53 protein-coding genes and 1 tRNA gene (2 of these 54 only partly in view) are annotated in these 55,822 nt (G+C 67.8%); 19 read left to right on the forward strand and 35 right to left on the reverse strand.

Going from position 1 to position 55,822, the window contains the following annotated elements:
• The 3 genes from ASD72_RS13610 to ASD72_RS13620 all read right to left on the reverse strand — a co-directional run.
• Nucleotides 1-1,468: the 5' portion of a DUF4105 domain-containing protein gene (locus ASD72_RS13610; protein ID WP_056880490.1), read on the reverse strand. Its footprint begins 323 nt before the window's first position; the window shows 1,468 of its 1,791 coding nt (coding positions 1-1,468); the start codon lies at nucleotides 1,466-1,468; the stop codon falls past the left edge of the window.
• Nucleotides 1,468-1,767, reverse strand: coding sequence for a DUF2388 domain-containing protein (locus ASD72_RS13615; protein WP_056880491.1), 300 nt, complete (start codon nucleotides 1,765-1,767; stop codon nucleotides 1,468-1,470). Before ASD72_RS13615 ends, ASD72_RS13610 begins: the two co-directional genes overlap by 1 nt.
• Nucleotides 1,768-1,847: 80 nt before the next feature.
• On the reverse strand, nucleotides 1,848-3,242 hold the full coding sequence (locus ASD72_RS13620; RefSeq protein ID WP_056880492.1) for an FAD-binding oxidoreductase: 1,395 nt from the start codon (nucleotides 3,240-3,242) through the stop codon (nucleotides 1,848-1,850).
• A 193-nt stretch (nucleotides 3,243-3,435) separates the two neighbouring features.
• On the opposite strand from ASD72_RS13620, the gene serA reads away from it, so the two are divergent.
• Nucleotides 3,436-4,677, forward strand: a complete 1,242-nt coding sequence (gene serA, locus ASD72_RS13625; protein WP_056880493.1) for a phosphoglycerate dehydrogenase — start codon at nucleotides 3,436-3,438, stop codon at nucleotides 4,675-4,677.
• Between the two features lie 3 nt (nucleotides 4,678-4,680).
• Here serA and ASD72_RS13630 read toward each other — a convergent pair whose 3' ends face one another.
• Entirely contained in the window at nucleotides 4,681-5,238 is a 558-nt protein-coding gene (locus ASD72_RS13630) for an NUDIX hydrolase (RefSeq protein WP_056880494.1), read from the reverse strand.
• Nucleotides 5,239-5,391: 153 nt separating this feature from the next.
• Here ASD72_RS13630 and ASD72_RS13635 point away from each other — a divergent pair, with 153 nt between their 5' ends.
• The 6 genes from ASD72_RS13635 (at nucleotide 5,392) to ASD72_RS13660 (ending at nucleotide 11,265) form a co-directional block, all read left to right on the forward strand.
• Nucleotides 5,392-6,936, forward strand: a complete 1,545-nt coding sequence (locus ASD72_RS13635; RefSeq protein ID WP_056880495.1) for an amino acid permease — start codon at nucleotides 5,392-5,394, stop codon at nucleotides 6,934-6,936.
• 91 nt (nucleotides 6,937-7,027) lie between these two features.
• A complete protein-coding gene (locus ASD72_RS13640; RefSeq protein ID WP_056880496.1) occupies nucleotides 7,028-8,329 on the forward strand; it encodes an amino acid permease in 1,302 nt (433 codons plus the stop codon).
• A gap of 22 nt (nucleotides 8,330-8,351) precedes the next feature.
• The gene (locus ASD72_RS13645; protein ID WP_056880497.1) at nucleotides 8,352-8,993 is read left to right on the forward strand and encodes a methylthioribulose 1-phosphate dehydratase; all 642 of its coding nucleotides are present in this window, start codon (nucleotides 8,352-8,354) and stop codon (nucleotides 8,991-8,993) included.
• Nucleotides 8,994-9,090: 97 nt separating this feature from the next.
• Nucleotides 9,091-9,651 carry an acireductone dioxygenase gene (locus ASD72_RS13650; protein WP_056880498.1) on the forward strand — a complete coding sequence of 187 codons (561 nt, stop codon included), beginning with the start codon at nucleotides 9,091-9,093 and terminating at the stop codon, nucleotides 9,649-9,651.
• Nucleotides 9,652-9,682: 31 nt separating this feature from the next.
• Nucleotides 9,683-10,384, forward strand: coding sequence for an acireductone synthase (gene mtnC, locus ASD72_RS13655; RefSeq protein WP_056880499.1), 702 nt, complete (start codon nucleotides 9,683-9,685; stop codon nucleotides 10,382-10,384).
• Between the two features lie 8 nt (nucleotides 10,385-10,392).
• The gene (locus ASD72_RS13660; RefSeq protein ID WP_056880500.1) at nucleotides 10,393-11,265 is read left to right on the forward strand and encodes a DMT family transporter; all 873 of its coding nucleotides are present in this window, start codon (nucleotides 10,393-10,395) and stop codon (nucleotides 11,263-11,265) included.
• Nucleotides 11,266-11,419: 154 nt separating this feature from the next.
• Here the strand turns inward: ASD72_RS13660 and ASD72_RS13665 are convergent, their stop codons facing one another.
• The 11 genes from ASD72_RS13665 to ASD72_RS13715 form a co-directional block, all read right to left on the reverse strand.
• On the reverse strand, nucleotides 11,420-11,998 hold the full coding sequence (locus ASD72_RS13665) for a YdeI/OmpD-associated family protein (RefSeq protein ID WP_081420340.1): 579 nt from the start codon (nucleotides 11,996-11,998) through the stop codon (nucleotides 11,420-11,422).
• Between the two features lie 2 nt (nucleotides 11,999-12,000).
• Nucleotides 12,001-13,656, reverse strand: coding sequence for a calcineurin-like phosphoesterase family protein (locus ASD72_RS13670; RefSeq protein ID WP_235578012.1), 1,656 nt, complete (start codon nucleotides 13,654-13,656; stop codon nucleotides 12,001-12,003).
• A 118-nt stretch (nucleotides 13,657-13,774) separates the two neighbouring features.
• Nucleotides 13,775-14,401 carry a bifunctional phosphoribosyl-AMP cyclohydrolase/phosphoribosyl-ATP diphosphatase HisIE gene (gene hisIE, locus ASD72_RS13675; RefSeq protein ID WP_056880502.1) on the reverse strand — a complete coding sequence of 209 codons (627 nt, stop codon included), beginning with the start codon at nucleotides 14,399-14,401 and terminating at the stop codon, nucleotides 13,775-13,777.
• The gene (gene hisF / locus ASD72_RS13680) at nucleotides 14,391-15,167 is read right to left on the reverse strand and encodes an imidazole glycerol phosphate synthase subunit HisF (RefSeq protein ID WP_056880503.1); all 777 of its coding nucleotides are present in this window, start codon (nucleotides 15,165-15,167) and stop codon (nucleotides 14,391-14,393) included. The genes hisIE and hisF overlap by 11 nt, the downstream gene beginning before the upstream one ends.
• A complete protein-coding gene (gene hisA, locus ASD72_RS13685) occupies nucleotides 15,161-15,898 on the reverse strand; it encodes a 1-(5-phosphoribosyl)-5-[(5-phosphoribosylamino)methylideneamino]imidazole-4-carboxamide isomerase (RefSeq protein ID WP_056880504.1) in 738 nt (245 codons plus the stop codon). Before hisA ends, hisF begins: the two co-directional genes overlap by 7 nt.
• Entirely contained in the window at nucleotides 15,895-16,494 is a 600-nt protein-coding gene (gene hisH / locus ASD72_RS13690; RefSeq protein ID WP_056880505.1) for an imidazole glycerol phosphate synthase subunit HisH, read from the reverse strand. Before hisH ends, hisA begins: the two co-directional genes overlap by 4 nt.
• On the reverse strand, nucleotides 16,494-17,567 hold the full coding sequence (hisB, locus tag ASD72_RS13695; RefSeq protein ID WP_056880506.1) for a bifunctional histidinol-phosphatase/imidazoleglycerol-phosphate dehydratase HisB: 1,074 nt from the start codon (nucleotides 17,565-17,567) through the stop codon (nucleotides 16,494-16,496). Before hisB ends, hisH begins: the two co-directional genes overlap by 1 nt.
• Nucleotides 17,564-18,646, reverse strand: coding sequence for a histidinol-phosphate transaminase (gene hisC / locus ASD72_RS13700; RefSeq protein WP_056880507.1), 1,083 nt, complete (start codon nucleotides 18,644-18,646; stop codon nucleotides 17,564-17,566). The genes hisB and hisC overlap by 4 nt, the downstream gene beginning before the upstream one ends.
• On the reverse strand, nucleotides 18,643-19,956 hold the full coding sequence (gene hisD, locus ASD72_RS13705) for a histidinol dehydrogenase (protein ID WP_056880508.1): 1,314 nt from the start codon (nucleotides 19,954-19,956) through the stop codon (nucleotides 18,643-18,645). The genes hisC and hisD overlap by 4 nt, the downstream gene beginning before the upstream one ends.
• Nucleotides 19,953-20,867 (reverse strand): ATP phosphoribosyltransferase, encoded by a 915-nt coding sequence (gene hisG, locus ASD72_RS13710; protein ID WP_056880509.1) that lies wholly within the window; start codon nucleotides 20,865-20,867, stop codon nucleotides 19,953-19,955. The genes hisD and hisG overlap by 4 nt, the downstream gene beginning before the upstream one ends.
• Nucleotides 20,868-20,875: 8 nt before the next feature.
• Nucleotides 20,876-21,202 (reverse strand): YerC/YecD family TrpR-related protein, encoded by a 327-nt coding sequence (locus tag ASD72_RS13715; RefSeq protein WP_056880510.1) that lies wholly within the window; start codon nucleotides 21,200-21,202, stop codon nucleotides 20,876-20,878.
• A gap of 239 nt (nucleotides 21,203-21,441) precedes the next feature.
• Between ASD72_RS13715 and ASD72_RS13720 the strand changes: the two genes are divergently transcribed.
• Nucleotides 21,442-23,268, forward strand: a complete 1,827-nt coding sequence (locus tag ASD72_RS13720; RefSeq protein WP_162250389.1) for a diguanylate cyclase — start codon at nucleotides 21,442-21,444, stop codon at nucleotides 23,266-23,268.
• 168 nt (nucleotides 23,269-23,436) lie between these two features.
• Here the strand turns inward: ASD72_RS13720 and ASD72_RS13725 are convergent, their stop codons facing one another.
• Nucleotides 23,437-25,326, reverse strand: coding sequence for an aromatic amino acid ammonia-lyase (locus tag ASD72_RS13725; protein ID WP_056880512.1), 1,890 nt, complete (start codon nucleotides 25,324-25,326; stop codon nucleotides 23,437-23,439).
• 1 nt (nucleotide 25,327) lies between these two features.
• Nucleotides 25,328-26,710 (reverse strand): histidine--tRNA ligase, encoded by a 1,383-nt coding sequence (gene hisS, locus ASD72_RS13730; protein WP_056880513.1) that lies wholly within the window; start codon nucleotides 26,708-26,710, stop codon nucleotides 25,328-25,330.
• Between the two features lie 116 nt (nucleotides 26,711-26,826).
• On the opposite strand from hisS, the gene ASD72_RS13735 reads away from it, so the two are divergent.
• From ASD72_RS13735 to pgaD, 5 genes are all read left to right on the forward strand, one after another.
• Nucleotides 26,827-26,903, forward strand: a tRNA-Pro gene (locus ASD72_RS13735).
• 416 nt (nucleotides 26,904-27,319) lie between these two features.
• A complete protein-coding gene (pgaA, locus tag ASD72_RS13740) occupies nucleotides 27,320-29,395 on the forward strand; it encodes a poly-beta-1,6 N-acetyl-D-glucosamine export porin PgaA (protein WP_081420343.1) in 2,076 nt (691 codons plus the stop codon).
• A gap of 2 nt (nucleotides 29,396-29,397) precedes the next feature.
• Nucleotides 29,398-31,302: a poly-beta-1,6-N-acetyl-D-glucosamine N-deacetylase PgaB gene (pgaB, locus tag ASD72_RS13745; protein WP_056880515.1), complete on the forward strand. Its 1,905-nt coding sequence runs from the start codon at nucleotides 29,398-29,400 to the stop codon at nucleotides 31,300-31,302.
• Nucleotides 31,302-32,549, forward strand: coding sequence for a poly-beta-1,6-N-acetyl-D-glucosamine synthase (gene pgaC, locus ASD72_RS13750; RefSeq protein WP_056880516.1), 1,248 nt, complete (start codon nucleotides 31,302-31,304; stop codon nucleotides 32,547-32,549). Before pgaB ends, pgaC begins: the two co-directional genes overlap by 1 nt.
• On the forward strand, nucleotides 32,546-33,001 hold the full coding sequence (gene pgaD / locus ASD72_RS13755) for a poly-beta-1,6-N-acetyl-D-glucosamine biosynthesis protein PgaD (protein ID WP_235578013.1): 456 nt from the start codon (nucleotides 32,546-32,548) through the stop codon (nucleotides 32,999-33,001). The genes pgaC and pgaD overlap by 4 nt, the downstream gene beginning before the upstream one ends.
• Here the strand turns inward: pgaD and ASD72_RS13760 are convergent.
• The 12 genes from ASD72_RS13760 to ASD72_RS13815 form a co-directional block, all read right to left on the reverse strand.
• Entirely contained in the window at nucleotides 32,987-34,273 is a 1,287-nt protein-coding gene (locus ASD72_RS13760; protein WP_056880518.1) for a glutamate-5-semialdehyde dehydrogenase, read from the reverse strand. The genes pgaD and ASD72_RS13760 overlap by 15 nt on opposite strands.
• Before the next feature lie 19 nt (nucleotides 34,274-34,292).
• A complete protein-coding gene (gene proB / locus ASD72_RS13765) occupies nucleotides 34,293-35,441 on the reverse strand; it encodes a glutamate 5-kinase (RefSeq protein ID WP_056880519.1) in 1,149 nt (382 codons plus the stop codon).
• A gap of 9 nt (nucleotides 35,442-35,450) precedes the next feature.
• The gene (locus tag ASD72_RS13770) at nucleotides 35,451-35,690 is read right to left on the reverse strand and encodes a YciI family protein (protein ID WP_056880704.1); all 240 of its coding nucleotides are present in this window, start codon (nucleotides 35,688-35,690) and stop codon (nucleotides 35,451-35,453) included.
• Nucleotides 35,691-35,704: 14 nt separating this feature from the next.
• Nucleotides 35,705-36,997, reverse strand: a complete 1,293-nt coding sequence (gene argH, locus ASD72_RS13775) for an argininosuccinate lyase (protein WP_056880520.1) — start codon at nucleotides 36,995-36,997, stop codon at nucleotides 35,705-35,707.
• Nucleotides 36,994-37,956, reverse strand: a complete 963-nt coding sequence (gene argC / locus ASD72_RS13780) for an N-acetyl-gamma-glutamyl-phosphate reductase (RefSeq protein WP_056880521.1) — start codon at nucleotides 37,954-37,956, stop codon at nucleotides 36,994-36,996. The genes argH and argC overlap by 4 nt, the downstream gene beginning before the upstream one ends.
• Nucleotides 37,953-38,573 (reverse strand): GNAT family protein, encoded by a 621-nt coding sequence (locus ASD72_RS13785; protein ID WP_056880522.1) that lies wholly within the window; start codon nucleotides 38,571-38,573, stop codon nucleotides 37,953-37,955. Before ASD72_RS13785 ends, argC begins: the two co-directional genes overlap by 4 nt.
• Before the next feature lies 1 nt (nucleotide 38,574).
• Entirely contained in the window at nucleotides 38,575-39,894 is a 1,320-nt protein-coding gene (locus ASD72_RS13790; protein ID WP_056880523.1) for an acetylglutamate kinase, read from the reverse strand.
• A gap of 87 nt (nucleotides 39,895-39,981) precedes the next feature.
• On the reverse strand, nucleotides 39,982-41,082 hold the full coding sequence (locus ASD72_RS13795; protein ID WP_056880524.1) for an acetylornithine deacetylase: 1,101 nt from the start codon (nucleotides 41,080-41,082) through the stop codon (nucleotides 39,982-39,984).
• Entirely contained in the window at nucleotides 41,079-41,348 is a 270-nt protein-coding gene (locus tag ASD72_RS13800) for a hypothetical protein (RefSeq protein ID WP_056880525.1), read from the reverse strand. The genes ASD72_RS13795 and ASD72_RS13800 overlap by 4 nt, the downstream gene beginning before the upstream one ends.
• Nucleotides 41,348-42,544, reverse strand: coding sequence for an argininosuccinate synthase (locus tag ASD72_RS13805; RefSeq protein WP_056880526.1), 1,197 nt, complete (start codon nucleotides 42,542-42,544; stop codon nucleotides 41,348-41,350). The genes ASD72_RS13800 and ASD72_RS13805 overlap by 1 nt, the downstream gene beginning before the upstream one ends.
• A gap of 31 nt (nucleotides 42,545-42,575) precedes the next feature.
• Nucleotides 42,576-43,580 carry an N-acetylornithine carbamoyltransferase gene (locus ASD72_RS13810; protein ID WP_056880527.1) on the reverse strand — a complete coding sequence of 335 codons (1,005 nt, stop codon included), beginning with the start codon at nucleotides 43,578-43,580 and terminating at the stop codon, nucleotides 42,576-42,578.
• Between the two features lie 261 nt (nucleotides 43,581-43,841).
• On the reverse strand, nucleotides 43,842-44,285 hold the full coding sequence (locus ASD72_RS13815; RefSeq protein WP_235578021.1) for a hypothetical protein: 444 nt from the start codon (nucleotides 44,283-44,285) through the stop codon (nucleotides 43,842-43,844).
• Between the two features lie 197 nt (nucleotides 44,286-44,482).
• On the opposite strand from ASD72_RS13815, the gene cysS reads away from it, so the two are divergent.
• The 3 genes from cysS to ASD72_RS13830 are packed head-to-tail and all read left to right on the forward strand — an operon-like array spanning nucleotide 44,483 to nucleotide 47,596.
• On the forward strand, nucleotides 44,483-45,874 hold the full coding sequence (gene cysS / locus ASD72_RS13820; protein ID WP_056880529.1) for a cysteine--tRNA ligase: 1,392 nt from the start codon (nucleotides 44,483-44,485) through the stop codon (nucleotides 45,872-45,874).
• 46 nt (nucleotides 45,875-45,920) lie between these two features.
• Nucleotides 45,921-46,358, forward strand: coding sequence for a SufE family protein (locus ASD72_RS13825; RefSeq protein WP_056880530.1), 438 nt, complete (start codon nucleotides 45,921-45,923; stop codon nucleotides 46,356-46,358).
• Complete coding sequence (locus tag ASD72_RS13830; protein WP_056880531.1) at nucleotides 46,355-47,596, forward strand: MFS transporter; 1,242 nt, start codon at nucleotides 46,355-46,357, stop codon at nucleotides 47,594-47,596. The genes ASD72_RS13825 and ASD72_RS13830 overlap by 4 nt, the downstream gene beginning before the upstream one ends.
• A gap of 75 nt (nucleotides 47,597-47,671) precedes the next feature.
• Here ASD72_RS13830 and dksA read toward each other — a convergent pair whose 3' ends face one another.
• Nucleotides 47,672-48,784: an RNA polymerase-binding protein DksA gene (gene dksA / locus ASD72_RS13835; protein ID WP_056880705.1), complete on the reverse strand. Its 1,113-nt coding sequence runs from the start codon at nucleotides 48,782-48,784 to the stop codon at nucleotides 47,672-47,674.
• A gap of 84 nt (nucleotides 48,785-48,868) precedes the next feature.
• On the opposite strand from dksA, the gene yidD reads away from it, so the two are divergent.
• Genes yidD through ASD72_RS13850 form a run of 3 tightly spaced genes read left to right on the forward strand, consistent with a single transcriptional unit; the run spans nucleotide 48,869 to nucleotide 51,335 of the window.
• The gene (gene yidD, locus ASD72_RS13840; protein ID WP_056880532.1) at nucleotides 48,869-49,144 is read left to right on the forward strand and encodes a membrane protein insertion efficiency factor YidD; all 276 of its coding nucleotides are present in this window, start codon (nucleotides 48,869-48,871) and stop codon (nucleotides 49,142-49,144) included.
• Nucleotides 49,144-50,490, forward strand: coding sequence for a dihydroorotase (locus tag ASD72_RS13845; RefSeq protein ID WP_056880533.1), 1,347 nt, complete (start codon nucleotides 49,144-49,146; stop codon nucleotides 50,488-50,490). Before yidD ends, ASD72_RS13845 begins: the two co-directional genes overlap by 1 nt.
• A 44-nt stretch (nucleotides 50,491-50,534) precedes the next feature.
• Nucleotides 50,535-51,335, forward strand: coding sequence for a M23 family metallopeptidase (locus tag ASD72_RS13850; protein ID WP_235578022.1), 801 nt, complete (start codon nucleotides 50,535-50,537; stop codon nucleotides 51,333-51,335).
• Between the two features lie 213 nt (nucleotides 51,336-51,548).
• Here the strand turns inward: ASD72_RS13850 and folE2 are convergent, their stop codons facing one another.
• The 5 genes from folE2 to ASD72_RS13875 all read right to left on the reverse strand — a co-directional run.
• Nucleotides 51,549-52,481 (reverse strand): GTP cyclohydrolase FolE2, encoded by a 933-nt coding sequence (gene folE2 / locus ASD72_RS13855; protein ID WP_056880534.1) that lies wholly within the window; start codon nucleotides 52,479-52,481, stop codon nucleotides 51,549-51,551.
• A gap of 111 nt (nucleotides 52,482-52,592) precedes the next feature.
• A complete protein-coding gene (locus ASD72_RS13860; RefSeq protein ID WP_056880535.1) occupies nucleotides 52,593-53,300 on the reverse strand; it encodes a hypothetical protein in 708 nt (235 codons plus the stop codon).
• 88 nt (nucleotides 53,301-53,388) lie between these two features.
• Entirely contained in the window at nucleotides 53,389-54,084 is a 696-nt protein-coding gene (locus ASD72_RS13865) for a phosphoglycolate phosphatase (RefSeq protein WP_056880536.1), read from the reverse strand.
• A complete protein-coding gene (gene ubiG / locus ASD72_RS13870; protein WP_056880537.1) occupies nucleotides 54,081-54,800 on the reverse strand; it encodes a bifunctional 2-polyprenyl-6-hydroxyphenol methylase/3-demethylubiquinol 3-O-methyltransferase UbiG in 720 nt (239 codons plus the stop codon). Before ubiG ends, ASD72_RS13865 begins: the two co-directional genes overlap by 4 nt.
• A 46-nt stretch (nucleotides 54,801-54,846) precedes the next feature.
• Nucleotides 54,847-55,822: the 3' portion of a TRZ/ATZ family hydrolase gene (locus tag ASD72_RS13875; RefSeq protein ID WP_056880538.1), read on the reverse strand. 365 nt of this gene lie beyond the right edge of the window; 976 of the gene's 1,341 nt are visible here — the last part of the coding sequence; its start codon lies beyond the right edge, outside the window; it ends in the stop codon at nucleotides 54,847-54,849.

Raw genomic sequence — 55,822 nt, forward strand, 5'->3', positions numbered from 1 at the left:
GTCGTTTCAGCTCATCGCGCAACAGCAACTGCTGCCTGCGCAGCGCGGCATTCTCCAGCACGAGCAAAGCCGCGCTCGCCTTCAGATCCGCCTGCGACAACCACGGCGTGCGCGCCTCCGGCGCCAGCGCCAGCCACGCCTGTGCATCGCGTTGCGGCAGCGCCAGTGCCTCGCGCGCGACCGCAAACAGGGTGTCGTAGCGTGCGCTCATGGGCTCGAAGTAATAGCCGAGACGGCGCGCCTGTTCGCCATCTTCGAGGACGCGGCGGTCCGCGATGCCCGCACGCTCCAGTTTCTTCAACAGGCCTGTCGGCGTGATGCTCGCCAATGGCTCACCGGCAAGCCGCGGCACGCCATCATGCAGCAGCTTCCACGTTTCCACGGCGCAGTTGTTGCTGATGAAGTAGTAACGTCCGTCATAGCTCCAGTGGAGTTGCGCGGCACGCTCCAGCAGCGAGGCGATCTCGTTCCGCTGGAGCCGCAGCGGAATGGATTGCAGGCCACGCAGTTCGATCTTCGTGTATTCCTCGATCACCTGGTCCAGCGGCAGCAGGAACAACCGCGAAGGATACGAACCCGTCAACCCGCGCCAGCCCGAGATCTGCACATCGCCCACGAAAGCGCGGAACGACAGCACGCGATGATGGGCGAGGTCCAGCCGGCAATCAGGCCCTGGCGCACGACCCGGTGCACAGACCACCAGCCTCAACATGCTGTGGCCCCAGCGGCTCATCGCCTCGGTATTGCCCTCGGCCAGCAGGTAGTCCACCTCGTAGACGCGTGCGGGCTCCAGGGCCAGCAGCGACGCATCCCCGCGCGCCGCATCCGCTTCAAGAAAAGGCAGTCCCGCCGCGCACTCGGCCGCTGTGGCCGGCTCGCCGAAATGCGATGCGAAATACCGGTGCAGCGCCGGACGCCGGCACGCGTAGCTGCCGTCCAGCACGAAGTGCTCGAGGTTGACGGCGACGAACTCGGACGGCCGCGTCAGCTCGTAGGTATCGGGGCTCCGGGCGGTGAAATCATTACGGCTGCGCCGGCCTGCGACACGGAACACACTGCGCTGCCAACCGGCCAGGTCGCGCAGGTGCGGATCAGCGGACAGCACGTTGCGATGCGTGCGGTCGTAGGCGTGGGCGAGTTCGTGGACGAGCGCCTTGCGCGCCGGGAGGCCGTGCGGGTCGTCCAGCAATGCACGATCAAGCCACAGCCGGCGGCCGACGCGGCGGCCCTGCACGTCGTGCGGTAGATCGCCGCGCCACCCCAGGACCAGGTCTCGCGGCAATCCTTCCCGCCATGTCCGCGGCAGACGGACGAGGACATCGTCGACGAGCGCCTGCGTGGACGCGACCTGCGCCGCATCGAGCCCCGCAGGATCGACGCGGATGGCGAAGGCGGGGATCGCGTGGCCCAGCAACGCACAGGCAAGCGCCACGCCGATGCGCCGGCCCCATGGCCGACGCGGGAACATCAACGCGCCAGGATGGCCTGGGCCAGCTGCATGTCGCTGGCACGGCGCGCGGCCTCGTCGGTCTCGCGCAGGTGGCGCAGCGCAGCCTCGAGCTGTGCGCCGCGGATGCGGCCGTTGCTGGCGACGAAGCTGGCCGCGTCTTCGCGGGCCTGCAACACGATCTTGTCGTCGCCGGACGAGCTGTCGGAGGACGCCGACGAGCCGGCGGACGATGCGCCCGCGGAACTGCCGGCAAAACTGCCAGCCAGGGCGGGAACGGAAAGCGCCAGCAACACGCCGGCCAGGATGAAACGGGACATGGATGCTTCCGGAGGGGACGCCGTCACCGGCGCGGTGCGCAAAGCCTACCTGCAATCGGCGTACGCAGGATGAACCCGCATCACTCTTGCGTGTCGAACAGCTTGCCGGGATTCATCAGGCCATTGGGGTCCAGCACACGCTTCACGCCGCGCATCACCGCGATTTCTTCCGGGCTGCGCGTGCTTTCCAGATAGCCCTTCTTCACCAGGCCGATGCCGTGCTCGGCCGAGATACTGCCGCGATGACGCTGCAGCGAAGCGGCCAGCAGCTTGGTCACCTGCTCGCACTGGGTGACGAAGTCGGCATCGCCCACATCGTCGGGCTTCAGCACGTTGATGTGCAGGTTGCCGTCGCCGATGTGGCCGAACCAGACCACGTCGAATTGCGGATAGGCCTCGCCCAGCAAGGCCTGGGTCTCGGCGAGGAAGGCCGGCATGGCGGAAATGCGCACCGACACGTCGTTCTTGTAAGGCTTGTAGCGCGCCAGCGCTTCGGTGATGCCTTCGCGCAGGCGCCACAGCTGCGCGGCCTGCGCATCGGACTGGCTGATCACGCCATCGCTGACCCAGCCCTGCTCCATGCAGGCCTCGAAGGCGGCCATCGCGGCAGCTTCCTTCGCGTCGTCGCCGATGGCGAACTCGGTGACCACGTAGTACGGATGCACCTCGTCGAAGGGCTTCTGCGCGCCATGCGACAGCACGTGCTCCAGCGCGCGGTCGGTGAAGAATTCGAAGGCTTCCAGCTGAAGGCGCTCGCGGAACGCCGCGAAGACCTGCATCAACACCTCGAACGACGGTAGCGCCAGCAGCATGACGTTGGTCGGCGGTGGCGGATCGGTCAGGCGGACGGTCGCTTCGACCACCACGCCCAGCGTGCCCTCGGATCCGATGAACAGATGCCGCAGGTCGTAGCCGCTCGAATTCTTGATGAGCGCCTTGTTGAGCTCCAGTACGTCGCCGGCGCCGGTGACCACTTTGAGGCCCGCGATCCATTCGCGCGTGTTGCCGTAGCGGATCACCCGGATGCCGCCGGCATTGGTGGCGATGTTGCCGCCGATGGCGCAGGAGCCACGCGCGGCGAAATCCACCGGATACACCAGGCCATGGTCGCGCGCCGCGTTGTGCAGGGCTTCCAGCGGCATGCCGGCCTGCACGGTGAGCGTGCGGTCCACGGCGTTGAAATCGAGCGCCTGGTTCATGCGCTCCAGGCTGAGCACCAGTTCCCCGTTCGCCGCGACAGCACCGCCGGACAGGCCGGTGCGACCGCCCGAGGGCACGACGGCGACGCGATGCGTGTTGGCCCACTGCACGATGGCCTGCACTTCCTCGACAGTGGCCGGCAAGGCGATGGCCAGCGGAGCGGGCGTCCAGCGCCGGGTCCAGTCGCGGCCGTAGTGTTCGAGGTCGGCGGGATCGGTCTTCAGGCGCAACCCGGGGGCGGCGTCGAGCAGGGCTTGCAGGCGCGGATCGCTCATTGCATGGGTGGATCTTCGGGGGCGCTCAGGGTGCCAGCGATGCTGCGCTGCGTCCAGCCGACGCAAGGTTCGTTTCAGGGGCAACCAAGACGGAAAAGCAGCAACCGAGCATTCCATTCCGCGCTGCAGCATCGGGGGCGTGCATCTGGCATAGTGACGACCCTTTCCCTCCCCCGTTTGCGACCTTCCCGCAATGTCGAACAAGAAGACCTCGTACCCGAAGCAGGACATCCGCGTGCTGTTGCTGGAGGGGGTCAGCCCGACTGCGGTGGAGACCTTCCGCGCGGCGGGCTATTCGCAGATCGAGTTCCACGAGAAATCGCTGCCGGAAGCCGAACTCAAGCAGCGCATCGCCGAGGCGCACATCGTCGGCATCCGTTCGCGCACCCACCTCACCGAAGACGTCCTGGCGCAGGCGCGCCGGTTGATCGCGGTGGGCTGCTTCTGCATCGGCACCAACCAGGTCGACCTGGAAGCCGCCGAACTGGCCGGCATCCCGGTCTTCAATGCGCCCTACTCCAACACCCGCAGCGTGGCCGAGCTGGTCATCGCGCAGGCCATCCTGCTGATGCGCGGCATTCCGCAGAAGAACGCCGAATGCCATCGCGGCGGCTGGAGCAAGTCCGCCGCAGGCAGCCACGAAGTGCGCGGCAAGACCCTCGGCATCATCGGCTACGGCCATATCGGCACCCAGGTCGGCGTGCTCGCCGAGTCGCTGGGCATGCACGTGCTCTTCCACGACATCGAGACCAAGCTCTCGCTCGGCAATGCGCGCCCTGCGATCAGCCTGGACGACCTGCTGGCACTGAGCGACGTGGTGACCCTGCACGTGCCGGAAACGGCGGCGACCAAGGACATGTTCGGTGCGGCGCAGATCGCGAAGATGAAGCGCGGCGCGCACCTGATCAACGCCTCGCGCGGCACCGTGGTCGACATCGACGCGTTGGCGGACGCCCTGAAGTCCGGCCAGGTCGGCGGCGCGGCGGTGGACGTGTTCCCGGTGGAGCCCAAGGGCAACGCGGAGTCGTTCGAATCGCCGTTGCGCGGGCTGGACAACGTCATCCTGACACCGCACGTCGGCGGTTCCACGCTGGAAGCGCAGGACAACATCGGCATCGAAGTGGCCGCCAAGCTGGTCCGCTACAGCGACAACGGCAGCACGCTGTCGGCGGTGAACTTCCCCGAGGTCACCCTGCCCGGCCACGACGGCAGCCGCCGCATCATGCACATCCACCGCAACGTGCCGGGCGTGCTGTCGCAGATCAACGACATCTTCCGCGACCGTGGCATCAACATCGACGGCCAGTTCCTGCGCACCGACCCCAAGGTCGGTTACGTGGTCATCGATGTCACCGCCGACGAAGAGCAGACCACCAGCCTGCGCGAGGCGATGGCGGCCATCCCGGGCACGCTGCGCGTGCGCGTGCTGTACTGACGCTCACCCCGCGTCGCGCGCCAGCCACTTGCGGGCCATGCGGCTGAGCGATTCATCGGGCTCGTCGGCGATGGGCGCGACTTCGCGCCAGGCCAGGTCCAGCGATTCCTCGCTGACGACGTAATCTTCGCTGCCGCCGGCACGCACGACATAGCGCACGTCGTAGTGCCAGTGGCCCGGGACGTCCTTGCGTTCCGGGATCCAGTGCCGGTCCAGGTCGAAGATGCCGCCCTCCACGCTGAGATCCACGAGGCCTGATTCCTCTTCGGCCTCCTTCAGCGCGACCTGGGCCATGTCGATGTCGCCATCGGCGTGTCCACCCAGCTGCAACCAGCGCCCGAGCTTGCGATGGTGCGTCAGCAGGGTCCGCCGCCCATCGGCGCTGACCAGCCAGGCGCCGCCGGTCAGGTGGCCTTCCAGCCTGTCGCGGGAGGAGGGATCGGAGGGATCCGCCAGCAGTTCGAGGAACTGGTCCACCACGGCGGTTTCATGCGGCCAGCGCTGGCGATAGGCCTGCAATTGCGCCGATAGAGAGGAAAAGCGGACCGGAATCGGCGCCATGGCGACTGCAATAATGAACAGGGGAGCGGCATTATCGCCGCGTGAAGGTTGCTTGTGTCACCGAAGCCAATGCGGGTAATGTTCCGGAAATATTGACCGTGGCTGTGTTGTCGCCCCGGTCCCGCCAGCCGCCAGACCCCGGGGACGAACCTGATGCTGTTTCAGCGCCGAAAGCCGCTTGACCTGATTCTCCAGACCGCCGCCAAACGCTCGCTTTCCCGCCAATTGGGCGCCTTCGATCTGACCATGCTGGGTATCGGCGCCGTGATCGGCACCGGCATCTTCGTGCTGACTGCGGTGGCGGCCAACAAGGCCGGCCCGGGCATGATGTACAGCTTCATCATCGCCGGCGCGGTCTGCGCCCTGACGGCACTGATCTACTCCGAAATCGCGGCCATGGTCCCGGTCTCGGGCTCGGCCTACACCTATTCCTACGCTGTCCTGGGCGAAGTCCTGGCCTGGATGGTCGGCTGGGCGCTGATCCTGGAGTATGCGGTCGCCGCCGGCGCCGTCTCCGTGGGATGGTCCGGTTACGCGAACGGCTTCCTCGCCCACCATGGGGTCGGGTTGCCCGATGTCCTGACAGCGGGGCCGTTCTGGGTCGAACACGTCAAGGACCAGGGCGCCGTGATCCACATGGTGGACGGCGTGACCCACAAGGGCGGCTTCAACCTGATCGCCTTCCTGCTGGCGCTGCTGGTGACGTGGCTGCTCGTGCTGGGCACCAGCAAATCGGCGAAGGTCACCGCTGTGCTGGTGGCCATCAAGATCGTCGCACTGATGGCCTTCATCGCCCTGGCCTTCCCGCAGGTGCAGAGCGCCAACTTCGAACCGATGCTGCCGAACGGCTGGGGCACCCCGCTGTCCGGCGTCGGCGTGCTCGGCGCCGCGGCGTCGATCTTCTTCGCCTACGTGGGTTTCGATGCCGTCTCCACGGCGGCCGAGGAAACCAAGAATCCGAACCGCAACATCCCGATCGGCCTGATCGGTTCGCTCGCCGTCTGCACGGTGATCTATCTGTTGGTGGCCTATACGGCGATCGGCTCGATGGGCGCCCAACCGGGTGGCCCGCTGTCCGGCAGCAAGGAGCCGCTGGCGTTCGTGCTACGCGAGATCGGTTATTCGTGGTGGGGCGACGCCGTGGGCTTCGCTGCCATCCTGGCGCTGCCGTCGGTCGTGCTGATGATGATGTTCGGCCAGACCCGCATCCTGTTCACCATGTCGCGCGACGGCCTGCTGCCGGACAAGCTGGCTTCGGTGCACCCGAAGTACAAGACCCCGCACGTCATCACCTGGATCACCGGTATCTTCGTGGCGTTCTTCGCCGCGCTGTTTCCGGTCGACATCCTGGCGGACATCTCCAATGCCGGCACCCTGTTCGCCTTCGCCGCCGTCGCCGTCGGTGTGATGGTGCTGCGCCGGACCGAGCCGGGCCGCGCACGTCCGTTCAAGACCCCGATGATCTGGATCGTCGGTCCGCTGGCGGTGTTCGGCAGCGCCCTGCTGTTCTTCAGCCTGGGCTGGAACCCGACCATCAAGTTCTTCTGCGTGTGGGCCATCGTCGGCCTGATCGTGTACTTCGGCTATGCGCGTCGCCGCAGCCACCTGGCGCCCGGCAACGAGCACCTGCTGCACGGCCACGGCGACAAGCTCGAGGCCGACCCGCTGGTGCAGGAAGGCCCGAACGCCGGCCCCTGATCCAGGGTACCCGGCGGTAAAGCCCGAGAATGGCGCGGAAACGCGCCATTCTCCGTTTCAGGGTCCGATACCTCTCTTCTTTCGCCTGCCCATGTCCGACACCACGCCCCGCAAGATCGGTCCGGTCCTGGCGACCTTCGCGGTCGCCAACAACATGATCGGGTCAGGCTTCTTCCTGCTGCCCGCCACGCTTGCGCGCTCCGGCGGCGTCACCGCGCTGAGCTGGCTGCTCGCCACGCTGCTGGCCGTGCTGCTCGGCGCCACCTTCGCGCGGCTGGTACGCGATTACCCCAAGCTCGATTGCCCGGATGACTACGTCCGCCCCGCGCTGGGTCGCGACATGGGATTCCTGGCAGCCACGCTGTACTGGATCTCGTCCTGGATCGGCAACAACGCCATCGCGGTCGCGGCTTTCGGCTACCTGGCGCTGCTGCTGCCTGTCGAGGACGGGGCCGCCACGCGCGTGATCGGGCAAGTCGCGCTGATCTGGCTGATGTTCGCCCTGAACCTGTTCGGCCCGCGCGCCATCGCGCGCTTCCAGTCCCTCTGCGTCGTCCTCGGCCTGCTGCCGGTGGCCGCCATCCTCATCTGGGGCTGGGGCAGTTTCGACACCGCACTCTATCGCGACGCCTGGAATGTCTCCGGCACTTCGGATGCGCATGTCGTCCTTTCGTCGCTGGCGCCCATCTTCTGGGCCTTTGTCGGGCTGGAAACCGGCGCGATGGTGGCCGGCGTCGTGCGCGACCCCGCGCGCAACGTGCCGATCGCGACCCTCGGCGGCATCGTGATCGCGGGCGCCGTGTATCTCACTTCGTCCGTGCTGATGATGGGTATCGTGCCTGCTGCGGAGTTGGCGGATTCCGGTGCGCCGTTCGCGCTGGTCGCCGGTCGCATGTTCGGCGACTGGGCCATCCCGGTGATCGCCGCCGCGGCCGCGATCAAGGCGACGGGCACGCTGGGCGGCTGGATGCTGGTGACCGGCGAATCCGGCGCCCGTGCGGCGCAGCGCGGGTTCCTGCCCCCGGTCTTCGGCCGCCTGCGCGCCAATGGCGCGGCCGGCTGGGGCCTCTTCCTCGTCACGGTGTCGATGACCGTGCTGGCGTTCTTCACCTTATCGCCCACCGTCGCTGGCCAGTTCGAAACCATCATCAACATGGTGGTGGTGCTGGTGGTCATGGCCTACGTCGCCGCCTCCCTGAGCCTGGCCTGGGGCACGCCGACGCGCCCGGCTTCGGCGAGCGATCGCGTCGTCGGCATCGGCGCACTGCTGGCGTGCGGCCTGCTGGTGTATTCCACGCCCGTGAAGACCCTGGTGGGTGGCGTCGTCGTCGCCCTGCTGGCGCTCGCGGTGTATCGCACCTTCGCGCGCCCACGCCCGATGGGCGACGGATAGCCGCTGGCGGTAAACTGCCCGCATGAGCACCCTGCCCTACGACGCCGACCAGCTGCGCGAGCGCGCGCACTCGATCATCAGCAACGTGCGCGAGCTGTCGCAGCTCGGCTGGACGCCCGCGACCAGCAGCAACTTCTCCGAACGCCTGGACGAGCGCCATGCCGCCATCACCGTGTCCGGCCGCGACAAGGGCCGGCTGGTGGAAGGCGACATCATGGTGGTGGATTTCGAGGGCAAGGCCGTCGGCAGCGACCACCGCCCGTCGGCGGAAACCCTGCTGCACACCCAGCTCTATCGCCGGTACCCGGAGATCGGCTGCGTGCTCCACACGCACTCGCTGGTGCAGACGGTCGCTTCAAGGCTGTTCGCCGGCGCCGGCCACGTCCGGCTGGAAGGCTTCGAACTGCTGAAGGCGTTCCAGGGCAACCAGACGCACGAGATGGCGATCGACGTGCCGGTGTTCGCCAACACCCAGGACATGCCGACGCTGGCCGCCCAGGTCGATGCCCTGCTCGATCAGCAGCCGCTCTGGGGCTACCTGATCGACGGCCACGGCCTGTACGCCTGGGGCCGCACCATGGCCGAAGCACGCCGGCACCTGGAAGCCTTCGAGTTCCTGTTCGCCGCCGAACTGGAGCTGCGCAAGCTCGGCTGCCGGCGCTGATAACCGCCGGTTATCGCAGCGTTCCGTTTCCGCAACAAGGCAAGCGGACCGGGTTTGCTACCCTTAGCGTCCCCCCTCGCCGCCTCACGCCATCGCCATGAGCCGCCTGCGCATCTTCAAGGAATCCGACCCGGCCACCCCGGAGTTCGCCAGTTACGACCCCGACTTCATCGCCACCGAGCTGAAGAAGATCGGCGTGGTCTTCGAGCGCTGGAAGGCGAACAAGGCGGTCGAACCTGGCGCCTCGCCAGAGGACGTGATGGACGCCTATCGCGCCGACATCGATCGCCTGGTCGCCGAGCGCGGGTTCAAGACCGTCGACGTGGTCAGCATCGCGCCGGACAACCCGCAGCGCGAGGCGATGCGCGCGAAGTTCCTCGACGAGCACTTCCACAAGGAAGACGAAGTGCGCTTCTTCGTGGCCGGCTCGGGCCTGTTCACGCTGCACGTGGACGGCAAGGTCTACGAGATCGAGTGCGTGCAGGACGACCTGATCGCCGTACCCGACGGCGCGCTGCACTGGTTCGACATGGGGCCTGAGCCACGCTTCGTCGCGATCCGCTTCTTCACCGAGCCGGATGGCTGGGTCGGCCATTTCACCGGCACCACCATCGCGCAGGCATTCCCGCGCTATGAAGGCCTGACCCAGGGCCACTGAGCCCCGCTCACCGACCGCCAGACCAAGCACCATGCCCGTTTCCGCCATCCTCACCGACATCGAAGGCACCACGAGCAGCATCTCGTTCGTCAAGGACGTGCTGTTCCCTTACGCGCGACGCGCCCTGCCCGGGTTCGTCCGCGAACACGGCGATGAGCCGGAGGTGCGACGCTGGCTGGACGCGGTGGCCACCGAGCACGGCAGCATCTGCAGCGATGACGTCATCGTGGAGACGCTGCAGGGCTGGATCGACCAGGACCGCAAGCACACCGCGCTGAAGGCGCTGCAGGGCCTGATCTGGGAAGCGGGCTACCGCGATGCCGACTTCACCGCCCACATCTATCCGGATGCCGCGCCCGCACTCAGCGCGTGGTACGCCCAGGGCTATCCGCTGTACGTGTACTCGTCGGGCTCGGTGCCGGCGCAGAAGTTGTTCTTCGGCCACAGCGATGCAGGCGATCTGACGCCCCTGTTCTCCGGATGGTTCGATACCGAAGTCGGCGGCAAGCGCGAAGCCGGCAGCTACCGCGCGATCGCCGAGCGCATCGGCGTGCCGGCGGAGAGGATCCTGTTCCTGTCCGATGTGGTCGAAGAGCTCGATGCCGCGCGAGACGCGGGCCTGCAGACGCGCCTGATCGATCGCCTGGAGGACTACCCGGCTCCGCGCGACGGCGATGCGGCGCACGGCCATCCGCGCGCCACCACGTTCGACGCGATCGAACTTCCGCACTGAGCCCTCTCATGGCATCGCAACGCACGGCCACGCTGATCGGGCTGGCGGCCATCCTGCTGTGGGCTTCGCTGGCGGTGCTGACGACGGCGACAGGCGCGCTGCCGCCGTTCCAGGTGCTGGCGATCAGCTTCGGCGTGGCGGCTTTCCTCGGGCTCGTGCGCGCGGCAGTACGCGGACGTGCCGGCTGGGCTGAACTGCGCCAACCGTGGGCGGCGCTGACGCTGTCAACGCTGGCGCTGTTCGGTTACCACGCGCTCTACTTCATCGCACTGAAGCGCGCGCCCGCGGTCGAAGCGAACCTGCTGAACTACATGTGGCCGCTGCTGATCGTGGTGTTCGCCGGGCTGCTCGGCGGCGTCGCGGTGCGCGGCGGGCAATGGGTGGGCACGCTGCTCGGCCTGATCGCCGCCGTGCTGCTGGTGACGCGCGGCCGGGGACTGCAGGTCGATCCTGCGCATGTGCCCGGGTACCTCGCCGCGCTCAGTGCAGCGGTGATCTGGGCGGCCTACTCCGTCCTCAACCGACGCTTCGCCGACGTCCCGACCGCCGCCATCACCGTGGCCTGCGCAGGGGTTTCAATCCTGGGCGGCGTCGCGCACCTGCTGTTCGAGCGCACGGTCGCTCCCGATGCCACGCAGTGGGCGGTGCTGGTGGTGATGGGAGTCGGTCCGGTAGGCGCCGCGTTCTGGCTCTGGGACCATGGCACCAAGCGCGGCGACATCGCGTTGCTGGGCAGTCTTTCCTATCTCGCGCCCCTGTTGTCGACGCTGCTGCTGGTCGTCTCGGGTCGCGCGCAGGCGCACTGGATCCAGGCGGTGGCGATCGCCCTGCTGCTGACCGGCGCCTGGCTCAGCGTGCGGGCCAGCCGCAACGCTCGATGAGAGCGATTCGCGTTTCTACACGCGTCGAGCGATTTGCCTAGACTGCGCGCCACGTCGCCCGCCAGCCTTCGCCAGCCAGCCACGTCAGCCTCGCCCGCCAGCCTCCGCTCGCCCGCCAGGTTCCAGGACGCCTCCTTCGGGAGGCGCTTCCATTTCAGGCCCCGTGGATCTTCTCGCCGCGCGCGAGCATGGCGACCAGCTTCTCGATGCGCGCGCGACGGGTCTCCGGCTTCACCGCCGTCTGCACGCGCCAGCACACCGCGTACCGGTTGGTCTTGTCGAGGGCGTCGAAGAAGGCCTTGGCCTTGCGGTTCTTCGCCAGTGCCTTCGCGAGCTCGTCGGGCACGTCCATCGACTTCGCGCCATCGTAGGCGGCCTCCCAGCGGCCATCGGCCTTGGCGGATTCGACCTCGCGCAAGCCTGCCGGCCGCATCCGCCCCGCGGCAACCAGGCCTTCGATCTTGGCGACGTTGATCTTCGACCACGTGCTGCGCGCACGCCGCGGCGTGAAGCGCTGCAGGAAGAACTGCGCGTCGAATCCCTTCTTCTGCCCGTCGATCCACCCGTGGCAGAGCGCCACGTCGAGCGCTTCCGCATAGCTCACCGAGGTGATGCCCGACGCTTTCTTCGCGATCTTCAACCACACGCCCGTTGAGTCCGAATGATGCGCCAGCCAGCGTTCCCACGCGGTTGCATCCGCGAAATGCTCGATGTGAAGTTCCGTGGCGGCCACGGTCAGGACTCCCCGACCTGTAGCCGATAGGACGTCGTCGCCGACTGTTCACCGCGCCAACGATCGAACGCACGCACCTCGATGGCATGCTCGCCCTCGGCCAGGTCGGTGGGCAGCGCGCCCCGCCACAGGTGCTGGGATGCTTCGGCTTCGGGCGAGCGATCGAAGCCGCGCAGCGCGGCGGCCGCATCGTCGCGCATGTTCTCGGCCAGCAAGCGCGGATCGGGCTGCTCCACGCGTTTCATCGGCTTCCACGCACCGCCATCGACGCGATACTCCACGCGGGTCCCGGCATCGCCCATGTAGACGTTGGCGAACACGCCCCACGCGGGGTAAGCGCCCTTCCGCAGTACGCGTGGCGCGTGCAGGCCGATGCCGCTGTCGTCTTGGCTGCGCGCGGGATGCCACGACAGCGCGTAGTCGCCGCCGGCGCGCACGCGCAGCCGCGCGTAGCCGTTGGGCGTGCCGTCGGCCATCGTGGTGTCGGGAATGCCCTCGGCATCCTTGACGCCCGACCAGTAGGCACCACAGGCGGCACCAACGTTGTACTCGTGCAACGGTTGGAGGCCCTGCCAGCCGGTGGAGGCGTCGTGATACCAGTGCCGTTGCGTATGGGTGTGCCCACTGAGCAACAGCACGTGCGGGAAGTCCTTCAGCATCGCAAACAGGCGCTCCCGGTCCTCCGCGCGGAATCCGCGCGCACCGGGCTCGTAGAACGGAATATGGACCCCGATCACCAGCAGCCGGTCTTTCCGCACCGTGGGCAGGTAGGCCTGCAGGAAGGCGAACTGGTCCTCGCGCAACCCGCCGGCATAGGCAGGCGACTTGCCCGGCTGGTAGATCACGTCATCCAGGCCGATGAAGGTCGCGGCCTCTTCCTCCCACGCGAAGGTGTCCGGCCCCAGGTGATGGCGGAACGTGCGCAGCGATTCTTCATCGGTGGCCGCATCGAAATCGAGGTCATGATTGCCCGGAATGAACAGCCACGGCACCTGCAGGCTCATCGTGGTACGCAGGATCTCCGGGTACAGCGACAGGTCGTCGTTGGTCACGTCGCCCAGCGTCAGGCCCAGGGCAGCGCCATGCGACCCCACGAGCGGTTGCACGATGTCGCGCCAGTAGTAGTCCACATCCTTCACGGAAGATGTCTGACTGTCGGCGAACAGCAGCACGTCGAGTTCACGGCGTTCCGCCGCCTTCGGCCTCAGCGCGAAGTGGGTGCAATCGGGCTGGCGCTGCGGGATGCCGCCGTACTTCAACGCGGGGCCGGCGTGGTACTGCAGGTTGCGCCAGCGGGCCGGCAGACCATCCCGTCCTACCGCGAGGTCGTAGCCGGGCGGCTTGATGATGAAGAGGGTGCGACCGTCCACGTAGTCGAGGGTGTACTCGCCCTGCGCGTCGCTGGTCGCGATATCGATGCCATTGGATACCTTGATGCCGGGCAAGCCCGGCTCCCCTCGATCGCGGACCCCGTTGCCGTTGCGGTCCTCGAACACCTGTCCTCCGCTGCAGGGCGGCGGCAAGGCGTGGGCGGGGACGGCCAGACAGGCCAGCAGCAGCGTGATCAGCGAGGCGCGCACGGTGGTTCCAGCGAGAACGACCGCCGGATTATGGCGCAGCCCGGCAGTCGTGACGACGCCCTCGCGGAGGAGACGCACGTCGAGAAGGTCATCGCCGCTGCAGGGGTTGCGGTGGTGTCTCGAGGAGAACGCCCGCGACTCACGTCGCTCCCACACGCGGCTGGCGGCAGCAGGTGCGCAGAAGCGCAGCCCTGCGTCAGGCGGATGCGTGGCGCTCGCGCAGCACGGCGACGGCATCGGCCAGCGACAGGCCTCGGGCGCGCAGCAGGACCGTCAGGTGGTACAGCAGGTCGGCGCTCTCACCGAGAAGCGCGGCGTCATCCTGCGCGACCGCCGCCAGCGCGGTCTCCACGCCCTCTTCGCCCACTTTCTGCGCAATGCGGCGCACGCCGGCGTCGAACAGGCGCGTGGTGTAGCTGTTGCCGGGTCGCTCGCGCTCACGCCGCGCGATCACCGTGTCGAGCTCGGCGAGGAACGCACCGGGCGCTTCCGGGAAACAGCTGGCGCGCTGCAGGTGGCAGGTCGGCCCGCGCGGATGCGCGAGCACCAGCAGGCTGTCGTCGTCACAGTCCACGTCCACCGAGACCAGGTCCAGCACGTGGCCCGAGCTTTCGCCCTTGGTCCACAAGCGTTGCTTGCTGCGACTGAAGAACGTCACCCGGCGACTGGTCAGCGTCGCGTCCAGCGCTTCGCGATTCATGTAACCCAGCATCAGCACGCGCAGCGTCGTCGCATCCTGCACGATGGCAGGCAGCAAGCCGTCGCCCTTCGCCCAGTCCAGCCGTGCAGGATCGATCGCTTGCCCACGGAATTCAGTCGCCACGTCGCACCTCGATGCCCTGCCCTGCCAATGCCCGCTTCAACGCCGGAATCGCGATGTGCCCGCTGTGGAAGACACTTGCGGCCAACGCGCCGTCCACGTCCGCCTGTTGGAAGACATCGGCGAAATGATCCACCTCACCCGCGCCCCCCGAGGCGACGAGCGGCACCTCGCAGATCGCACGGACCGCCTGCAGCTGCGCAAGATCGTAACCCCGCCGCACGCCGTCCTGGTCCATGCAGTTCAACACGATCTCACCGGCGCCCAGACGCTGGGCCTGCACCACCCAATCCAGCGTGCGCAAGCCGGCGCCCTGCATCTTCGACGGATCGCCGGTGTAGCGACGCACGCGCCATTCGCCGTCGGCTTCCAGGATGGAATCCACGCCGACCACGACGCACTGCACGCCGAACGCCTGCGCCAGTTCGCCGATCAGCGCCGGTCGTTCGAGCGCCGGTGTGTTGACCGACACCTTGTCGGCCCCGCTGTACAGCACGCGCCGCGCCGTTTCCACATCGCGGATGCCGCCGGCCACGCAGAACGGGATGTCCAGCAGACGCGACACGCGTTCGATCCAGGCGTAGTCCACAGACCGGCCTTCGGGACTGGCGCTGATGTCGTAGAAGACCAGCTCGTCGGCGCCTTCGTCGCGATAGCGCAACGCCAGTTCGGCGATGTCGCCCATGTCGACGTGGTCGCGGAACTTCACGCCCTTGACCACGCGACCTTCGCGCACGTCCAGGCAGGGAATGATGCGCCGGCTCAGCATGCGAGCGCTTCCGGCAGCGCGAAGCGCCCTTCAAGCAACGCGCGGCCGAGCACGATGCCCGCGCAGCCGGCCTCGCGTGCCCCGCTGATGTCCGCGACGGCGCTCACGCCACCGGAGGCCTGTACGGCCAGTGCAGGCACGACGCGCCGCAGGTGCGCATACAGGTCCAGATTGGGACCGGTCAGCATGCCGTCGCGGGCGATGTCGGTGCACAGCAGATGGCGCAGGCCGGCGTCGGCATAGCGGGTGGCGAGCGCATCCAGTGTTTCGGCGGCGGTTTCCGTCCAGCCATGCACGGGAAGACGCCAGACGCCGCGCTCGTCGCGCCGCGTATCCAGCGCCACGGTGATGCGCTCGCTGCCGAACTCGGCGAGCCATGCCAGCACAGTGTCAGGCGCACGAACGGCCAGCGAACCGATCACCACGCGCTGCGCTCCGGCGTCGAGCAACTTCGCCACGTCGTCGCGCTCTCGCACGCCGCCGCCCGTCTGCACGCGGAGCGACGTCGTGCGCGCGATCTCCTGCAGCAGCGGCTCCAGCGTGTATCCGCCCGCGCGCGCCGCGTCCAGATCGACGAGATGCAGCCAATCGGCACCTTGCGCCGCGTAACGGGCAGCCACATCCAATGGCGTGCCGTCGTAACGGGTTTCACGCGCGTAGTCGCCCTGCGCGAGGCGCACCACGCGACCGTCGCGGACGTCGATGGCGGGGTAAACGGTGAAACCGGTCATTGCAATCCATACTCGATGAAGTTCTTGAGCAGCCTCGCGCCGACGCCGGCCGACCGTTCGGGATGGAACTGGGCGCCGGCGACCTGGCCGCGCTGCACGACCGCCGCGAAGCGCTGCCCGTGCTCGCTGCTGTACAGGCAATCGTCGTCGACCGGAGCCGCATAGCTATGGACGAAGTACGCGTGGTCGCCGTCCCCGATGCCTTCCACCAGCGAGCTGTCGCGGCGCCGTTGCAGCGTGTTCCAGCCCATGTGCGGCACACGGATGCCGGGCAGTACCGGCAGCTTGCGGACACGGCCCGGCAACAGGCCCAGGCATGGCGTGTCGTCTTCTTCAGAATGCGCGAACAACAGCTGCACGCCGACGCAGACCCCGAGCAACGGGCGCTCCAGCGTGCGCAGCGTGTCGACCAGGTCCAGCTCGCGCAGGCGCGCCATGCAGATCGCCGCCGCTCCCACGCCCGGCAGGATGACCCGGTCTGCGGCGCGGATCGCCGCGGCGTCGCCGGTCAGCTCTGCCTCGACGCCCAGCCGCTGCAAGGCATAACGCACCGAGCCGATGTTGGAGCCGCCGGCATCGACGAGTACGACGCGCATCAGAGCGCACCCTTGGTCGATGGCAGCTCCGCGCCTTCGCGCTTGATGGCCTGGCGCAACGCGCGCGCCAGTGCCTTGAAGCTGGCTTCGACCTTGTGGTGGTCGTTCTCGCCCTGCACCTTCAAGTTGAGGTTCAGGCCGGACGCATCGCACAGCGAGCGGAAGAAGTGCGGCACGAGTTCGGTCGGCAGGTCGCCGACCCGCTCGCGCCGGAACTCGCCGTCGAAGACGAAGTAGGGTCGGCCACTGAAATCCAGTGCGGCACTGGCCAGCGTCTCGTCCATCGGCAAGGTGAAGCCGTAGCGGCCGATGCCCCGCTTGTCGCCCAGTGCTTCCTTCAGCGCCTGGCCCAGCGCCAGGCCGGTGTCTTCGACGGTGTGGTGCTCGTCGATGTGCAGGTCGCCGTCGGCGCGCACGTCGAGGGCAAAGCCGCCATGCTTGCCGATCTGCTCCAGCATGTGGTCGAAGAACGGCAGGCCGGTCTTCGCCACCGGCTCGGCGACGCGATCCAGGTCGACCTCGACGCGGATCTTCGTTTCCTTGGTGTTGCGCTGGACGACGGCGCGGCGCGGCGCATCGGCCAGTGCGTGGGCGATGCCGGCCCAATCCCAGTCGCCACCGAATTGCACGGTCTTCAACTGGAATGCGCGGATCTTCAGATTATCGGCGAACTGGTTGTCGGTCGGCCGGTCGCCCACCATCGCCGAGCGCGACCAGTCGATGCTGCGGTCCTGCAGGTAGGGGATGACCAGACCGATGCCGGGCTTGCGCGTGGGCTTGTTCTCATGCGGCCAGCTTTCGTCGATCAGCACGTCGCGAAACGCGATCCCCTGGCTTTCGAGGACCTGCATCATCAGATTGTGCGGACCGTCGAACGCGGCACGCGGGTACTGGTCCGAACCCAGGCCGTCCTGGTTGCTGACCATCACGAACTGGTAGCCCGCATCGCGCAGCTTCAGCAGCGCGGGGATGACGCCTGCGACGAAGCGCAGCTTCTCGTAGGCATCGATCTGGAAGTCTTCCGGCTCCTCGATCAGAGTGCCGTCACGGTCGATGAAAAGGATGGGCGTCATGCCGCCTGCTCCCGGGCGTTGAGGGCCGCGATCACACGGTCGTTCTGGGCCGGCGAGCCGATGGTGATGCGCAGGGCGTCACCCAGCTGCGGTGCCGCCCGCTGATCGCGGACCACCACCCCGGTGGACAACAGCGCCCGGAATGCGCGCTCGGCGTCATCGAAACGCGCCAGCAGATAGTTGCCCTGCGACGGATAGACGCGACGCACGCCCGGCGACCGCGCCAACGCCTCATGCAGGCGACTGCGCTCACTGCGCACCAGCGCGATCCGTTCGCGCGTCTGCGCCAGCGCCGCGTCGGACAGTCCCGCCAACGCCAGGTCGGCACAGGGCGTGGGCACCGGATAGGGGGCCTGGCAGCGTTGCAGGACGGCGATCAGTGCTTCGTCGCCGATCACCACGCCGATGCGCGCGGCGGCCAGTGCGTGCGCCTTGGACAGCGTCCGCAGCACGGCGATGTTCGATTGCGTGGCCAGCAGCGTTGTCGCCGACGGGCCATCGGCGAACTCGCCGTAGGCCTCGTCCACCACCACCAGCGCCTTGCCTTCCAGCGCACGGGCGAGCGCGGCGATGCCGTCGAGCGGAATGGAAGCGCCCGCGGGATTGGAAGGCGAACACAGGAAGACCAGCTTGGCACGCTGCGCCAGCGCGGCGCCGCGGATCGCGTCCAGATCGGCAGTGAAACCGGCAGCATCGTCCACGAGCGGCACGTCGACGAGCGGCGCGCCCTGCAGGCGCGCGCAGACCGCGTACATGCCGAACACAGGCGGGGTAACCACGACCGCGTCCTGTCCCGGGACGCACAACGCGCGCACGAGCAGGTCGATGGCTTCGTCACTGCCACGACCGACCAGCAGCGCTTCAGGCGCGACGCCGTAAAGCCCGGCGAGGCGCGCACGCAAGGCCGGCGGTTGCGGATCGGGATACCGGCGACTGCGCCCTTCCCCGTCGGCGGGATTAGACCAGGCCGATTCGTTCGCGTTGAGCCACACGTCGCCGCGCAGCGCTTCGCTGCGCGCCGACTTGTAGCCGGCGAAGTCGCGCAGGTCCGGGCGCACCAATGAGAGCAACGCGCTCATGCGGCCACCCTGCCCAATCGCAGCGCAACGGCATTGGCGTGCGCATCCAGGCCTTCCGCCCGCGCCAGCGTCAGCGCACAGGCACCGATGGCGCCGATGCCGGCACGGCTCGCCGACTGCACGCTGACGAAGTTCTGGAAGCTCGCCACGCTGACGCCGCTGTAGGCCCGTGCGGCACCTGCCGTCGGCAACACGTGGTTGGTGCCGCTGCAATAGTCGCCCAACGCTTCCGGCGTGTAGTCGCCGAGGAACACCGAGCCCGCCGCTTCAACGCGCTCGAGCCACGCACGCGGCTCGCGCAGCGCCAGGATCAGGTGCTCCGGTGCGTAGCGGTTGCTGATGGCGAAGGCGTCGTCCAGCGTCGCGACCCGGATCAGCCGAGATGCCGACAGTGCCTGCCGTGCGATGTCGGCGCGATCCAGGGCTGCGAGCTGCGTCGCAAGCTCGTCCTGCACGCGCGCGATCAATGCATCGTCGTCGCTCAGCAACAACACCTGCGAATCCGGGCCGTGCTCGGCCTGCGACAGCAGGTCCGCCGCGACGAAGGCGGCATCGGCGCCGGCATCGGCGATCACCACTACCTCGGACGGTCCGGCCGGCATGTCGATGGCAGCGGCGCCGCTTTGCGCCACCTGCTGCTTGGCTTCGGTGACGTAGCTGTTGCCGGGCCCGTACAGCTTGTCGCACGCCGGCACGCTCTCGGTGCCGAACGCCATCGCGGCGATCGCCTGCGCGCCGCCCAGCTTGAATACGCGCCGTACGCCGGTCAGTTGCGCGGCGACCAGCACTGCGGGGTCGGCGGTACCGTCCTTGCGCGGCGGCGTGCACAGCACGACCTCGCGGCAGCCCGCCAGCCGCGCCGGCACGCCCAGCATCAGCGCCGTGGACGGTAGCGGCGCCGTGCCTGCGGGCACGTACAGGCCGACGCGCGGGATCGGCCGGATGACGCGTTCGCAGACCACGCCCGGTGCGGTTTCCACCGCATACGGCTGCGCCATGCCGGCCTTGTGGAACGCCTCGATACGCTGGGCCGCATCCAGCATCGCCTCGCGCAGTTCCGTGGACACCGCGGTGTGCGCGGCGGCGAATTCCTCGTCGCTGACGGCAAAGCTGGCCAGTTCCACCCCGTCGAAACGGGCAGTCACGTCGCGCAGCGCCGCGTCGCCGCGCGTACGCACATCGGCCAGCAGGCCGGCGACCGCATCGCGCGTGCGCTGCGCCACGGTCTGCACCGGACGTGCGAGCAATGCCTCGCGTGCGGCTTCGTCGAGCGCGGTCCAGTCGTAACGGGGAGCGGGCGACGCGCTCATGCCAGCGACCTCTCGACCGACAGCACCATCAGCCCCTGCGCACCAGCCCGCTGCAATTCTTCCAGCCGCTGCCAGGTGACCGCGCCATGGCACATCGCCTGCAGCGACACCGGACCTTCGTCGTTGCCCGGCAGCGCGACCACGCCATCGCTGTCCGTCAGCAGGCGCGCCAGCGCCGGCACGATGTCGCGTTCGGCACGGAACATCAGCAGTTTGCTGTCCTTGAGTTTCAGTACGCCATCCAGGCGGCGGAGCAGCATGTCGGCCAGACCGGCGCGTGCGTCATCGAAGGAGCGCGCAGGACCGGCCAGGACGGCCTCGCTGTCCAGCAGCGTTTCCACCGGTTTGAGCTGATTCGCGGCCAGCGTGGCACCGCTGGACACCAGGTCGCAGATCAGGTCCGCGGTACCCAGCTTCGGGGCGATCTCCACCGAACCGGACAGCTCGACCACCGCGGCATCGATGCCCCGCGCCTGCAGCCACTGGCGCAGGACGGACGGGTAACTCGTGGCGATGCGCAGGCCTTGCAGTTGTCCGGGGCCGGTCCATTCCCAGCTGTCGGGAATCGCCAGCATCAGGCGGCAGCTGCCGAATCCCAGAGGACGCAGTTCTCGGTAGGCCTGCGGCAAACCGATCAAGGCACGCTCGCCGGCCTGTTCGTCCAGTTCGTTGCGGCCGACGATGCCGAAATCGCAGACGCCGTCGGCAATCAGGCCCGGGATGTCGTCGTCGCGCACCAGCAACAGGTCGACCGGCAGCGATTCGCCATAGCAGAACAGCTTGTCGCGGCTTTCTCGCCAGCTCAGGCCACAGGCGGCCAACAGGGTGCGCGCCGGCTCGGCGAGCCGCCCGCTCTTCTGTATGGCGATGCGCAGACGCTCGCGCGTCGCGGGGGTCAGGGAGGGACTCATCGGGATACTCAGTGGGAAGCAGTGGCCGTCGCCGCCTGCTGGCGGTGGACGGCGGCGGCATAACCGCCTGCGCCGCGCTCGAGGGTGCGAGCGACGCGGCCAATCGTGGTGACACTGACCTGGGTGAGGTCGTGGATTTCCCGGTACGGGACACCCTTCAGCAGCAGGGGCACCACGCGCCAACGGTCGGCCATGGCCTCCAGCTCGGCGGGGGTACACAGGTCTTCCAGGAACGCGCGCATCTCGCCCGCCTCCGCCAACGCGGTCAGGGCCTCGGAAAGGGCCTGCAGCGGCGCGTTGTCGGCGACTTCTTCCTGGGTGGGGCGGCGTTTCATGGGCGGGATCAACGCACTAATGTATTAACGTGCTAATACATTAATTCACTAAGGCGCGCTCCGTCAACCCGGGTCTTGTCTGGAATGGCGGCGTTTTTCCGTTACTTCCGGCATAGCCACACCAGGGGACCGACGATGGGCTGGAGCGGGCAAGGACGATGAGTACACTGCCAAGGACGCCGGACCGCCGGCCCGGCGCCATCGCCGGAAGGCGGACAGGCCACCCGGGGGGGATGGGCATGCAGGGACGACCCACTGACGGAACACGCCATCGGCGCTGGCTGGCCTGGCTGTTCGTGCTGCTCCTCTGGCCCATGGCCGCCACGGCCTCCAGTCCGGCACGCATCGGCGCCGACGCCAGTTACGCCGCGCTCGCGCCCAACACGACCTACCTTCACGACGCCGGTGGCGCGGCGACGCTGGAAGAAGCCGACCGCCTGCTCGACACCGGCCGCTTCGCCCCGCTGCCGAACGGCGACGCCTCCTTCGGGTTCCAGACCGGCGCGTTCTGGTTCCATGTCGAGGTCACCAATGCGAACGCCCGCGAGCAGCGCTGGCTGCTCGTGCAGCAGTACGCGCTGAGCGATCGGATCGATGTCTACGCGCGCTACCCCGACGGACGCACGGTGCACCACACCGGCGGCGACACTTTCCCGTTCGAGCATCGCAGCATCCGCTACCGGCACCCGAACTTCTGGCTGGACCTGCCCACCGGCCAGCCGGTGGACCTGCTGGTGCGGGTGCAGAGCCAGAGCTCGATGCAGGTGCCGCTGTTCCTGTACACGCCCGCCGCCTTCGCCGAACTCTCGCGCGACGGCCAGCTCGGCATCGGCATCTACTACGGCATCCTGGTCGCGCTGTTCTTCTACAACCTGGTGTTGTGGCTGGTGCTGCGCGATGGCAGCTACTTCTGGTACCTGTTCCACATCACCGCGTTCGGCCTGGTGCTGTTCACCCTCAATGGGCTGGGCTTCGAATACTTCTGGCCGCATTCCACCTGGCTCGCCGACAAATCGGTGCCGCTGTCGGTCTGCCTGGCGCAGATCGGCATGCAGCAGTTCTCGCGGACGTTCCTCGGGCTGCACACGCGATGGCGCCTGGGCGACCGCATCAGCAGGGGCATCATCGCGTTCTTCGTGCTGCTCGGCATCGCCGCCACGCAGCTGCCTTACCACGTGGCCACGCCGATCGCGTCGGCGGCGGTATTCCCGAGCATCCTGTGGATCGCGGTGATCACGCTGGTGGTGGTGCGCAGTGGTTACCGCCCGGCGAAGGTGTTCCTGCTGGCCTGGGCGATGTTCCTGCTGGGCACCGGCATCTTCGTCGCACTGGCCTTCGGCCTGCTGCCCAAGACCTTCATGACCGAGTACGGCGTGCAGATCGGCTCGGCGCTGGAGATGCTGCTGCTGTCGGTGGCCCTGGGCTACCGCTACGCCGCGCTGCGCAACGAGAACGAGCGCATCGTGCGCGATGCGAAGAACCAGCTCGAGGAACAGGTCATCACCCGCACGGCCGAACTGCGGCAGGCGATGTCCGAACTGGAAAGCGCGCACCACAGGCTAAGCGAATCCAGCCGCCTCGACGGGCTGACCGATCTCTACAACCGCACGCACTTCCGCGAAGCGTTCGAGCACCTGCTGTCGCAGTCGCGCAACTCGCAGCGGCCGATCTCGCTGCTGATGATCGACCTGGACCACTTCAAGCGGATCAACGACTCCTACGGCCACCTGGTCGGCGACGACTGCCTGCGCTGCACGTCGAACACCCTGGCCGAGACGCTGCGCCCGCACGGCGCGTTGCTGGCGCGCTTCGGCGGCGAGGAGTTCATCGCCGCCCTGCCCGGCATGGGCCTGGGCGAAGCCAGCGTGGTGGCCGAGGAGCTGCGCCAGGCCCTGCGTGCGCAACCGTGCCGCAGCGGCGAACTGGAGATCGCGGTGTCCGCCAGCATCGGCGTGCACTGCGTGGACCTGGAAGCACGCGACAGCCTGGAGTCCGCGCTACAGGTCGCGGACCAGGCGCTCTACACCGCCAAGGCCGAGGGCCGCGACTGCGTGCGGACGTTGTGAAGCGACAGGGTCTACTGCAGGAGCGAAGCAAGTCGCGACCGTGAATCGTAAGCGCACCGAACTTGTGTCAAACCATCGCCTCAACCACCGCACCGTCACTGGTTGCCTTGGCATCAGGGCAGGTTCGTTCGTCCGGTCGCGACTTGCGTCGCTCCTACAGCTTCTTCCTCAGCGGTTACGCACCGCCGAAAGGATCTCGCCCGATTCCACCAGGCGAACCGCGGTAGCGACTTCGCCGTCGAGCGCGCGGTCGCGGTCGAGGAACGGAATCTTCGCGCGGATGGCTGCGTGGGCGGCCGCGACGGCATGTCCCGGATGGAACGCTTCGCTGGCTGCGAGCGCCGCGCGCAGCGCGTCCACTTCTTCCAGGAAGCCTTCACGGCCTTCGACACCTGGCGACGGGCCGCCGGACACTTTTGCCGCCATGCCTTCGGCATCGGCCCGGTCCGCCAGCGCACGCGCGGCATTGATCATGTCGCGGCGCAGATCGAGCGCCTGCGCGGCGGTATAGAGCTCCAGCGCCAGCACCTTGCCGAGGTCCTGGGTCATCGCCAGCACGTGGCGCGCTTCGTTGGCGCCCATCGACACATGGTCTTCCGCATTCGCGCTGGTCGGCACCGAGAACACGCTGGCCGGGTGCGCGCGGCTGGCCAGGTCGTTGACGATGGCGGCCGCGCTGTACTGCACGATCATGTGGCCCGACTCGGTGCCGTCCTCGTTACCGATCAGGAACGCAGGCAGACCGTCGTTGGTCGCGGGGTCGACCAGCTTGTTCAAGCGGCGCTCCGAGATCGACGCCAGCGTCGGGATGGCGGCTTTCACGTAGCTCATCGCGAGCGCGAGCGGCATGCCATGGAAATGGCCGGCGGAGATCACCTGCTCTTCGACGTGCTCGGCTTCCCGGTCCGGGAACACCAGTGGATTGTCGGTAACCGAATTGAGCTCGATCTCCAGCACGCGCTTGGCCTGCTCCACCGCATCGCGCACGGCGCCATGCACCTGCGGGATGCAGCGCAGCGAATAACTGTCCTGCGGCTGGTGCTTCTTGCCGCCGCGGAACGGCATGAAGCGCCGGTAGAACTTCTCGCGACCATGGCGTTGCCCCGTGGGCACCCAATCCCAGCCGATGTCGAAGCGTAGCGCCTGCGCTTCCGGCGTATCCCAGCTGTCCGGCAGCCAGGTGCGGAAGCGCGGCACCAGATGGTAGGGAATGTCGGCCAGCGTCGAGCCGTCCAGCAATTCGCGCAGGCGCGCGGCGACATGCACCTGGCCCGGATGCGGACGCAGCGCGTGCACTTCCTCGGCGAACGCACCAAGCCGACCGGCGAAGGCATCGATCGTCATCGCGGCGGCGAGATCCGCCGTATCCAGCAACTGGTCAAGGCGGTACGCGGCCAGCACGCCCATGGCAAGCATCTGTGCGGTGCCATTGTTCAGCGCCAGGCCTTCCTTGTAGGACAGCGATACCGGCGAGAGGCCGGCGCGCTTCAGCGCCTCGGCGCCCGGCATGCGTTCGCCTTCATGGAAGGCTTCGCCGCCCCCCAGCAAGACGATGGCGAGGTGCGAGAGCGGCGCGAGGTCGCCCGATGCGCCCACCGATCCCAGCGACGGCACCACCGGCACGATGCCGGCGTTGAGCATCGCGGCGAGGGCCTGCAAGGTCTCCACGCGGATGCCGGAGTGCCCCTTCAGCAACGTGTTGATGCGGATGCCGAGCATGGCCCGCACGATCTCCGGCGCCATCGGCTCGCCCACGCACACCGCGTGCGTGACGATCAGGTTGTACTGCAGTTCTTCATGCAGCGAACGCCCGGACTTCGTCGCGCCCGGCAGTTCGTCGCGCACCGGGTGCGCACCCAGCAGCTTGTCGGCGTTGCTGCCGAAGCCAGTGGAGACGCCATAGATCGGCTCCTCGCGGCGGACCTGTTCGGCCAGGAAGTCGGCCGCACGCGCGACGGCCTTCAGCGCGCCCTTGTCCAGTTCGACGCTGGCGCCGAACGCGATCTCGACCAGCTTGTCGCGGGTCAGCGACCTGCCATCCAACAGGATCGGTTTCATGTCAGCGCCCCGCCAATGCGCGCGCCTGTTCCAGCTCCACCTTCAGGCTGCTGGCCAGTTCCTCGCGCTTCACTTCGAACTGCTGCTCGCGCAACAGGTCCTTCACCGTCACCGCACCGCGCGCTCGCTCGTCCTCGCCCGCCAGCACCACGAAGCGGATGCCCGCACGCGAGGCGTACTGGAACTGCTTGGCGAGCTTGCGGCCTTCCATCTGCACCTCGGTGTTGATGCCCGCCGCGCGCAGGCGCCGGGCGATGTCCAGCGACTCCGCCAGTTCGCCTTCGTCCATCAGGGCGACCATCGCCTGCACGCTGCTCTCGTCGCTGCCGGCGATCAGGCCGGCTTCGCGCAGCTGCCAGAACAGGCGCGTCAGCCCGATCGAGATGCCCACGCCCGGCAGCTTCGACTTGGTGTAGTGGCTGGCCAGGTCTTCGTAGCGGCCGCCCGAGCAGATCGACCCGATCTGCGGATAACCGTCCAGCTGGGTCTCGTAAACGGTGCCGGTGTAGTAGTCCAGACCACGGGCGATCGAGAAATTCAGGCAGTACGCCTCTTCCGGTACGCCCAGCGCCTTGACCAGGTCCAGCACTTCGCGCAGTTCGGCGATGCCCTGGTCGAAGATCTCGCTGCCCTGCCCCAGCGCGTCGAGCTTGGCCAGCGCATCGGCGTGGCTGCTGCTGCGCATGGCGACGAAGTCGAGGATGCGGTCCACGCCTTCGGCGGACATGCCGAAGCCTTCGCCGGTCAGCGTCTCGCGCACGTAGTCGGCGCCGCGCTTGTCCAGCTTGTCGACTTCGCGCAGGACCAGCGCCTGCTGCTCGCCGTCGGTGACGCCCTGGGCTTCGAAGAAGCCGCGCATCAGCTTGCGGTTGTTCAACTGGATGGTGAAATCGCCGATGCCCAGGTCGCTGAACACCGCGTGGATCACGGCGAGGATCTCGGCGTCGAAGCGCACGCTGAGCGCATCCTTGCCGATCACGTCGATATCGCACTGGTAGAACTCGCGGAAGCGGCCGCGCTGCGCGCGTTCGCCGCGGTAGACGCGCTGGATCTGGTAGCGGCGGAACGGGAAGGTCAGCTCGTGCTCGTGTTCGGCCACGTAGCGCGCGAGCGGCACCGTCAGATCGAAGCGCAGCGCCAGTTCCGGCAAGCCGTCGCCTTCTTTCGCCAGTGCGCCGGTGGACTGCACGAAATACACCTGCCGCTCCGTCTCGCCGCCGGACTTGGTCAGCAGCGTCTCGGACAGCTCGAACACCGGCGTTTCCACCGGCAGGAATCCGAAGCGCTCGTAGTTGCGGCGGATGGTGTCCAGCATGCGCTGGAAGGCGATCTGCTCGCGCGGAAGCAGTTCCATCACTCCGGGCGGCGTACGGGGCTTGATCAAGCGAAAAACTCCAGCGGACGGCAATGACACATTCTAAGTGGGAAGGCCGCGCATCGTCAGGAAAGCGCCACACCCTATTGCCGCCCACGCGACGACTGCATACAATGCACGGCTCGCGGGGTGTAGCTCAGTCTGGTAGAGCGCTACGTTCGGGACGTAGAGGTCGCAGGTTCGAATCCTGTCTCCCCGACCAACACATGAAACCCGGGAAACGAAAGTTTCCCGGGTTTTTTGTTGCCCGGATTCCGGTGATCTCTCGCATGCGGCGCTGGACCCGCCTGCCCGCCGGATGCCAGCCCTCCCGCCACTCGCCCCCGATGCCACCGGTCCTGGCTGGCCACTAAAAAGTGCTTTCCGTCACATAAATATGACGTTACACGTCACTCATTGACCGTCGGCGCGCTCGACCCGCACCGACCGGGCGAAGAAGACAGCCGGCGGCAGGCATCCAGCCGGTGGCATTGGCACGATCCGGGCAAGCGTGATTCATTTACATTTACGTAAAATTAACAAAAGTGCAGCGGGAGTGACCTGTCTGCGGGTACTTTCGAGAATTGGCAGAGTTTTTGCATAAACGCGCGGAATGACAACGCACACGCGTTTCCCCGCATGGCAGGACTCTTGAATCTTCGTCTGCTCCCCCTTGCCCTGGCATGTGCCTCGGGCTTTTCCCTGTACTCCCCGGCGACCCGCGCGACTCCTGTTCTCCCGGGGGCTGCCCCGTCGCGCCAATCGGGGCTGGAAGAAGCCGCGCACCTGCGCGACCAACGCCAGTGGCTGGCGGCATTGGCCATCTACGAGCGCCTGCTCGCGGCGCATCCCGACGACGAGGATGCCTATCGGATGCGCGCCCTGACCCTGGCGGACCTCGGCAATGCGGAACGCGCCTGGCAGCTGTATCGCGCGCGCCCGTCGGTGTTCTCGGCCGCCCAGGCCGAGCGCCTGCAGAACGACCGCCTGGCACGCAGGATCGTGTGGGGCGGCCTGTACGCGCAGGACACCGCATCCCGGCTGGACGAAATGAAACAGGCCGAGCGCCTGATGGTGGAGCACCTTGCCAGCCTGACGGCGGAACAGCGTGCCGCCGCCCACCGTCCACGACTGGACTCGCTGGTCATCCTCAACACGCTGGAAAAGCATGACGAGGTCGTGGCGGCGTACCGGTCGCTGCTGGCCGATGGTCTGCAGGTGCCGCCTTACGCGCTGGCGAAGGTCGGCGACTCGCTGCTGGCCACGCGCCATCCCGAAGAGGCCGCTGCCGCGCTGGAGACCTCCCTGGCTGCGATGCCCGGCGAGTTCGACATCCAGTTGCTGCTGGCTTACGCCTATCTCGAATCGGAACAGCACGAGCGCGCACTGACCACGCTGGATGCGCTGGTCAAGGCCAACGAGCCCTGGCCGCGAGCGCCGGGTGCACGCCGTGGACACCAGAACTGGCACCGCTTCGACGCAGACACCAACCGCGCCATGGTGACCGCCTACGGCAACCGGTTGCAGGAAGCGCAGACGGCCCTTGAGGCGCTGGCGTCCATCGCGCCCAACAATGCGGGGTTGCAGTCGCGCCTGGGCAACATCTTCAGCATGCGGGGCTGGACCGGACGTGCGCTGGAGCGCCAGCGCATGGCGATGACCCTCGACCCGCGCAGCACCGAGGCCCGCATCGGCGCGACCGAATCCCTGCTCGCGCTCGACCGCGTGGGCGACGCCCGTGTACTCCACGACGGTCTGCTGGAACAGTTCCCGGGCAACACCCACGTGCAGCGCCTGGATCGCTACTGGGATGCGCACCTGGGCTGGCGCGGTCGCGCATGGGCGGCTGCGGGTCGCAGCGACGCCGAAGGCGCGTCGACGACCGCGTCGCCGCTCGGAAATCGCGACGGCGAGTACGGGGTTTACATCGAGAGCCCGATGCTGGCCGACCGCTGGCGCCTGACCGCGCAGGCCAGCGATGCCTGGGCCGACTTCCAGGGCGAACGCGTGCATGCCCGCCACACCGGCATGGGCTTGCTCTACACCCACGACCGGCTCTCCCTGGAAGCGCAGGCATCGCGCCCGGACGACCGTTACCTCGACGACACCGCCGTCGGAATCCGCGCCGGCTGGCGCGCCAGCGACACGCTGTCCGCCAGCGCCGCCGCGTTCCATGCAGATCCGGAAGCGTCACTGCAGGCGCGCCGCAGCGGGATCGGGGCCGACAGTTGGCAAGCCGGACTGGTGTGGACGCCGTCGGAACAGGGGCAACTGGGCGCGCGCTACAAGCACTGGGACTACGACGACGGCAATCGACGCCAGGAACTGGGCGTGTACGGCCAGCGCCGGTGGATCACGCGCCCACACCTGCTGGTCGACATGATCGGCGACGCGTATGCATCGCGCGGAAGCCGCGATGACGCTCCTTATTACAACCCGTCGCAGGACCGCGCTTTCAATGGCGGCGTGCGCATCGACCACGTCGCCTGGCGCCGCTACGAACGCCACCTGCGGCAGCGGCTTGAGATCACCGCTGGCAGCTACTGGCAACAAGGCCACGGCAGCGCGTGGGTGCCGCGCGCCAGCTACCGGCAGGAGCTGAAGCTGGGCATGGGGCACGTGCTGGACTACGGCATCTCCTGGTCGCGCCCCGTCTACGACGGCCAGCGCGAGCAGCACGTGGCGCTGGATATCGAATACCGGTGGGGAGAATGAGCATGGCGTGCACCCTTGGCAACCTGATCCTGCGGGCGTGCCTGTCATTGTCCGCGCTGCTGCCGTTGGCGGCCTCCGCGGGCGATGCCGCCCCCGTCGCGAGCACGCTGAACGTGGCCGGCGACCGTCTGCTGGTGCTCAGCTACCACGACATCCGCGACGACGTCGCCCGCAAGGGCGATCCGGATGGCTACGCGGTCGGTACGCAGAACTTCGCCGCGCACCTGGACTGGCTTTCCGGCCACGGCTACCACCCGGTGAGCCTGGCAGCGGTCCTGGCGGCCTCGCGCGGGGAACGCGCGCTGCCGGACAAAGCGGTATTGCTGACCTTCGACGACGGCCTGCGCAGCGTGTACACGCATGCGTTCCCGTTGTTGCGTGCGTACGGCTATCCCGCGCTGGTCGCGGTGGTGACCGACTGGGTGGAACTGCCCGCAGGCCGGCAGGTCGACTACGGGCCGCGCATGTTCACGCACGACGACTTCCTGACCTGGGCGCAACTGCGCGAGATGCAGGCCAGCGGCCTGGTCGAAGTGGCCTCGCACAGCCACGACCTGCATCACGGGGTGCAATCGAACCCGCAGGGCAACATGACCCCGGCCGCGATCACCCGCCGCTACGACACGACGGCACGCCGCTACGAGAGCGAAGCCGAGTACCGCGCACGCATCCGTGCCGACCTGCAGGCCAGCACCGACACGTTGCAGCGCGAGTTGGGCGTGCGTCCGCGCGCCATCGTCTGGCCGTATGCCGCGTACAACAGCATCAGCAACGACATCGCCGAAACGCTGGGCATGTCGGTGTCGTTCGACCTCGAGGGCCGCGAACAGAAAGTCGGCCGCGACCTGCACGGCCTGGCGCGCCTGCTGCTGAGCAACAACCCCAACATCGGCGACCTGGCCTACGAGCTGCGCCATGACGAGGACGTCGCGGGCGTGCGCGCCATGCAGGTCGACCTGGACTACGTCTACGACGCGGATCCCGCGCAGCTGGACCGCAACCTCGACGCGCTGCTGGAGCGGGTCAAGCGGATCGGCCCCACCCATGTGTTCCTGCAGGCGTTCGCAGACCCCGACGGCAATGGCTCGGCGGATGCGCTGTACTTCCCCAACCGTCACCTGCCGGTGCGCGCGGACCTGTTCAACCGCGTGGCCTGGCAGCTGCGCACGCGCGCGGGCGTGAAGGTGCTGGCGTGGCTGCCGGTGCTCGGCTTCGAGCCGCCGGATGCGGCACAGCGCCAGGCGCTGGCGCTGCCGGAGCGCAAGGGCGACATCTTCCGGCTGGACCCCTCCAATCCCCGCGCCCGCGCACTGGTCATCGACATCTACGAAGACCTGGCGATCGCCAGCTACTTCGAGGGGCTGCTGTTCCACGATGACGCCTATCTCCGCGATGACGAGCTTGCCCGCCTCGGCGGTTCCGACGCACGCGCGCAGCTGCTCGTCGATTTCACCCACGAACTGAAACGCTCCGCCGAGCGCTGGCGCCCCAAGCTGCTGACGGTCCGCAACCTGTACGCACGCACCGTGCTCGAGCCCGAGAGCCAGCAGTGGTTCGGGCAGCGCCTGGACACCTTCCTCACGGCCTACGACTACACCGCGCTGATGGCCATGCCGTGGATGGAAGGCGAGCATCGCCGTCCTGCGGCCTGGATGCGCGAACTGTCCGATGCGGTGCGCAAGCACGATCCTTCGTTCAACAAGACGCTGTTCGAACTGCAGACGCGCGACTGGCGCGGCGCCAAGCCGATCCCGGGCGAGACCCTGCAGGCCCTGGTCCGCCAGCTTCAGGCCGACGGCGTGCGCCACCTCGGGTGGTACCCGGACGACTTCATCGGCGATCAGCCGCGCCTCCCCGACGTGCGCGGCAGCCTGTCCGCGCGCAGCTTCCCGTACGAGGAGCGATGATGGGCACGTACCTCGAGGCGCTGTTCCAGTTCGCGTTCCTGTATCCGATCGTGATGTCCTTCTTCTGGATGTCCGGCGGGCTCTACTACTACTTCCGCCGCGAACGGCATGCGCGACCGCGCAACGATCCGCCTCCGATGGCGGTGATGCCGTTCGCCACGCTGCTGATTCCCTGCCACAACGAAGGCGACAACGTCGAGGACACGATTGGCGGCGCGCTCGCGCAGCACTATCCGGACTTCGAGGTGATCGCCATCAACGACGGCAGCCGGGACGATACCGGCGACCGGCTGAACGCGCTGGCCGCAAAGCACCCCCGCCTGCGCGTGATCCACCTGGATCGCAACCTGGGCAAGGCGAACGCGTTGCGCATGGGCGCGCTGGCCGCGCGCAGCGAGTATCTCGTCTGCATCGACGGCGACGCATTGCTCGACGAGTACGCCACCCACTGGATGATCTGGCACCTGACATCGGGCCCCCGGGTGGGCGCGGTGACCGGTAATCCGCGGATCCGCAACCGCTCCACGCTGCTCGGTCGCCTCCAGGTGGGCGAATTCTCTTCGATCATCGGCATGATCAAGCGCGCGCAGCGCGTCTATGGACGGATCTTCACCGTGTCGGGCGTGATCAGCGGTTTCCGCCGCACCGCGCTGCACCGCATCGGCTACTGGGCCGACGACATGGTGACCGAGGACATCGACATCAGCTGGCGCCTGCAGCTCGACCATTGGGACATCCGCTACGAGCCCAATGCGTTGTGCTTCATCCTGATGCCGGAGACCCTCAACGGCTTGTGGCGCCAGCGCCTCCGCTGGGCGCAGGGCGGCGTCGAGGTGCTGATCCGCCACAGCATGGACATGTTCACCTGGCGCAAGCGCCGGATGTGGGCGGTCCTGGCGGAGTACCTGCTCAGCGTGGTCTGGGCGTACACCATGCTGCTCATCATCGTGTTGTGGGCGCTGGGCAAGTTCGTGCCGTTGCCGCCCGGCCTGTACGTGCACACCCTGCTGCCATCCTGGCATGGCGTGATCCTGGCCCTGATCTGCATGCTGCAGTTCGCCAGCAGCATCGTCATCGACCGTCGCTACGAGACCGCGGTGGGCCGCAACTATTTCTGGATGATCTGGTACCCGATGGCGTACTGGATGCTGAGCCTGTTCACCACCGTCGTGGCGGTGCCGAAGACGCTGATGCGTCGCCGGCGCGGACGCGCCACATGGGTCAGCCCCGACCGGGGGATACGATGAAATTCGATTCGCGCTTGATCCGCAAACCGATGAAGCAGCCGCGCCTGCAACGCGCGGCGTGGGGCTTCGTCACACTGGGCTTCTGGATGGTGTACGTCTACCTGTGGACGCCGCTGGTCACGCTGATTCTCTGGCTGCTCGGTATTCGCACGGCGTTCTTCGAACTCTACGTGCGCGACCACGCCATCGAGCCGTTCCTGTTGTTCACGCTGCCGATACTGGCCGTCGCGTGCGCATTGCTGCTGATCGCATGGGCCGAGTACAACCGGTTCCGGTTCGGACGCACGGACAGGCGCAGCCAGCCGCGTAGCGCGACGCTGACGGAAGTGGCCGACGCCCTGGGCGCTCCGCCGGCGGTCGCCCGCGCTCTGGTACTGGGCAAGGTGACCGTGCTGCACATGGGCGAGGACGCCCGCCCGCAGGGATTCACCGCACTCTCAGAGTCCGCCTGAGGCCTGCGGTCCACCCAGGTCGGGGTGTCTCACCTGGCCTTCCCCGCGAACGACGAAACGCTCCACCGTCAGGGCTTCCAGTCCCATCGGGCCGTAACTGTGCAGCCGGGTGGTCGAGATGCCGATCTCCGCGCCCAGCCCCAGCTCACCGCCGTCCGAAAACCGCGAGGAGGCATTGACCATGACCACTGCGGAACGGAGTGCCTGGATGAACCGCTCGGCGTGAGCCGGCGTGCGGGTGACGATCACCTCGGTGTGGTCGGACGTGTGCCGGCGCACGTGGGCGATGGCGGCTTCGAGGTCGTCGACCACGCCGATGGCGAGTACCAGGTCGAGGTATTCGGCCGCGAAGTCGTCCTCGGTCGCCGCGGCGGCATCGGGCACCCACACCCTGCCCGCTTCGTCAACGCGCACTTCCACGCCACGCGCGCGCAGGGCTTCCGCGGCGCGCGGCAGGAAGGTCGGCGCGATGTCGCGGTGGACCAGCAGCGTCTCCAATGCATTGCAGGCCGACGGTCGCGAGACCTTTCCGTCCAGCAACAGCCCGAGCGCGACATCTTCGTCCGCACCGGCATCCACATACTGGTGGCAGACGCCCTTGTAGTGCTTGATGACCGGCACGCGCGCGTGCTCGGCGACGAAGCGGATCAGGCCTTCGCCACCGCGCGGGATCACCAGGTCGACGATGTCGCTGAGCTGGATCAGCTCCAGGATGGTCTCGCGCCGCAGATCCTCGACCAGCGTCAGCACGGCCTCGGGCAAACCGGCCTCGCGCAGCGCACGGCGCAGCGCGGCCGCGATGGCGCTATTGGAGTGGATGGCTTCCGATCCGCCGCGCAGGATCACCGCGTTGCCGGCCTTCAGGCACAGCGCGGCGGCATCGGCGGTCACGTTCGGACGTGCTTCGTAGATCATCGCGATCACGCCCAACGGCACGCGCACGCGCTCCACATGGATGCCGTTCGGCCGGTCGTACGCGCGGGTGACCTGCCCGACCGGATCGGGCAAGCCGGCGACTTCCCGCACCGCTGCCGCGATGCCGTGCAGGCGTTTTGTGTCGAGCCGCAACCGGTCCAGCATCGCGCTGCCGACACCCTTGGCTTCCGCCGCTTCGATATCGCGTGCGTTGGCGGCCAGGATCGCCGACGCGTCGGCGAGAAGCGCGTCGGCCATGGCCAGCAGCAACGCATTCTTCGCGTCCGTCGGCAGCGTGGCGATGGCGTGCGCGGCATCGCGGCACTGCAGGGCTTGCTGGGTGATCGCGCCGATCATGCGGACTCCGTGGGAGGCGTCAGAGGAGGACCAGATCGTCGCGATGCACGACGTTCTCGCCGTAGGTGTAACCGAGTATGCCTTCGATGTCGCGCGAATGACGGCGCGCGATGCGACGGATGTCCACGGCAGAGTATTGGCTGACGCCGCGCGCGACGGTGCGGTCGCCCTCGCCGTCGCGCAGCACCACCTCGACCATGTCGCCGCGGCGGAAGTCGCCTTCGGCGGTGGTGACGCCGCCCGGCAACAACGAGGCACCCTTGCCCGTCATCGCACCGGCGGCGCCGGTGTCGACAACGATCGCACCGGCTTCGACCGGCACGTTGCGCAGCCAGTACTTGCGCGCCGCAAGCCGGTTCTGCGCGGGGCGGAACCGGGTGCCGAGCAGCGATCCGCGTGCGAGCGCCGCGACAGCACCGGCCTGGGTCCCGTTGAACAGGAAGGTCTCGATGCCCGCGGCGGCCGCCTTCGCGGCCGCTTCGAGCTTGGTGTGCATGCCACCGGTACCGACGCCACTGCCGGCGCCGCCGGCCATCGCGAAGAACGCGGGTGTCAGCGCTTCCACGTCCAGGATCGGCTGGGCATCGGCGTGCGTGCGCGGGTTGGCGGTGTAGAAGCCATCGATGTCGGTGGCGATGAACAGCGCATCCGCGTCGATCAGCGCCGCCACGACGGCGGCCAGGTTGTCGTTGTCGCCGAGCTTGAGCTCATCGACGGAGACGGTGTCGTTCTCGTTGACGACAGGCAAGGCACCGAGCGTCAGCAATTCCTGCAGCGTCGCCCGCGCATTGAGGTAACGCCGGCGATTGCGCAGGTCGTCATGGGTCAGCAGCACCTGTGCCACCGGCCGGTCGAAGAAGCGCTGCCACAGTGCGATCAGTCGGGCCTGACCGAGCGCGGCCAACGCCTGGCGCTCCGCCATCGCCACCCCGGCCTGCGGCTTGCGATGCAGCAGGCCACGCCCGGCAGCGACCGCGCCCGACGACACGATCACCACTTCCTTGCCGGCGGCGATGCTGGAGGACACGAACTGGGCCAGGTTCAGTGCATGGCGCGGGGTCAGTCCCTCTTCGCCCCCGGCCAGCAGGCTGCTGCCGATCTTGAGCACGGCACGGCGCCACGCCGGCAGCGGTTGTTCTTCGAACGGAGGCGGCGCGGCGTGGGTCATCGTGTCAACTCAGCGTGTGTTCCATTCGTGGACGGTGAGGTCGGAGGTGCCGAGCGTCGCCAGGGGATCGCGTGCCGCGATCGCCTGCGCCTGCTCCAGCGAATCCAGGTTGACCAGCACGTAGGCGCCACCGGTCCTGTCGCTGAAACCCCCGGTCATCTCGAGGTGGCCGCTGGCGCGCAATTCGTCCAGGAATGCGAGGTGCGGGGCGACGGCACGTTCGTCGAACGTGGGCCGCCGCATCGCCATCACGAGGTAGCGCTTCACAGGGCGTCCCACCGCGTCGACAGCGTCTCCAGGCGGAGATCCGCACCGGCGCCCGGGGACACGCGCGCCGCCAGGCTGCCTTCGGGCGTGCGCCCCTGCCCGGCCGTGTCTGCGGACGCAGCCGCAGCCTTGTACGCCTCGCGGAACGGCACGCCCGCCACGGCCGCCTCCACCGCGACATCGGTGGCGTACATGCCGGAATCGATCGCGGCGCGCAGGCGGTCTTCGCGCCACTCTAGGTTCGCGAGCAGCGCGGGCAGCAGTTCGAGTGCCGGCAGGCCACGGCCGAAACCATGGAAGATCGCACCCTTGCTGGCCTGCAGATCGCGGTGGTACCCCGACGGCAACGACAGCAACTGCTCGATCTCCGTGCGCGCCGCCGCCACGCTGGCGTGGGTGGCGCGCATCAGTTCGATGACGTCGGGATTGCGCTTGTTCGGCATGATCGAACTGCCCGTCGTGTACTGCGCAGGCAACGCAACGAAACCGAACTCCGCGCTGGTGAACAGCGACAGGTCCCAGGCGATGCGGCGCAGGTCGAGGGTGGCGCCACCGAGCGCTTCCAGCGCGGCCAGTTCGAACTTCCCGCGCGAGAGCTGTGCGTAGATCGGGCTCACCTGCATGCGCGAGAAGCCCAGCGCGGCCGTCGTGTGCTCGCGGTCGAGCTTGAGATTGACGCCATAGCCCGCCGCAGTGCCGAGCGGATTGGCATCCACCAGCTTCAGCGTGTCGCGGGCGCGCATCGTGTTGTCGATGAAGGCCTCGGCCCACCCCGCCCACCACATGCCGGCGGACGACACCACGGCACGCTGGATATGGGTATAGCCCGGGATCGGCAGGTCGCGTTCGGCCCGGGCGCGATCCAGCGCCACCTTGGCCACTTCGCGCGACAGCACCGCCACGCGCGCCAGCTTCTCCTTCAGCCACAGGCGCGTGGCGACCAGGATCTGGTCGTTCCGGCTGCGGCCGGTGTGGATCTTGCGGCCTGCATCGCCCAGGCGCTCGGTCAGCCTGGCCTCGATGGCGGAATGGCCATCTTCGTAGCGCTCGTCCAGGACGAAGTCGCCGCGACGGAAATCATCGGCCAGCAGCGCCAGCTCCCGCTTGAGGCCCGCCAACTCGTCGCCGGACAGGATGCCGATGCGCTGGAGGCCTTCGGCGTGCGCCGTGCTGGCCTGGATGTCGTGCAGGAAGAATTCGCGGTCCAGCACCACGTCGTCGCCGGCCAGGAAACGCTGGATCTCCGCGTCCACCGCCACGCCGGGCTTCTGCCACAACAGGTCGCTCATGCCGTCGTCTCCTGCGGAATGCTGTCGAGTTCGTCGAATCCGAACGCGAGATTGAGGTTCTGCATCGCCTGCGTCGCCGCACCCTTGAGCAGGTTGTCGAGCGTCGCGACCACGACCAGGCGCTTGCCGCCGGGCGCCAGGGTGAAGCCGCCGATCTCCACCCCATGCCGGCCGGCGATGCGGCTGACCCATGGCGCCTCGTCCAGCACGCGAATCAGCGGCTCGCCGGCGTAGCGATCACGATAGAGCGCACGGATGTCTTCGATCTTCGCCGGCTGCTGCAGCCACAGATTGACCGTCATCGTGATGCCACGGAAGTGCGGAGCGACGTGCGGCATGAACTCGACGGGCAGGCCCAGGTGGCGGCTGACCTCGCGCTCGTGCATGTGGTCGGTGAGCGCATATGGCATCAGGTTGTCGCGCAGCAGCTCGGTGTCGTTCTTGTCCGAGGGCGAGGTTCCGGCACCGGAGTAGCCGGACACGCCGAAGCATTGCGGCGGACCCGCCAGGCGACCGAGCAGCGGCGCGATCGCCAGTTGCATGGCGGTGGCATAGCAACCGGGATTGCTGATGCGCCTCTGGCCGGCGTACGTCTGCCGGGTCAGTTCGGGCAGGCCGTAGTACCAGGGTTCATCGAAGCGGAAATCCGCGGACAGATCGACCACGACGGTGTCGGGCGCCTGTGCGTCGATAGCGGCGACCAGCTCGGCCGCCTTGCCGTTCGGCAGCGCCAGGATCACCGCATCCGCACCCTTGCCGCCGACCTGGTCGTGGCTCAGGTTCTCGTACCGCAACTCACCCACGAACTCCGGGATGTGGTCGCTGACCTTCTGCCCATCGAGCTCGCGCGACGACACGAACACCAGTTCGAGGTGCGGATGGCGGGCGATCAGGCGGATAAGCTCCGCACCGGTGTGGCCGCGGGCGCCGACGATGCCGACGGTCTTGGTCGTGCTCATGGGGAATCCTGTTCGTGCCGGGCCAGTTTGGCCAGCAGGTTGCGTTTCACCGCCGGCCATTCGCCATCGATGATCGAGAAGACGACGGTATCGCGTGGCGATCCATCGGTGTGGCGTTTGTGATTGCGCAGCACGCCGTCCTGCTTCGCGCCGAGCCGTGCGATCGCCGCGCGCGAACGATGGTTGAACCAGCTGGTCTCGAAGACCACGCTGATGCAGCCGAGCGTCTCGAAGGCATGCGTGAGCAGCAGCAACTTGGTTTCGGTATTGATGCCCGTACGCTGCACATCGGGTGCATACCAGGTGTAGCCGATACTGAGCTTGGGAACATCGGCTTCCAATCCGTAGAAGCGCGTGCTGCCGACAACCCGGCCGCCCGCATCCCGCACCACGAACGGCAGCACACGGCCGTCCGCCTGCGCCGCCAGCACCGCATCGACATACCCCGCCGCGTCCGCGGACCTGGGCACCTGCGTGAACCACAGCGCGGTCAGCTCATCGCCGGCCAGGGCGGCGCGCAGACCCTCGACATGGTCGCGCGACATCGGTTCGAGGCGCGCATGGCGGCCCGTCAGGACCGGTACCTGCCGCCATGCCGTCGGGATGGAAGCGGCCATCTCAGTCCTTCAACGTCGGCAGGCGCGTGCGGCAATGCGCCACGCAACGTTCGATGTCGGCGAAACCATCGATGCCGTACCAGAACACCTTCCACTTCTCCTGCTTGTAGCAGCCGTCGGATTCGGCGTAGTAGAAGATATTGACCTGGTTGTTGTGGCGCGACCGCCAGAACAGCTGCGGATTCTCCTCGCGCATCACGTGCCACACGGCACGACCCAGGCCCTCGCCCTGCGCGTCGTCGAGCACGGCGAACTTGTCCAGGTAGGCGAAGCCTTCCTCTCGGGTAAGGATCAGTGCGGTGCGGTAGTTCTCGCTGATGTAGACGCGGTACGGCGTGGTGCGCTCGAAGTAATCGGGCAGCAGCGTGCGGCCGAAGCTGGATTCGATCAGGGTCTTCAGGCGTGGCAGGTCCACGCCCTCCCAGCCGCCCTCGAAACGCAGTACGCGCTCACCCTTGCGCACCAGCGTGCCGGAGCCGCGATGCGTGAACAGTTCCTTGGCCAGCTCCGCCGGCTTGGTGATGGAGACCGACGAGGTCAGCGGCAGCCGGTCCAGCAGGTCCTTGATCTGTTCGATCTTCACCCGCATGCCGCCGTTGATCCAGGGCTGGGCCATCAACTCGTCGTACTCGGTCGACAGGTTGATCGAATCGATGACGCGCCCTTCGGCATCCAGCAAGCCGCCGGTGCCGGTGAGGAAGATGATCTTGTACGGCTGCAGCACCTGCACCAGCTCGTTGGCGGCGAAGTCGGCGTTGATGTTGAGGATCTGGCCGCCGATGGTTTCGCCCATGCTGGCGATGACCGGGATGGAACCGGCCTTCAGGCTCGCCTCGATCGGTGCCTGGTTGATGCGGGTGACGTCGCCGACCAGGCCGTAGGTGGCCTGGTCCTTGTACTCGGCTTCGAAAACACCCGAGACGATGGACGTCGCGCGCGCACCGACCTGCTGCAAGGCTTCGACCAGCGCGAGGTTCTGCTGCAGGAACACCTTGCGCACGATGGCCAGCACTTCGGGCGTGGTCACGCGCAAGCCGTTGACGGTCTGCTTGGTGATGCCGGCCGCCGTCATTTCCTCGTCCAGCTGCGGCCCCGCGCCGTGCACGACGATGGGCGTCAGGCCGACTTCCTGCAGGAAGGTCAGCGACGACGTCAGCGACTCCAGGTCGTCGCGCAGCACGGCGCCGCCGACCTTGACCACGGCGAAGCGCTTGGCGTCCAGCTGCGAGAAGCGCTTGACGTACTGCGAGATCTCCTTCGCGCTGGCCATGCTGGACAGCAAGCGGATGATGGTCTGGCGGGTTTGCTTGTTGGATTCCATCGGTTTTCTTGTTGTCGTTGTAGGAGGGGCTCCAGCCCCGACCGTGATCCCACAGAGTGCAGTCGGGGCTGAAGCCCCTCCTGCAGGTCAGTCCGTCTGATCGAGGATGCGTGCGACGCTGTCGGCATAACGTTGCAGCTGCTCCAGCGCTACCCACTCATCGGCGGTATGCGCCTGCGCGATGTCGCCCGGGCCGTAAACGAACGCCGTCAGCCCGGCGGCGGAGAACAGCGAGGCCTCGGTCCAGAAGTCGACGGCGTTGCCGATCGGCAGACCGAGCTCATCGGCGAGGTCGCGTGCCGCGAGGCGACGCTCCTCCGCGCGGGCAACATCGCCCGAAGGCAGCGACGGCCCGCGGAAGGTCTCTTCGTACTCGGCCAGCGCATCGGGATTGGCGAAGCCGCGGAACGTGGCGTGCAGCTCGGCGGGGTCCTGCGATGGCAGCGGACGGAAGCCGAAGCGCACTTCGGCGCTGGGCGCGATCATGTTCGCCTTGATGCCTCCCTCGACCCGGCCGATGTTGAAACGCAGGCCGGTCAGCCCGCCGAAGCGCAGATGATGCTGGGCCTGCACGAAGTCCAGCGCCGACGTACCCCAGCGCATCGCGTTGTGCACTGCGCTCAGCGACAACGCGTTCTCGGCGGAGGCATGCCCGGCCTGTCCCGTGAACGCCATGCGGACGGCGCTGATGCCGCGGTGCGCGAGCACCGCCTGGCACTGCGTCGGCTCGGCGATGATCGCTTCGCCGAAGCCATGGTCGCGGGCGAGGAACGCGGCGATGCAGCGTGCATCGTTCGCTTCTTCGTCGGTCGTGAACAGGAATGCCGCATCGCCGCTGGTGACCTGTGCGGCAGCCACGAGGGCCGCCGCCGCGCCCTTGATGTCGCAGGCACCCAGGCCGATGGCGCGGTCGCCTTCGATGCGCAACACGTGCGGATCGGCGCTCCATGCCGGCGAGGACGGTACGGTGTCCAGATGCACGTTGAACACGCGCTTCGGCTGCCCGCGCACGGCGAACAGCGTGACCGCACCGGCGCCGTGATCGATCACCTCGACCTGGAAACCCGGCAGCTGCGCGCGCAGGTAATCGAAGATGCCGCCGGTGCCGATGTCGCGCGGCGGGTTGCGGGTATCGAACGACACCAGGGCTTCGAGATGATGCAGAGTACTGGCCAACAAGTCAGTCATGCGATTGATCCATAACGATTCTGCGCAGCTTCGATCCACACGCGTTGATCGGGGTGGTGTTCGGCGATGACGTCCTTCGCGTGCGCGACATCGTCTTCATTGTCGAACAACACTGTCTCCGTGAAGCGCGTCAGCTCGATGCCCTGATGCTCCTGGAACGCCGCGGTTGAGATGGCGGATGCGCTGCACCAGATGTAGTCACGGCCCGGCAGGGCCATGCTGATCGCATCTTGCAAACCACCAGGCGTCAGCGCGAGGAACACCATCAGCGATTGATCTCGGCCCACAGGGTCGAGCTCATGCCGAACAACTTGATGAAGCCCTCGGCTTCCTCGACACCCCAGTCGGCCGACTGCGCGTACGTCGCGCCCTTGGCATTGAGGATGTGCGGGGACGTCACCGCGACCGCATCGACGCGGCCACCGCGGGTCTCCAGCACCACTTCGCCGTTGACCGTGGCCTGCGAAGACTGCAGGAACGCCTCCAGGTCGGCCTTGAGCGGGTCGTGGTAGAAGCCTTCGTACACCAGCTCCACCCACTTGCGCGCGATCTCCGGCTTGAAGCGGTTCTGCTGCTTGGTCAGCACGGCCTCTTCCAGCGCGCGGTGCGCCGCCAGCAGCGATACCAGGCCAGGCGCTTCGAACACAATGCGGCCCTTCAGCCCGATCACGGTGTCGCCGGTGTACACGCCGCGGCCCACGCCGTACGGGGCGAACAGGGCGTTCAATTTCGCCAGCAGTGCGGCACCGCCGACGGGCTGGCCGTCCAGGCTGACCGCTTCGCCGTTCTTGAAGCCGACCGTCACCCGCAGCGGCTCCACCGGCCATTCGGCACGCGGTGCGCACCAGCCACGCGCGCCCTCGCCCGGGGCGGACCACGTATCGATCTCGCCGCCGGACATGGTCAGGCCGAGCAGGTTCTCGTTGATGGTGTAGCTCTTCTGCTTGGCGCGCACGCCGAAACCGCGCTCTTCCAGGTAGGCCTGTTCGTAGGCGCGGGTCTGGGTGTGTTCCTTCTGGATCTCGCGGATCGGCGCCACGATGCGGTAATCGCCGCTGGCCTTCACCGCGAGGTCGAAGCGCACCTGGTCGTTACCCATGCCGGTGCAGCCGTGCGCAATCGCATTCGTGCCCAGTTCGGCCGCCCGCTTCAACGCGGCATCGACGATCAGGTAGCGGTCGGACACCAGCAGCGGGTACTGGCCCTGGTAGCCCTCGCCCGCCCACACGAACGGCCTGACGAAGCCGTCCCAGATCGCCGGGCCGCCATCGACGGTGACGTGGCTGGCCACGCCCAGGTCGGCGGCGCGCTGTTCGATGTAGGCGCGTTCTTCGGCGTCCACGCCGCCGGTATCGGCGAACACGGTGTGGACGTTCCAGCCGCGCTCTTTCAGGTAGGGCACGCAGAAGCTGGTGTCGAGGCCGCCGGAGAAGGCGAGGACGATGTCTTTGGACTGGTTCATGGGGGCGTGTTCTGTTCTGGAATCGGTGGGGTTACTGCTGCATCAGCGCGGCCATGATGGCCTTCTGCACATGCAGGCGGTTCTCGGCTTCGTCGATGGCGATGCACTGCGGCGAATCCATCACGCCGTCGGTGGCCTTCACGTTGCGGCGCAACGGCAAGCAATGGCTGAAGACGCCGTTGTTGGTCAGGGCCATCTTGGCCTCGTCGACGATGAAGTGCTTGTACTGGTCGCGAATGGGCTTCTCGGGCTCCCAGTTGCCGAAGAACGGCAGCGCGCCCCAGCTCTTGGCATAGACCACGTCGGCACCGCGGTAGGCGCTTTCGATGTCGTGGCTCACCTGCAGCGAACCGCCGCTCTCGGCCACGTTCTGCTCGGCCCAGCCCATGTAGCGCTCATCCAGCACGTAATCGGGCGTTGGGCACAGCAGGGTCACGTCCATGCCCATGCGGGTGGCGATGGTCAGCGCCGAGTTGGCGACCGCGGTGTTCAGCGGCTTGGGGTGGTAGGTCCAGGTGAGGACGTACTTCTTGCCGCGCAGGTCGGCGGTGCCGAAGCGCTCCTGCAGGGCGAGCGCATGGGCCAGCTCCTGGCAGGGATGGGTGATCGTTTCCATGTTGATCACCGGCACCGGCGAGTACTTCGCGAACGACTTCAGCACGATGTCCTCGCGGTCATAGGCCCAGTCGACGAACTTCGGGAACGCGCGCACACCGATCAGGTCCACGTAACGGCCCAGCACCTTCGCCACCTCGGCGATGTGCTCTTCGGTATCGCCGTCCATCACCGTGCCCAGGTTGAACTCGATGGGCCACGCATCCTTGCCCGGCTGCAGCACGACGGCGTGGCCGCCCAACTGGAACGCGCCCAGCTCGAAGCTGGTGCGGGTGCGCATGGACGGGTTGAAGAACACCAGCGCGATCGACTTGCCTTTCAGCGCATCGCCCAGCTTGTGCTGCTTGTAGAGGGCGGCCTGCGTCAGCAGCGCGTCCAGCTCGGTGCGGCTCCAGTCCTGCGTGTTCAAGAAGTGCTTCATTACGGCATCCTGGTTTCGGGAATGTGGCAAAACGGGCTTCAGAAACGAAAAAACCCAGCCTCTGGCTGGGTTCCGGTGAACAAGCGACGACGTCCGGGGTACCCAGCTAGATGCAGGATTCCGGTCGACGGGCACGCGACGTCATGCTCGAGGCCTGGCGGGCCGCGCTGTCAGCATGGGCGTGTGCGTTCATCTTCATGGGCGCGAATGCTCGCATGTGCTGCGGCGCAGCGCAAGGCTACCTTGGACGCATGCCGTGCGTCAGGGCGTGCTGGCGGCAGGCAGCGTCGGCACCACGTAGGGCACCACCGACACCCGGATGCGCAGGCGGTTGCCCGGGTCCTCGGCCAGGCGGGAGCGGTACTTCACGCCCTTGTAGATGTAATCCACGTCGTAGGCGATGGGGCGCTGGAACTCGCGTTCCACCGGCACCGCACGGCAGTTGGTCCGCACGGTGCCCGTGGGCGGGGCTACCGGAGGCGCAGAGGCTTCCTCGCCACCGAACCAGCCTTTCACGGAACTGACCACCTTCGACCAGCGGCTTTCGTCCTCGCGCGCGGCGGGCTCGGGCTTGGCCGCAGGCACTTCATCGCAGCGTTGCTCGGTGCGGGTGGCCCGCAGGGTCTGGTACACCGGCTCAACGCTCAGCACCTGGGCATAGTCCAACCGCACGTTCTCCGTCGGGATCACCCGCTCCTGCGCCATCAAGGGGGCGCAAGCCAGCAGGCAGGACAGGAGGAGGGCGGCGCGGAAGCGGTGCATGTGGCCTGTGAATGGTTTCCCGGTGTCACAGTGTAGGCGTCGCGCCTTGAGTGGGGCTGAACATCCGCCCGACGGAGCCCACCGGGTGCCCGGCCCGGGCGCAGGCGGTAGAATCGTCGCGTACCCCCTGCCCCACGCCCATGACCCTGCGCCTGCACAACAACCTGACGCGCCGGGTCGAGCCGTTCGCGCCGCTCGATCCCGCCTGCCCCACGATGTACGTCTGCGGGCCCACCGTCTACAACTACGTCCATATCGGCAATGCACGCGGCCCGGTGGTCTTCGGGGTGCTGGCGGCCCTGCTGCGCCGCCGCTTCGGCCAGCTGCGCTATGCGCGCAACATCACCGACGTGGACGACAAGATCAACGCCGCCGCCAAGGAACTGGGCGTGGCGATCTCGGCGATCACCGACCGCTATGCGGCGGCCTATCGCGAGGACATGGCCGGGCTGGGCGTGACCGGCGAGTTCTCCTCGGATATCGAACCCGCGGCCACGGCGCACATCCCGCACATCATCGCGATGATCGAGCAGCTGATCGCCGGCGGCCACGCTTACGCCGCTGAGGGCCACGTGCTGTTCGCGGTGGCCAGCTTCGCCGAGTACGGCAAGCTCTCCGGTCGTGATCCGGAGGAAATGCTGGCCGGCGCCCGCGTCGAAATCGCGCCCTACAAGCGCGACCCGGGCGACTTCGTGCTGTGGAAGCCCTCCACGCCGGACCTGCCGGGCTGGGACTCGCCCTGGGGCGTCGGCCGCCCGGGCTGGCATATCGAGTGCTCGGCGATGGCCGCGGCCCACCTGGGCGAGACCATCGACATCCACGCCGGCGGCGTGGACCTGCAGTTCCCGCACCACGAGAACGAAGTGGCGCAGAGCGAATGCGCGCACAAGCACGCCGACGGTTCGCACAAGACCTTCGCGCGTTTCTGGCTGCACAACGGCATGCTGAACTTCGGCGGCGCCAAGATGAGCAAGTCGCTGGGCAACATCGAGAAGGTCCACGACCTGCTGCAGCAGCATCCGCCGGAAGCGCTGCGCTACGCCCTGCTCTCCGCCCACTACCGGCAGCCGCTGGACTGGTCCGAAGCGCTGGTGGAACAGTCGAAGAACACGCTGGACCGCCTCTACGGCACGCTGCGCGACCTTGGCGACGTCACCGCCGACGCCGAGACCCCGCAGGCCATCGAGGATGTGCTGGACGACGACCTCAACACCCCGCTCGCGCTGGCGGAAGTCGCCCGCATCGCCGCCGACGCCCGCAAGGCGACGACGACGGAGGACCGGCAACGCCTCAAGGGTGAGCTGGTCGGCGCCGGGCGCGTGCTGGGACTGCTGCAGCAGGACCCCGCCGAGTGGTTCGGTCGCGGTACGTCCAGCGACGACGACGCGCGCATCCAGGCCCTGATCGACGAGCGCGCGGCCGCGAAGAAATCCCGCGAATTCGCCCGCTCCGATGCGATCCGCGACCAGCTCGCGGCCGAGGGCATCCTGCTGGAAGACACGCCGCAGGGCGTGCGCTGGAAGCGGGCCTGATCCATCCCCCTCAGGGAGCCGGCGACGCTGCGCTCCCGGAACTCCCATGACCAACACGATCTTCCCGCTCGAACCGACCGCCGCCGACGCACAGGCGGCGATCAAGGACGAATTCGCCTTCTTCGGCGACTGGTCCGAACGCTACCAGTACCTGATCGACCTGGGTCGCAAGCTACCCCCCTTCCCGGACGACTGGAAGCGCGAGGAGCACCGCCTGCTGGGTTGCCAGTCGATGGTCTGGATCGTGCCCGAGGGCGATGCGGCGAAGCTGGATTTCCACGCCGTCAGTGACTCGGCGATCGTCTCGGGCCTGATCTTCCTGGCCCTGCGCGTCTATTCGGGGCGTTCGGCGGCCGAGATCCTGGAGACCACGCCGGACTACATCGCCGACATCGGCCTGGCCAAGCACCTGTCGCCCACCCGCAGCAACGGTCTGGCTTCGTTGCTGGCCTTCATCCGCGAGACGGCCGCCAACACGAAGTGAGCGACAGTCGGGCCCCCTCCGCCTTCTCGCTGCTGCACAACCGCGGCTATGCAGCGGTGCTGGCGTACCGTATCTGCGCACTGCTGTCGTACCAGATCGTCGCGGTCACGGTCGGCTGGCATATCTACGAACTGACCCACGACACGTTCTCACTCGGCCTGGTGGGCCTGGCGGAAGTGCTGCCGTTCTTCTGCGTAGCACCGTTTGCGGGCTATCTGGTCGACCACCTGCCCCGGCGACGCGTCGGCATGGTGGCGTGCGCCGCGCTGGCGACCACGGCGGTGATCCTCGTCGCGGTATCGGCGGGATGGCTGCCCGTCAAAGGCACCTGGCCGATCTATGCCGCGATCGCGCTGACCGGCATGGCGCGGTCGTTCCTCAGCCCCGTCTACAACGCGTTGTTCGCCAAGGTGCTGCCGCGCGAGGACTTCGTGCGGGCGGCGGGCCTGGGCAGCGTGGTTTTCCAGACGGCACTGGTCACGGGACCGGCGCTGGGCGGTGTGCTCGCCGGGTTCGGGGGCAAGACCCTGTCGTACGCGGTCGCCGTTGTGTTCGCCCTGCTCGCCGCCACCGTGCTCGCACGCTTGAAGGTGGAAGAGCCTGGCCCACCGGCGGTGAGCCTGCCGGTGTTCGCCAGCATCGCGCAGGGCGCGCGCTTCGTGCTGAACAACCAGATCATGCTGGGCGCGATGGCGCTGGACATGTTCTCGGTGCTGCTCGGTGGCGTGGTGGCGATGCTGCCGGCCTTCATCCACGACATCCTCCACCATGGTCCGGAGGGCCTCGGCATCCTCCGCGCGATGCCGGCGGCCGGTTCGGTCTGTGTCGGACTGTGGCTGGCACGCCACCCGCTGCAGAAGCATGCAGGCCGCGTGCTGCTGTTCGCAGTGGTGGGCTTCGGGCTGAGCGTGATCGCGTTCGGCCTGTCGCGCAGTTTCTGGCTGTCCGCCGGCATCCTGCTGTTCTACGGCATGTGCGACGGCGTTTCGGTGGTCGTGCGCTCGACGATCCTGCAGCTGTCCACGCCGGACGAGATGCGCGGGCGCGTCTCGTCGATCAACGGCATCTTCGTCAGTTCGTCGAACGAGCTCGGTGCGTTCTACGCCGGCACGATGGCCAAGCTGCTGGGGCTGGTACCCGCCGTGATCATCGGCGGCTTCGCGATCCTCTCCGTGGCCGGCGTCACGGCATGGAAGGCGCCACGCCTGCGGCGCCTCGATCTGCGCGAGCTCCAGTAAGCAGGAACGCCGGGGCCGGAAAAGAAAAACCCCGCCAAGGCGGGGTTTTTCGTGCGCAGGGAGGGAACGCGGGGCTCAGTCGCCCTGCTGCTTCTGCAGGTGCTCCCAACGCTCCTGGGCGTCGATGGTGCGCTCCGCGGTCAAACGGGCTTCGAGGCGGTCCAGGCCGATCTCTTCGCCGGTATCGACGCAGTAACCATAGTCGCCGCCTTCGAGGCGCTTCAGCGTGCTGTCGATCTTGCCGATCAGCTTGCGGTAGCGGTCGCGGGTACGCAGTTCCAGCGAGTTTTCGGTCTCGCGGGTCGCACGTTCGGCTTCGTCGCCGATGTCGCGGACTTCGTCCTTGAGGTTCTCGATGGTCTGCTTGGATTCCTCGACCAGGTCAGCGCGCCACTGCAGCAGGCGCTGGCGGAAGTACTCGAGCTGCAACGCACTCATGTACTCCTCTTCGGGCGAGGGCTTGTAGCCGGTCGGCACGATCGGGCGACCGGTGGCTTCGTCGGTCTTGTAAGGCACTTCTTTCACCTTGCCGCGCACGACCGGCGCCGCGGGGCGGGCGGCCACGGCCACCGCGACCTTGCCCACGGGGCGAGGCGTGACGGCAGGACGCGTGCTCACGGGAGCTGCGGCGGGGGTCGGGGCTTTGGCGGGTTTGCTATTGGGTTTCGGGACTGGCACAGGCTTCGGGGGGGTCGGAACCTTGGCGGCGGGGGCCGGAGCCGCAGCAGCTGCCTTGGGGGCAGGCGCCGGGGCGGGAGACTTGGTCGCAGCCGCGGTGGGGGCGGACTTCGCCGGAGCCGGCTTTGCAGCGGGCTTCGGTGCGGGCTTGGCGGGAGCGGGTTTCGTGGCCTTGGCCGGCGCCTTCACCGGTGCCGCCTTGGCGGGCGACGCCTTGGCGACCGGCGCAGGCGCTGGCTTCTTGGCGACTGCGGGCTTGGTTGGCTTGGCGGCGGCCTTCTTGACCGGCGCGGCCTTCTTCGCCACCGGCTTGGCAGCCGGCTTCTTCACCGGCGCCGCCTTCTTGGCGACGGGCTTCTTGGCGACAGGCTTGGGAGCCGCCTTCTTCGCCGCCGGCTTGGGGGCCGGTTTCTTGGCAGCCGCCTTCTTCACGACAGGCTTCTTGGCGACGGTCTGAGCGGGTTTCTTGGCGGCCTTGGCGGCCTTCTTCGCAGGTTTCTTTGCAGCCACGAACAGCGCTTCCTTGTTCTTCCCGAGCATCGGGAAAGCGCGCTTTTATAGCCTACCCGGAGGGCAGCGGCAACCCGACGCGGTATGATCGGCCACATGCTCTCCCGCCTGCTCATCCTGTTGCTGAAGGGCTACAAGCGCTTCATCAGCCCGCTGCTGGGGCCTCGCTGCCGCTTCGTACCCTCTTGTTCCGAGTACGCCATGGAAGCGATCGGCCGGTTCGGTCCGATGAAGGGCGGCTGGCTGGCCGTTCGCCGGATCGGCCGCTGCCATCCGCTCCACCCCGGCGGCCACGATCCTGTACCGTCGGCGTGCGGCCATGCCCACGCCTCCTCTCCCCGTCCCTCCAGGAATCCCTGATGCCCGCCACCGTCATCGTCAACGCCCGCCTGGTCAACGAAGGCCGCGTCACCGAGGGTGACCTGCGGATCGAGAACGGCCGCATCGCCCGCATCGCCGCCGAGATCCGTCCGCAGGGCGAAGACACGGTGATCGACGCGGCCGGCCGCCTGCTGCTGCCGGGGATGATCGATGACCAGGTGCATTTCCGCGAACCGGGCATGCCGCACAAGGGCGACATGGCTACCGAATCGGCCGCCGCGGTCGCTGGCGGCCTGACCACCTTCATGGACATGCCCAACACCAGCCCGCCGACGCTGGACGCCGCGGCGCTGGAAGACAAGTACCAGCGGGCCAAGGGCCGCGCCTGGGGCAACTACGGCTTCTACATGGGCGCCAGCAACGACAACCTGGAGGCGATCCGCACGCTCGACCCGAAGACCGCGCCGGGCATCAAGGTGTTCATGGGCGCCTCCACCGGCAACATGCTGGTCGACAACCCCGACACCCTGGACGCGATCTTCCGCGAGGCGCCCACGCCGATCATCACCCACTGCGAAGACACGCCGATGATCGACGCCAACCTGGCGGCGTTCCAGGCCAAGTACGGCGATGCGCTCAGTGCCGAGCACCACCCGGACATCCGCAGCCGCGAAGCCTGCATCAAGTCCACGCGCCTGGCGATGTCGCTGGCGCGCAAGCACGGCACCCGCCTGCACGTGCTGCACATCTCCACCGCCGACGAGCTGGCGCTGTTCACGCCCGGCCCGCTGGTGCACGCGGATGGCGCGCGCAAGCGCATCACTGCGGAAACCTGCATCCACTTCCTGCGCTTCGACCGCGCGGATTACGCGGCGCTGGGCAACCTGATCAAGTGCAATCCCGCCATCAAGGACGCCAGCGACCGCGAGGCGCTGATCAAGGCGCTGGTGGAGGACGTGATCGACGTGCTGGCCACCGACCACGCCCCGCACACGCTTGAGGAAAAGGAAAAGCCCTACGTGCAGGCGCCTTCCGGCCTGCCGCTGGTGCAGTACGCGCTGGTGGCCGCGCTGGAGCTGGTGCACGAGAAGCGCATGGACGTCGCCCGCGTGGTGCAGAAGTTCGCGCACGCCCCCGCGCAGCTGTTCGACGTGAAGGAACGCGGCTACCTGCGCGAAGGCTACTTCGCCGACCTCGTCCTGATCGACGACGAGCCCTTCACCGTCAAGCGCGAGGACGTGCTGTCCAAGGTCGGTTGGTCGCCCTTCGAAGGCCGCACGTTCCGCTCGCGGATCGGCGCCACCTGGGTCAACGGGCGCATGGTCTGGAACGGCGAGCACCTGGTCGGCACACCGAACGGCCAGCGACTGGAGTTCGCACGTTGAAGTGGGCGGTCGCGGCGCTGCTGGCCGCGATCTGCATGGGCGGTATGCCGCGCGTGGCGGCACAGGACGCAGCCCTGCCGTCGACGACGGATGAGCGCGTCGTTTTCCCCGCCAGCGCTTCGCAAGGCGCCCTGGTGTTCGGCAGGGTGCCGTCCGGCAGTCGCGTCGAGTATCGCGGGCGAATCCTGCGCACCACGGCCTACGGCACCGTCGTGTTCGGCGTGGGCCGGGACGAGACCGGCCCGCTACTTCTCCAGGTCACCTCGCCCTCCGGTCGCATCGAAGCCGCCAGCGTGGCGGTGACGCCGCGCGACTGGCCGGTCGAGCATGTCAACGGCGTGCCACCCAAGACCGTGAACCCGCCGCCGGAGATCGCCGCACGCATCGAACGCGAACAGGCGCTCGTCACGGCGGCACGCCTCCGCGACGACGAGCGCACCGATTTCGCCCAACCCTTCCAGTGGCCGGTACAGGGTCGCATCAGTGGCCGCTTCGGCAATGCGCGCGTCTACAACGGCCAGCCGGGTGCCGGCCACTCGGGCATGGACATCGCCGCGCCCACCGGCACCCCCGTGAAGGCGCCGGCCGGCGGCGTGGTGACGTTCGCGGCACCGGACCTGTACCTGACGGGCGGCACGGTGCTGCTCGATCACGGCTACGGGATCAGTTCGAACTTCCTGCACCTGTCGCGCATCGACGTGAAGGTGGGGGATCGCATCGAACCCGGCCAGGTCATCGGCGCGGTCGGCGCCACCGGGCGCGCCACGGGGCCGCACCTGCACTGGGGGATGAACTGGTTCGACGTGCGTATCGACCCGCTGCTGGTGCTCGAACGCGGGAAGTGACAGCCCGTAAATCATTCCCTGGGCGCGCTGCGGCGCGTCGAAGGTCCATGACACCCGTTGGTCCAGTGGGCGCGGTTCGACGTGCGTATCGACCYGCTGCTGGTGCTCGAACGCGGGAAGCGAGGGGCCTGGTGTGGGAGCGACGTAAGTCGCGAAGCTTTGCTTTGAGAGCGATCGCGACTCACGTCGCTCCCACATCCGGCAACCGAAGCCTCAATCGTTGCTGCCGCTGACCCGGGCAACCGCATCGTGCGGATGCAGGCTCTCGTAGTGCGCCACGGTGGCGTCGTAGCGGGCGATGCGCGCATCGCCGGCCAGGACCGACGCCACGCGACGGGCAGCGTCTTCGCAGAACATCAGGTTTTCGGCGTTGAGGCGGGCGAAGGCCTGTTCGTCCACGCGCTTGACGGCCGTCTGTACCGGCGTGGCGAGCGCGGCTTCAAGCGCATCGACCAGCGCCACCAGCGGAAGCTCGTCGAACTGCGGGCGCAGCTCGACGCGCACGCTGGCGCGACTGCGTTGCGCATGCGGCGTGGCGGCCAGCCCGCGCTCGGAGGCGAGCCAGTCGTGCACGACGTTGACCGACAGCGGATGCGCTGCCGCGAAGTCTCCGGCGAACCGCTCGGCATTGGCCTGGCGGGACAGTGCGGCCGACGCCGGGCATGTGCTGGAGTATTCGACGGAGAACGCCAGCGCCAGGGTCAGATGGCCGTCGGCGAGCGTGGCCTCGATCTCGACCGGGTAGCGCTTCCAGCCGGCGTAGTCGCTTTCCAGCGCCTTCCGTTGCAGCAGCGCTTCGTAGCGGATGCGCAGGCGCGCCTGCGTGGCCAGCCCGGCCTGCGAGTCGACACTGGTCTGCAGCAAGTGGCGCAAACCGGCCGGGGTGATGGCTTCACGCGCCAGGCCATCCTGCAGTTCCAGGTAAAGCCGCGACATGTGGATGCCACGCGCATCGGCATTGGCCAGGTTCACCGACAGGTCGATACTGGCGGCGACCTGCAACTGACCGCCCTGCCCGTCCGGAATGCGGACCGGCAACGCGATGTTCTCCATGCCCACCCAGTCCAGCGGACGCGCCAGCGGCACGCGCTGATGGGCGACGTCGGGAAGGTCGGCGCGGGGCGCCACGGGGAGCGAGGAAGTCATCGTCGTGCACGGGGGAGTGATGGCGCGCATTGTACCCCCTGCCCCGAATCACCAGATGAAACAGTCCGTTACGACGCCTTCCGCAGGCTATCGCGACGATAGGCGAGGTGTTCAGTCGCCGCGCGCGGCGCGCCAGCCGCTGAACAGCAGCGAGGCCTGCGACGGCAACGGCGCGGGCTGCCCCTGGCGAGCGAAGCGGCGCAGGCGGCCGTGCGCATAGGCGGACAACAGGCGGCGCTCGCGCGCGCCATCACGCAGTGGCCAGGCTTCACGCAGCGAGGTGGCCCAGGCGCGGATCCGGCCTGCGTCATCCGCGGCCTGCCGCAGGTCCGCCGGCACTGCGGCACCGCCGACGTCGATCAGGCGGGTGGCGAGTATCTGCGCGACGAGGGTGCGCGAGGCCGGCATCCGCCCCAATACGCCGTTCTCCACGGCGGCGACCGCATCGCCGTACACCGCCAACGCAGCGAACCCTGCTTCACGATCCATCGGTTGCGTGCGCGCTTGAGCGAGGGTGGGCAGCGCATAGGCAAGCCGCGCCCAATCGGCACGCACGGGTTCGAGGCGACGGCCGAGCGGATGTCGCGAGCGCTGCACCGCCCAGCCGCGCAGTTCTTCGCCCCACCACGCGAGCTTGGCATCCGCCGGCAGCGGATCGCCGGCGATGTTCAGGACGTCATCGAACTCCTGCAGCAGCGCGAACCACGCCACGACGACATCACGCCGCGCAGGCGCGACGAACACCTCGGCCACCGACCACTCCGGCCAGCGGACGCGCCATTTTTCCAGGAAGCTGTCGAGGGCGGCGGAGTCGGACATGCGGTGAAACCCTGTAGGAGCGACGTAAGTCGCGACCGGGATGCTGGTGCCCGCAGGCAACTGAAGACGGTGGCCGTGCGGTCGCGACTTACGTCGCTCCTACAACATGCCGTGCGGCAGGCCACGCCGACGGCTCGATCAGCGTCGCCGGCAACTCGACCATGACGTCCGCCTGCCATTGCGCAGGATCTTCGTGGACCTGCCGATAACCCCACAGCGCCGCGATCGACGGCATGCCGGCCGCCCGTGCGGACTGGATGTCGCGCTCGTCGTCGCCCACGTAGACGCAATCGGCGATGGCGATGCCGATGCGTTCGGCGGCCACCTGCAGCGGCAACGGGTGCGGCTTCTTCTCGGCCAGCGTATCGCCGCCGATCAGCACGGCGCAGCGGGCCTCCCAACCCAGTTGCGGCAGGATGTCGCGCGCCAGGTATTCCGGCTTGTTGGTGACGATGCCCCAGGTGCTGCCCGCGGCTTCCAGCGCCGCCAGCATCTCGGCGACGCCATCGAACAGCACGCTGTGTCGGCCGAGTTCTTCCTGATAGATCGCCAGGAACTCGGGAACCAACGCCTCGCGCGGGCCCTGCTCCAACTCCGGGAATGCCGCGGCAAGCATCGCGCGCGCACCCTTGGAAACGTGCGGGCGCAGCACGTCCAGCGTCATCGGTCCGACGCCACGCGCGGTGCGCATGCGGTTGGCCGTGGCCAGCATGTCCGGCGCGCTGTCGAGCAGCGTGCCGTCCAGGTCGAACAGCGCCGCGCGCGGGAACCCCGCCGCGGTCATGCCTTCACCGCGCTGACCAGGTAGTTGACGTCGGTGCGCGACGACAGCCGTGCGCGGTGGCGCCACGGTTCGTAGGCCAGTCCGGTCACGTCCTCGAGCTGGAAGCCCGACTCGCGCAACCAACCGGCGAGCTCGGAAGGACGGATGAATTCCCGGTAGTGGTGCGTGCCCTTCGGCAGCAGGCGCGCGATGTATTCCGCGCCGACGATCGCCAGCGCGAACGCCGCGGGCGTGCGGTTGAGCGTGGACAGGAACAGCCGTCCACCCGGCTTCAACAGCGTGTGGCAGGCCCGGATGATCGAGGCCGGATCGGGCACGTGCTCCAGCATCTCCATGCACGTCACCACGTCGAAGCTGCCGGGACGCTCTTCGGCCAGCGATTCCACCGAACGCAGCTGGTAGTCCACCTGCACGCCGGATTCCAGCTTGTGCAGGCGCCCCACCTTCACCAGTTCCGGCGCCAGGTCAATTGCCGTGACCTGCGCGCCCTCGCGCGCCAGCGCCTCGCTCAGCAATCCACCGCCGCAGCCGACGTCCAGCGCCGTGGCGCCCGGCAGTCGCGCGCGATCGCGCACGTACTGCACGCGGACCGGGTTGAGCGCGTGCAGCGCTTTCTGGGGACCATCCGGATCCCACCAGCGGTTGGCGAGTGCGCCGAACTTGTCGAGTTCGGCCTGGCTGAAATTGTCGTCGCGGGGCGCTGTCGAGGTCGTCATGGCGCCATTGTAAGACGACGCCGGCCATGACGCCGTCACCCCTTACTCAGGAAAGACGGATGCCGGCGATGCGCTCGCGCCACTGGCGCGCATTCGCGATGACGCCGTCGATGTCGATCTCCACCAGGGTCCGCTGAAGCAGTTTGGCCCGGCCGGCGATCCAGACGTCGCTGACCTGCTGGCGACCCGTCGCGTAGATCAGTTGGGACACCACATGATGAAGCGGCTGGGTCTCCAGTGCGGACAGATCGACGCAGACCAGGTCGGCCTGCTTGCCCGGCTCGATCGAACCGACCTGGTCGTCGAACCCGATCGCCTTCGCACCGCCCAGGGTGGCGGCCCGCAGGGCGCTGAACGCATCCAGCGCAGCGGCATCCTGGGCCACCGCCTTGGCCAGCAGCGCGGCCGTGCGCGTCTCGCTGAACATGTCCAGGTCGTTGTTGCTGGCGCAGCCGTCGGTGCCGACGGCCAGGTTCACACCGGCCCGCTCCAGCGCGCAGGCCGGGCAGAAGCCAGAGGCGAGCTTGAGGTTGGATTCCGGGCAATGCACCACGCTGACGCCGCGCTCGGCGCAGAGATGGATCTCGGCGTCCGTCAGCTGCGTCATGTGGATGGCGATCAGCCGGTCGTTGACCAGGCCCAGCCGGTCCAGGCGCGCGATCGGGCGCTGGCCGTGCTTCTCGATCGACTGCTCCACTTCCTGCGCGGTCTCGTGCAGGTGCAGGTGCACCGGCACGTCGAGCTGGTCGGACAGCATGCGCACGCGTTCGAAGTTGGCATCGTTGACCGTGTACGGCGCATGCGGGGCGAACGCCGTCGCGATCAGGGCGTCGTCCCGCCACTGGTCGTGGACCTCGCCGGCCTTGTCGAAGTATTCGTCGTCCGACGTCGCCCAGGCCGTGGGGAAGTCGATCACCGGCAGGCCCACGCGCGCACGGAACCCGTATCGCTTGTAGGTGGCCGCCTGCACGTCCGGGAAGAAGTAGTTCTCGTTGACGCAGGTGGTGCCGCCGCGAAGCATT

It is taken from the genome of Pseudoxanthomonas sp. Root630 (assembly GCF_001427585.1).
Classification (GTDB): domain Bacteria; phylum Pseudomonadota; class Gammaproteobacteria; order Xanthomonadales; family Xanthomonadaceae; genus Pseudoxanthomonas_A.

Excerpts from the sequence above, each read along its gene's own strand:
- ASD72_RS13615 (WP_056880491.1), bottom strand. The coding sequence starts at position 1,767 with ATGTCCCGTTTCATCCTGGCCGGCGTGTTGCTGGCGCTTTCCGTTCCC.
- ASD72_RS13620 (WP_056880492.1), bottom strand. The coding sequence starts at position 3,242 with ATGAGCGATCCGCGCCTGCAAGCCCTGCTCGACGCCGCCCCCGGGTTG.
- serA (WP_056880493.1), top strand. The coding sequence starts at position 3,436 with ATGTCGAACAAGAAGACCTCGTACCCGAAGCAGGACATCCGCGTGCTG.
- ASD72_RS13630 (WP_056880494.1), bottom strand. The coding sequence starts at position 5,238 with ATGGCGCCGATTCCGGTCCGCTTTTCCTCTCTATCGGCGCAATTGCAG.
- ASD72_RS13635 (WP_056880495.1), top strand. The coding sequence starts at position 5,392 with ATGCTGTTTCAGCGCCGAAAGCCGCTTGACCTGATTCTCCAGACCGCC.
- ASD72_RS13640 (WP_056880496.1), top strand. The coding sequence starts at position 7,028 with ATGTCCGACACCACGCCCCGCAAGATCGGTCCGGTCCTGGCGACCTTC.
- ASD72_RS13645 (WP_056880497.1), top strand. The coding sequence starts at position 8,352 with ATGAGCACCCTGCCCTACGACGCCGACCAGCTGCGCGAGCGCGCGCAC.
- ASD72_RS13650 (WP_056880498.1), top strand. The coding sequence starts at position 9,091 with ATGAGCCGCCTGCGCATCTTCAAGGAATCCGACCCGGCCACCCCGGAG.
- mtnC (WP_056880499.1), top strand. The coding sequence starts at position 9,683 with ATGCCCGTTTCCGCCATCCTCACCGACATCGAAGGCACCACGAGCAGC.
- ASD72_RS13660 (WP_056880500.1), top strand. The coding sequence starts at position 10,393 with ATGGCATCGCAACGCACGGCCACGCTGATCGGGCTGGCGGCCATCCTG.
- hisF (WP_056880503.1), bottom strand. The coding sequence starts at position 15,167 with ATGCTGAGCCGGCGCATCATTCCCTGCCTGGACGTGCGCGAAGGTCGC.
- hisA (WP_056880504.1), bottom strand. The coding sequence starts at position 15,898 with ATGACCGGTTTCACCGTTTACCCCGCCATCGACGTCCGCGACGGTCGC.
- hisH (WP_056880505.1), bottom strand. The coding sequence starts at position 16,494 with ATGCGCGTCGTACTCGTCGATGCCGGCGGCTCCAACATCGGCTCGGTG.
- hisB (WP_056880506.1), bottom strand. The coding sequence starts at position 17,567 with ATGACGCCCATCCTTTTCATCGACCGTGACGGCACTCTGATCGAGGAG.
- hisC (WP_056880507.1), bottom strand. The coding sequence starts at position 18,646 with ATGAGCGCGTTGCTCTCATTGGTGCGCCCGGACCTGCGCGACTTCGCC.
- hisD (WP_056880508.1), bottom strand. The coding sequence starts at position 19,956 with ATGAGCGCGTCGCCCGCTCCCCGTTACGACTGGACCGCGCTCGACGAA.
- hisG (WP_056880509.1), bottom strand. The coding sequence starts at position 20,867 with ATGAGTCCCTCCCTGACCCCCGCGACGCGCGAGCGTCTGCGCATCGCC.
- ASD72_RS13715 (WP_056880510.1), bottom strand. The coding sequence starts at position 21,202 with ATGAAACGCCGCCCCACCCAGGAAGAAGTCGCCGACAACGCGCCGCTG.
- ASD72_RS13720 (WP_162250389.1), top strand. The coding sequence starts at position 21,442 with ATGCAGGGACGACCCACTGACGGAACACGCCATCGGCGCTGGCTGGCC.
- ASD72_RS13725 (WP_056880512.1), bottom strand. The coding sequence starts at position 25,326 with ATGAAACCGATCCTGTTGGATGGCAGGTCGCTGACCCGCGACAAGCTG.
- pgaA (WP_081420343.1), top strand. The coding sequence starts at position 27,320 with ATGGCAGGACTCTTGAATCTTCGTCTGCTCCCCCTTGCCCTGGCATGT.
- pgaB (WP_056880515.1), top strand. The coding sequence starts at position 29,398 with ATGGCGTGCACCCTTGGCAACCTGATCCTGCGGGCGTGCCTGTCATTG.
- pgaC (WP_056880516.1), top strand. The coding sequence starts at position 31,302 with ATGGGCACGTACCTCGAGGCGCTGTTCCAGTTCGCGTTCCTGTATCCG.
- pgaD (WP_235578013.1), top strand. The coding sequence starts at position 32,546 with ATGAAATTCGATTCGCGCTTGATCCGCAAACCGATGAAGCAGCCGCGC.
- ASD72_RS13760 (WP_056880518.1), bottom strand. The coding sequence starts at position 34,273 with ATGATCGGCGCGATCACCCAGCAAGCCCTGCAGTGCCGCGATGCCGCG.
- proB (WP_056880519.1), bottom strand. The coding sequence starts at position 35,441 with ATGACCCACGCCGCGCCGCCTCCGTTCGAAGAACAACCGCTGCCGGCG.
- ASD72_RS13770 (WP_056880704.1), bottom strand. The coding sequence starts at position 35,690 with ATGGCGATGCGGCGGCCCACGTTCGACGAACGTGCCGTCGCCCCGCAC.
- argH (WP_056880520.1), bottom strand. The coding sequence starts at position 36,997 with ATGAGCGACCTGTTGTGGCAGAAGCCCGGCGTGGCGGTGGACGCGGAG.
- argC (WP_056880521.1), bottom strand. The coding sequence starts at position 37,956 with ATGAGCACGACCAAGACCGTCGGCATCGTCGGCGCCCGCGGCCACACC.
- ASD72_RS13785 (WP_056880522.1), bottom strand. The coding sequence starts at position 38,573 with ATGGCCGCTTCCATCCCGACGGCATGGCGGCAGGTACCGGTCCTGACG.
- ASD72_RS13790 (WP_056880523.1), bottom strand. The coding sequence starts at position 39,894 with ATGGAATCCAACAAGCAAACCCGCCAGACCATCATCCGCTTGCTGTCC.
- ASD72_RS13795 (WP_056880524.1), bottom strand. The coding sequence starts at position 41,082 with ATGACTGACTTGTTGGCCAGTACTCTGCATCATCTCGAAGCCCTGGTG.
- ASD72_RS13800 (WP_056880525.1), bottom strand. The coding sequence starts at position 41,348 with ATGGTGTTCCTCGCGCTGACGCCTGGTGGTTTGCAAGATGCGATCAGC.
- ASD72_RS13805 (WP_056880526.1), bottom strand. The coding sequence starts at position 42,544 with ATGAACCAGTCCAAAGACATCGTCCTCGCCTTCTCCGGCGGCCTCGAC.
- ASD72_RS13810 (WP_056880527.1), bottom strand. The coding sequence starts at position 43,580 with ATGAAGCACTTCTTGAACACGCAGGACTGGAGCCGCACCGAGCTGGAC.
- ASD72_RS13815 (WP_235578021.1), bottom strand. The coding sequence starts at position 44,285 with ATGGCGCAGGAGCGGGTGATCCCGACGGAGAACGTGCGGTTGGACTAT.
- cysS (WP_056880529.1), top strand. The coding sequence starts at position 44,483 with ATGACCCTGCGCCTGCACAACAACCTGACGCGCCGGGTCGAGCCGTTC.
- ASD72_RS13825 (WP_056880530.1), top strand. The coding sequence starts at position 45,921 with ATGACCAACACGATCTTCCCGCTCGAACCGACCGCCGCCGACGCACAG.
- yidD (WP_056880532.1), top strand. The coding sequence starts at position 48,869 with ATGATCGGCCACATGCTCTCCCGCCTGCTCATCCTGTTGCTGAAGGGC.
- ASD72_RS13845 (WP_056880533.1), top strand. The coding sequence starts at position 49,144 with ATGCCCGCCACCGTCATCGTCAACGCCCGCCTGGTCAACGAAGGCCGC.
- ASD72_RS13850 (WP_235578022.1), top strand. The coding sequence starts at position 50,535 with ATGCCGCGCGTGGCGGCACAGGACGCAGCCCTGCCGTCGACGACGGAT.
- folE2 (WP_056880534.1), bottom strand. The coding sequence starts at position 52,481 with ATGACTTCCTCGCTCCCCGTGGCGCCCCGCGCCGACCTTCCCGACGTC.
- ASD72_RS13860 (WP_056880535.1), bottom strand. The coding sequence starts at position 53,300 with ATGTCCGACTCCGCCGCCCTCGACAGCTTCCTGGAAAAATGGCGCGTC.
- ASD72_RS13865 (WP_056880536.1), bottom strand. The coding sequence starts at position 54,084 with ATGACCGCGGCGGGGTTCCCGCGCGCGGCGCTGTTCGACCTGGACGGC.
- ubiG (WP_056880537.1), bottom strand. The coding sequence starts at position 54,800 with ATGACGACCTCGACAGCGCCCCGCGACGACAATTTCAGCCAGGCCGAA.